At 48.8% G+C, this 57671-nt stretch carries 55 protein-coding genes, 1 tRNA gene and 3 pseudogenes (2 of these 59 running past the window's edge); 15 read left to right on the top strand and 44 right to left on the bottom strand.

Features of this window, described 5'->3' with window-relative positions; all coding sequences use genetic code 11:
- From DWZ56_RS12875 to arcC, 5 genes are all read left to right on the top strand, one after another.
- Positions 1-172 carry the end of a helix-turn-helix transcriptional regulator gene (locus tag DWZ56_RS12875; protein ID WP_118557032.1) on the top strand. Its footprint begins 473 nt before the window's first position, so only the last 172 of its 645 coding nucleotides appear in the window; its start codon lies off the left edge, out of view; it ends in the stop codon at positions 170-172.
- A 15-nt stretch (positions 173-187) separates the two neighbouring features.
- On the top strand, positions 188-1393 hold the full coding sequence (dpaL, locus tag DWZ56_RS12870) for a diaminopropionate ammonia-lyase (protein WP_118557031.1): 1206 nt from the start codon (positions 188-190) through the stop codon (positions 1391-1393).
- A gap of 17 nt (positions 1394-1410) precedes the next feature.
- Positions 1411-2604, top strand: a complete 1194-nt coding sequence (locus DWZ56_RS12865) for a YgeY family selenium metabolism-linked hydrolase (RefSeq protein WP_118557030.1) — start codon at positions 1411-1413, stop codon at positions 2602-2604.
- Positions 2605-2709: 105 nt separating this feature from the next.
- On the top strand, positions 2710-3903 hold the full coding sequence (ygeW, locus tag DWZ56_RS12860; RefSeq protein WP_118557029.1) for a knotted carbamoyltransferase YgeW: 1194 nt from the start codon (positions 2710-2712) through the stop codon (positions 3901-3903).
- A gap of 106 nt (positions 3904-4009) precedes the next feature.
- A complete protein-coding gene (gene arcC, locus DWZ56_RS12855) occupies positions 4010-4951 on the top strand; it encodes a carbamate kinase (protein ID WP_118557028.1) in 942 nt (313 codons plus the stop codon).
- A 105-nt stretch (positions 4952-5056) separates the two neighbouring features.
- On the opposite strand, the gene DWZ56_RS23810 is transcribed toward arcC, so the two are convergent.
- The 14 genes from DWZ56_RS23810 to DWZ56_RS12785 form a co-directional block, all read right to left on the bottom strand.
- Positions 5057-5191, bottom strand: coding sequence for an LPXTG cell wall anchor domain-containing protein (locus tag DWZ56_RS23810; RefSeq protein WP_118557121.1), 135 nt, complete (start codon positions 5189-5191; stop codon positions 5057-5059).
- Positions 5192-5221: 30 nt separating this feature from the next.
- Positions 5222-6550, bottom strand: a complete 1329-nt coding sequence (locus DWZ56_RS12845) for a uracil-xanthine permease family protein (RefSeq protein ID WP_442911446.1) — start codon at positions 6548-6550, stop codon at positions 5222-5224.
- Between the two features lie 363 nt (positions 6551-6913).
- Positions 6914-7408, bottom strand: a complete 495-nt coding sequence (locus DWZ56_RS12840; RefSeq protein ID WP_118557026.1) for a hypothetical protein — start codon at positions 7406-7408, stop codon at positions 6914-6916.
- 341 nt (positions 7409-7749) lie between these two features.
- Positions 7750-8553: an RnfABCDGE type electron transport complex subunit B gene (locus DWZ56_RS12835; RefSeq protein ID WP_118557025.1), complete on the bottom strand. Its 804-nt coding sequence runs from the start codon at positions 8551-8553 to the stop codon at positions 7750-7752.
- Between the two features lie 15 nt (positions 8554-8568).
- Positions 8569-9144, bottom strand: coding sequence for an electron transport complex protein RnfA (locus DWZ56_RS12830; RefSeq protein WP_118557024.1), 576 nt, complete (start codon positions 9142-9144; stop codon positions 8569-8571).
- A 5-nt stretch (positions 9145-9149) separates the two neighbouring features.
- Entirely contained in the window at positions 9150-9926 is a 777-nt protein-coding gene (gene rsxE, locus DWZ56_RS12825) for an electron transport complex subunit RsxE (RefSeq protein ID WP_118557023.1), read from the bottom strand.
- A gap of 12 nt (positions 9927-9938) precedes the next feature.
- Positions 9939-10532 carry an RnfABCDGE type electron transport complex subunit G gene (locus DWZ56_RS12820; protein ID WP_118557022.1) on the bottom strand — a complete coding sequence of 198 codons (594 nt, stop codon included), beginning with the start codon at positions 10530-10532 and terminating at the stop codon, positions 9939-9941.
- Entirely contained in the window at positions 10519-11454 is a 936-nt protein-coding gene (locus tag DWZ56_RS12815) for an RnfABCDGE type electron transport complex subunit D (RefSeq protein ID WP_118557021.1), read from the bottom strand. Before DWZ56_RS12815 ends, DWZ56_RS12820 begins: the two co-directional genes overlap by 14 nt.
- Before the next feature lie 25 nt (positions 11455-11479).
- A complete protein-coding gene (rsxC, locus tag DWZ56_RS12810) occupies positions 11480-12802 on the bottom strand; it encodes an electron transport complex subunit RsxC (protein ID WP_118557020.1) in 1323 nt (440 codons plus the stop codon).
- A gap of 268 nt (positions 12803-13070) precedes the next feature.
- Complete coding sequence (gene proC, locus DWZ56_RS12805) at positions 13071-13868, bottom strand: pyrroline-5-carboxylate reductase (protein ID WP_243095246.1); 798 nt, start codon at positions 13866-13868, stop codon at positions 13071-13073.
- Positions 13869-13890: 22 nt separating this feature from the next.
- Positions 13891-14460, bottom strand: coding sequence for an SMC-Scp complex subunit ScpB (scpB, locus tag DWZ56_RS12800; RefSeq protein WP_118557018.1), 570 nt, complete (start codon positions 14458-14460; stop codon positions 13891-13893).
- A 54-nt stretch (positions 14461-14514) separates the two neighbouring features.
- Complete coding sequence (locus tag DWZ56_RS12795; RefSeq protein ID WP_118557017.1) at positions 14515-15303, bottom strand: segregation and condensation protein A; 789 nt, start codon at positions 15301-15303, stop codon at positions 14515-14517.
- Positions 15300-16190, bottom strand: coding sequence for a metallophosphoesterase (locus tag DWZ56_RS12790; RefSeq protein ID WP_118557016.1), 891 nt, complete (start codon positions 16188-16190; stop codon positions 15300-15302). Before DWZ56_RS12790 ends, DWZ56_RS12795 begins: the two co-directional genes overlap by 4 nt.
- 409 nt (positions 16191-16599) lie before the next feature.
- Complete coding sequence (locus tag DWZ56_RS12785) at positions 16600-17184, bottom strand: TetR/AcrR family transcriptional regulator (RefSeq protein ID WP_243095244.1); 585 nt, start codon at positions 17182-17184, stop codon at positions 16600-16602.
- Positions 17185-17451: 267 nt separating this feature from the next.
- Between DWZ56_RS12785 and DWZ56_RS12780 the strand changes: the two genes are divergently transcribed.
- Positions 17452-18438, top strand: a complete 987-nt coding sequence (locus tag DWZ56_RS12780; protein WP_118557015.1) for an NAD-dependent epimerase/dehydratase family protein — start codon at positions 17452-17454, stop codon at positions 18436-18438.
- On the opposite strand, the gene DWZ56_RS12775 is transcribed toward DWZ56_RS12780, so the two are convergent.
- The 5 genes from DWZ56_RS12775 to DWZ56_RS12755 all read right to left on the bottom strand — a co-directional run bounded on the left by DWZ56_RS12775 (position 18426) and on the right by DWZ56_RS12755 (position 26739).
- Positions 18426-20180, bottom strand: coding sequence for an ABC transporter ATP-binding protein (locus tag DWZ56_RS12775; protein WP_118557014.1), 1755 nt, complete (start codon positions 20178-20180; stop codon positions 18426-18428). The two genes, DWZ56_RS12780 and DWZ56_RS12775, sit on opposite strands and share 13 nt — an antisense overlap.
- A gap of 14 nt (positions 20181-20194) precedes the next feature.
- Positions 20195-21973, bottom strand: a complete 1779-nt coding sequence (locus tag DWZ56_RS12770; protein WP_243095243.1) for an ABC transporter ATP-binding protein — start codon at positions 21971-21973, stop codon at positions 20195-20197.
- Between the two features lie 126 nt (positions 21974-22099).
- Entirely contained in the window at positions 22100-23320 is a 1221-nt protein-coding gene (locus DWZ56_RS12765) for a D-alanyl-D-alanine carboxypeptidase family protein (protein ID WP_243095242.1), read from the bottom strand.
- 74 nt (positions 23321-23394) lie between these two features.
- Positions 23395-24591, bottom strand: a complete 1197-nt coding sequence (locus DWZ56_RS12760) for a transglutaminase domain-containing protein (RefSeq protein WP_118557012.1) — start codon at positions 24589-24591, stop codon at positions 23395-23397.
- Between the two features lie 18 nt (positions 24592-24609).
- Positions 24610-26739 carry an LTA synthase family protein gene (locus DWZ56_RS12755; protein ID WP_243095241.1) on the bottom strand — a complete coding sequence of 710 codons (2130 nt, stop codon included), beginning with the start codon at positions 26737-26739 and terminating at the stop codon, positions 24610-24612.
- A gap of 204 nt (positions 26740-26943) precedes the next feature.
- On the opposite strand from DWZ56_RS12755, the gene DWZ56_RS12750 reads away from it, so the two are divergent.
- Positions 26944-28269, top strand: coding sequence for a uracil-xanthine permease family protein (locus DWZ56_RS12750; RefSeq protein WP_330424874.1), 1326 nt, complete (start codon positions 26944-26946; stop codon positions 28267-28269).
- Positions 28270-28294: 25 nt separating this feature from the next.
- Positions 28295-28927: a uracil phosphoribosyltransferase gene (gene upp, locus DWZ56_RS12745; RefSeq protein WP_118557010.1), complete on the top strand. Its 633-nt coding sequence runs from the start codon at positions 28295-28297 to the stop codon at positions 28925-28927.
- An 81-nt stretch (positions 28928-29008) separates the two neighbouring features.
- Here upp and DWZ56_RS12740 read toward each other — a convergent pair whose 3' ends face one another.
- From DWZ56_RS12740 to DWZ56_RS12730, 3 genes are read right to left on the bottom strand one after another with little or no spacing between them, the layout of a single operon-like run.
- On the bottom strand, positions 29009-29338 hold the full coding sequence (locus tag DWZ56_RS12740; protein ID WP_118557009.1) for a branched-chain amino acid transporter permease: 330 nt from the start codon (positions 29336-29338) through the stop codon (positions 29009-29011).
- Between the two features lie 54 nt (positions 29339-29392).
- Positions 29393-30091: an AzlC family ABC transporter permease gene (locus DWZ56_RS12735; RefSeq protein ID WP_118557008.1), complete on the bottom strand. Its 699-nt coding sequence runs from the start codon at positions 30089-30091 to the stop codon at positions 29393-29395.
- On the bottom strand, positions 30088-30870 hold the full coding sequence (locus DWZ56_RS12730) for an inositol monophosphatase family protein (protein ID WP_243095255.1): 783 nt from the start codon (positions 30868-30870) through the stop codon (positions 30088-30090). The genes DWZ56_RS12735 and DWZ56_RS12730 overlap by 4 nt, the downstream gene beginning before the upstream one ends.
- 160 nt (positions 30871-31030) lie before the next feature.
- On the opposite strand from DWZ56_RS12730, the gene DWZ56_RS12725 reads away from it, so the two are divergent.
- Positions 31031-33922: an HD-GYP domain-containing protein gene (locus DWZ56_RS12725; protein ID WP_118557007.1), complete on the top strand. Its 2892-nt coding sequence runs from the start codon at positions 31031-31033 to the stop codon at positions 33920-33922.
- Entirely contained in the window at positions 33859-35022 is a 1164-nt protein-coding gene (locus DWZ56_RS12720) for a sensor domain-containing diguanylate cyclase (protein WP_158584569.1), read from the top strand. Before DWZ56_RS12725 ends, DWZ56_RS12720 begins: the two co-directional genes overlap by 64 nt.
- A gap of 68 nt (positions 35023-35090) precedes the next feature.
- On the opposite strand, the gene DWZ56_RS12715 is transcribed toward DWZ56_RS12720, so the two are convergent.
- Entirely contained in the window at positions 35091-37538 is a 2448-nt protein-coding gene (locus tag DWZ56_RS12715; protein WP_118557005.1) for an ATP-binding cassette domain-containing protein, read from the bottom strand.
- 149 nt (positions 37539-37687) lie between these two features.
- On the opposite strand from DWZ56_RS12715, the gene DWZ56_RS12710 reads away from it, so the two are divergent.
- The gene (locus tag DWZ56_RS12710) at positions 37688-39064 is read left to right on the top strand and encodes a vWA domain-containing protein (protein WP_118557004.1); all 1377 of its coding nucleotides are present in this window, start codon (positions 37688-37690) and stop codon (positions 39062-39064) included.
- 307 nt (positions 39065-39371) lie between these two features.
- On the opposite strand, the gene DWZ56_RS23805 is transcribed toward DWZ56_RS12710, so the two are convergent.
- On the bottom strand, positions 39372-39530 hold the full coding sequence (locus DWZ56_RS23805; protein ID WP_442911445.1) for a nitroreductase family protein: 159 nt from the start codon (positions 39528-39530) through the stop codon (positions 39372-39374).
- A gap of 229 nt (positions 39531-39759) precedes the next feature.
- Positions 39760-41223, bottom strand: a complete 1464-nt coding sequence (locus DWZ56_RS12700) for a GntR family transcriptional regulator (RefSeq protein WP_118557002.1) — start codon at positions 41221-41223, stop codon at positions 39760-39762.
- Positions 41224-41381: 158 nt separating this feature from the next.
- On the opposite strand from DWZ56_RS12700, the pseudogene DWZ56_RS23650 reads away from it, so the two are divergent.
- From DWZ56_RS23650 to DWZ56_RS12685, 3 genes and pseudogenes are all read left to right on the top strand, one after another.
- Positions 41382-42412 (top strand): annotated as a pseudogene (locus DWZ56_RS23650) (diguanylate cyclase).
- A gap of 18 nt (positions 42413-42430) precedes the next feature.
- Positions 42431-42793, top strand: coding sequence for an Hpt domain-containing protein (locus tag DWZ56_RS12690; protein ID WP_118557001.1), 363 nt, complete (start codon positions 42431-42433; stop codon positions 42791-42793).
- Between the two features lie 5 nt (positions 42794-42798).
- Positions 42799-45363, top strand: a complete 2565-nt coding sequence (locus tag DWZ56_RS12685; protein WP_118557000.1) for a hybrid sensor histidine kinase/response regulator — start codon at positions 42799-42801, stop codon at positions 45361-45363.
- 237 nt (positions 45364-45600) lie between these two features.
- Here DWZ56_RS12685 and DWZ56_RS12680 read toward each other — a convergent pair whose 3' ends face one another.
- From DWZ56_RS12680 to DWZ56_RS12615, 12 genes and pseudogenes are all read right to left on the bottom strand, one after another.
- The gene (locus DWZ56_RS12680; protein WP_118556999.1) at positions 45601-45852 is read right to left on the bottom strand and encodes a hypothetical protein; all 252 of its coding nucleotides are present in this window, start codon (positions 45850-45852) and stop codon (positions 45601-45603) included.
- Between the two features lie 20 nt (positions 45853-45872).
- The gene (locus tag DWZ56_RS12675) at positions 45873-46289 is read right to left on the bottom strand and encodes a hypothetical protein (RefSeq protein ID WP_118556998.1); all 417 of its coding nucleotides are present in this window, start codon (positions 46287-46289) and stop codon (positions 45873-45875) included.
- Between the two features lie 64 nt (positions 46290-46353).
- Positions 46354-46764: a hypothetical protein gene (locus DWZ56_RS12670; RefSeq protein WP_118556997.1), complete on the bottom strand. Its 411-nt coding sequence runs from the start codon at positions 46762-46764 to the stop codon at positions 46354-46356.
- Between the two features lie 519 nt (positions 46765-47283).
- Positions 47284-48123, bottom strand: coding sequence for a tyrosine-type recombinase/integrase (locus DWZ56_RS12665; protein WP_118556996.1), 840 nt, complete (start codon positions 48121-48123; stop codon positions 47284-47286).
- Between the two features lie 291 nt (positions 48124-48414).
- Positions 48415-48570, bottom strand: coding sequence for a helix-turn-helix domain-containing protein (locus DWZ56_RS12660; RefSeq protein ID WP_243095239.1), 156 nt, complete (start codon positions 48568-48570; stop codon positions 48415-48417).
- Positions 48519-48683 (bottom strand): DUF3781 domain-containing protein, encoded by a 165-nt coding sequence (locus DWZ56_RS23455; RefSeq protein WP_330424883.1) that lies wholly within the window; start codon positions 48681-48683, stop codon positions 48519-48521. The genes DWZ56_RS12660 and DWZ56_RS23455 overlap by 52 nt, the downstream gene beginning before the upstream one ends.
- Positions 48684-48804: 121 nt before the next feature.
- Positions 48805-48935: pseudogene (locus DWZ56_RS23800) on the bottom strand (CD3072 family TudS-related putative desulfidase); the annotation flags it as partial.
- An 11-nt stretch (positions 48936-48946) separates the two neighbouring features.
- Entirely contained in the window at positions 48947-49552 is a 606-nt protein-coding gene (locus DWZ56_RS12645; protein ID WP_118556994.1) for a hypothetical protein, read from the bottom strand.
- Positions 49553-49765: 213 nt separating this feature from the next.
- Entirely contained in the window at positions 49766-50062 is a 297-nt protein-coding gene (locus tag DWZ56_RS12640; RefSeq protein WP_243095238.1) for a hypothetical protein, read from the bottom strand.
- A gap of 133 nt (positions 50063-50195) precedes the next feature.
- Positions 50196-50658 (bottom strand): annotated as a pseudogene (locus DWZ56_RS12630) (VOC family protein).
- A gap of 97 nt (positions 50659-50755) precedes the next feature.
- Complete coding sequence (locus tag DWZ56_RS12625) at positions 50756-51517, bottom strand: MBL fold metallo-hydrolase (RefSeq protein WP_118556993.1); 762 nt, start codon at positions 51515-51517, stop codon at positions 50756-50758.
- A 301-nt stretch (positions 51518-51818) separates the two neighbouring features.
- The gene (locus DWZ56_RS12615) at positions 51819-52367 is read right to left on the bottom strand and encodes a DUF3795 domain-containing protein (protein WP_118556992.1); all 549 of its coding nucleotides are present in this window, start codon (positions 52365-52367) and stop codon (positions 51819-51821) included.
- A gap of 591 nt (positions 52368-52958) precedes the next feature.
- Here DWZ56_RS12615 and DWZ56_RS12605 point away from each other — a divergent pair.
- The gene (locus DWZ56_RS12605; protein ID WP_023042646.1) at positions 52959-53273 is read left to right on the top strand and encodes a helix-turn-helix domain-containing protein; all 315 of its coding nucleotides are present in this window, start codon (positions 52959-52961) and stop codon (positions 53271-53273) included.
- A gap of 31 nt (positions 53274-53304) precedes the next feature.
- On the opposite strand, the gene DWZ56_RS23645 is transcribed toward DWZ56_RS12605, so the two are convergent.
- The 7 genes from DWZ56_RS23645 to nifS all read right to left on the bottom strand — a co-directional run.
- Entirely contained in the window at positions 53305-53520 is a 216-nt protein-coding gene (locus tag DWZ56_RS23645; protein WP_243095237.1) for a DUF6462 family protein, read from the bottom strand.
- A gap of 214 nt (positions 53521-53734) precedes the next feature.
- Positions 53735-53824: transfer RNA gene (locus tag DWZ56_RS12595), tRNA-Ser, on the bottom strand.
- Positions 53825-53874: 50 nt separating this feature from the next.
- Positions 53875-54321: a hypothetical protein gene (locus DWZ56_RS12590; RefSeq protein WP_118556991.1), complete on the bottom strand. Its 447-nt coding sequence runs from the start codon at positions 54319-54321 to the stop codon at positions 53875-53877.
- Positions 54322-54324: 3 nt separating this feature from the next.
- The gene (locus tag DWZ56_RS23160; RefSeq protein ID WP_118556990.1) at positions 54325-55491 is read right to left on the bottom strand and encodes an N-acetylmuramoyl-L-alanine amidase; all 1167 of its coding nucleotides are present in this window, start codon (positions 55489-55491) and stop codon (positions 54325-54327) included.
- Positions 55492-55555: 64 nt separating this feature from the next.
- Entirely contained in the window at positions 55556-56638 is a 1083-nt protein-coding gene (gene mnmA, locus DWZ56_RS12580; RefSeq protein WP_279220291.1) for a tRNA 2-thiouridine(34) synthase MnmA, read from the bottom strand.
- A gap of 2 nt (positions 56639-56640) precedes the next feature.
- Positions 56641-57078: a Fe-S cluster assembly scaffold protein NifU gene (gene nifU / locus DWZ56_RS12575; RefSeq protein WP_118556989.1), complete on the bottom strand. Its 438-nt coding sequence runs from the start codon at positions 57076-57078 to the stop codon at positions 56641-56643.
- A gap of 89 nt (positions 57079-57167) precedes the next feature.
- A protein-coding gene (nifS, locus tag DWZ56_RS12570; protein WP_118556988.1) for a cysteine desulfurase NifS crosses the window boundary here: on the bottom strand, positions 57168-57671 show its 3' end. It continues 687 nt past the right edge of the window; the window shows 504 of its 1191 coding nt (coding positions 688-1191); the start codon falls outside the window, past its right edge; its stop codon occupies positions 57168-57170.

Below are 57671 nucleotides of genomic sequence, written 5' to 3'. Positions count from 1 at the left end.
CGGCAAGCCGGTAGCCCTGATGACGAAGGACGACAAAGTAACCGCCATCGAATTTCTGAACAATGCCGGCGCATTTCTGATTACTAAATCCGGCGACAAGGTTTCCAAATACTTCGGCATATCGAAGTATACACTTTATAGCTACATCGATGTAAACAAAGACCAAAAGTAGGAGGTAACGGATCCGATGAAAGAAATCAAATGGGCAGTCAATGAAATGCCCAAAACAGAGGACAGCCAGATTAAGGTCATGGCCTTAGAGGAAGTTAAGAAAGCGCGCGCCTTCCACGAAAGCTTCCCGCAGTATACCAAGACGCCGTTAGCCAGGCTGTCCGGCATGGCGGACTGGCTGGGAATCGGCGGTGTTTATGTCAAGGACGAATCCTACCGCTTCGGTTTAAACGCCTTTAAGGTGCTGGGAGGCTCTTTTTCCATGGCCCGCTATATTGCCAAACAGACCGGCAGGGATGTTTCCGAGCTGACCTATGATGTGCTGACCAGCCGCAAACTGCTGGATGAGTTCGGCCAGGCTACCTTCTTCACCGCAACGGACGGCAACCACGGGCGCGGCGTTGCATGGGCGGCCAATAAACTGGGCCAAAAGGCGGTGGTCTACATGCCCAAGGGCACCACAATCACCCGCCTGAACAATATTTTAAAGGAAAATGCCTCCGCTACGATCGAAGAGGTCAACTACGATGAGTGCGTGCGCATGGCTGCCGCCGCTGCTGCAAAGACGCCCAACGGAGTGGTGGTGCAGGACACCGCATGGGACGGTTATGAAGAAATCCCCTCATGGATCATGCAGGGCTACGGCACCATGGCGATGGAAGCCGACGAGCAGCTTGAGGAATACGGAATCGGACGGCCGACACACATCTTCATCCAGGCCGGTGTGGGATCTCTTGCGGGCGCGGTTCAGGGATATTTCGCAAACCGTTACCCCGATCATCCCCCTGTTGTTGTGGTGGTGGAATCCGACGCTGCAGCCTGTCTCTATAAGGGCACTGTGGCAAAGGACGGACAGCCGCGCATTGTGGACGGCGATATGCAGACGATCATGGCAGGGCTTGCCTGCGGAGAACCCAATACGATTTCCTGGGATATCCTGAAAAACCATGTAAAAGTGTTTGCCGCATGTCCGGATTGGGTATCCGCCAGAGGCATGCGCATGCTCTCCGCCCCCTTTAAGGGCGATCCGCAGGTTGTGAGCGGGGAGTCCGGCGCTGTGGGCATGGGTCTTCTGTACTGCATCATGAAGATGGAGGAATACAGTGAGCTTAGAGAAGTGCTGGGTCTAAACAAAGAATCAAACGTACTCCTCTTCTCCACCGAAGGGGATACGGATCCTGACAGATATAAAAAAATCGTATGGGAAGGCAAAGAGGAATAACACAGGAGGGGAACGAAATGGAATTTAACAAAATCAAAGAGGCTGCTGAAAATTACAGAGAGGACATGACAAAATTTTTACGGGATCTGGTGCGCATACCCGGAGAAAGCGCCGGAGAAAAAGGGCATATCGACCGCATCGCACAGGAGATGAAGGCTCTGGAATTTGACCGGGTGGAAATCGACCCCATGGGAAACGTGCTCGGCTATATGGGACACGGTGAAACTCTGATCGGCTATGATGCCCATATCGACACGGTGGGCATCGGTAACCGGGACAACTGGACCTTCGATCCCTACGAGGGCTTTGAAACAGAAGAAGAGATCGGCGGCCGCGGCACCTCCGATCAGATGGGCGGCATCGTATCGGCAGTTTACGGTGCCAGGATCATGAAGGATCTGGGACTGCTGAACGATAAATATACCGTCCTGGTCACCGGCACCGTTCAGGAAGAGGACTGTGACGGCCTCTGCTGGCAGTACATCATCAACGAGGATAAGGTGAAACCGGAATTTGTGGTGATCACCGAGCCCACCGACGGCAATATCTACCGCGGGCAGAGAGGACGCATGGAGATCCGCGTGGATGTGGACGGCATTTCCTGCCACGGCTCCGCTCCCGAGCGCGGAGACAACGCGATCTACAAGATGGGCGATATCCTGCAGGATGTGCGGGCCCTCAATGACAAGCTGCACTTTGACCCGTTTCTTGGCAAAGGCACGCTGACCGTATCCGAAATCTTTTTTACCTCTCCTTCCCGCTGCGCGGTGGCGGACAGCTGCGCCATCTCCATCGACCGCAGACTGACGGACGGGGAAACCTATGAAATGGCGCTGGATGAAATCCGCGCTCTTCCTTCCGTACAAAAGTATCAGGCAAGAGTCAGCATGTACAAGTACGAGCGTCCCAGCTATACCGGTCTGGTCTATCCTACCGACTGCTATTTCCCCACCTGGGTGATCCCGGAGGATCATGCGGCCACACAGGCGATGGTGGAAGCATACAGGGGCATGTACGGCGAACCTCTGGTTGATAAATGGACCTTCTCCACCAACGGAGTATCCATCATGGGACGTTTCGGCATCCCCTGCATCGGATTCGGGCCGGGCAAGGAAGCGCAGGCACATGCGCCCAACGAGAGGACATGGAAGGCGGATCTGGTGAAGTGCGCGGCCGTGTATGCCGCATTACCGCAGATGTACTGCAAATGAAAAAGAATCCCGCCGCAGTGCGATCCTAAGCGGAGCATTTTTGTTCAATAGGCCGTATTTTCCTATTAAATAAAAAATTAACTATTGAAAGGGTTGGTTTTGTATATGATGACTTTACAGGATTATATTGATAAGTTAAATAAACTGGATTTTAAAAATATGTATCAGAATGATTTCTTCCTCACCTGGGAGAAGACGGATGAGGAACTGGAGGCGGTTTGGACGGTGGCGGATGCGCTGCGGTATATGAGAGAGCATAATATCTCTACAAAGGTGTTTGAGAGCGGGCTGGGCATCTCCCTGTTCCGTGATAATTCCACCCGCACCCGCTTTTCGTTCGCTTCTGCCTGCAATCTTCTGGGGCTGGAGGTTCAGGATCTGGATGAGGGAAAATCACAGGTGGCTCACGGAGAAACGGTGCGTGAGACCGCAAATATGATCTCTTTTATGGCGGACGTGATCGGAATCCGCGACGACATGTATATCGGCAAAGGCAATGCCTATATGCATGAGGTTTCCGATGCGGTGAAGCAGGGCAATCTGGACGGGATACTGGAACAGCGCCCCACGCTGGTTAATCTCCAGTGCGATATTGACCATCCCACACAGTGCATGGCGGATATGCTGCATATCATTCACGAATTCGGCGGTGTGGAGAATCTGAAGGGCAAAAAACTGGCTATGACCTGGGCCTACTCTCCTTCCTACGGGAAACCGCTCTCCGTTCCGCAGGGTGTCATCGGACTGATGACCCGTATGGGTATGGACGTTGTTCTGGCACATCCTGAAGGATATGAGGTGATGCCCGAGGTGGAAGAGGTTGCGCGCAAAAATGCCGCGGCTTCCGGCGGTACCTTCACCAAAACAAACAGCATGGCGGAAGCGTTTAAAGACGCGGATATCGTATATCCGAAGAGCTGGGCTCCTTTTGCTGCTATGGAAAGACGCACCAACCTGTACGGAGAAGGGGATACCGAAGGCATCCAGGCGCTGGAAAAGGAGTTGCTGGCACAGAATGCGCAGCATAAGGACTGGGCATGTACCGAGGAGCTGATGCGCACCACGAAGGACGGCAAGGCGCTCTATCTGCACTGCCTGCCTGCGGATATCACCGGTGTCAGCTGTGAGACCGGCGAGGTGGACGCTTCTGTTTTTGACCGTTACCGTACGCCGCTCTATAAGGAAGCCAGCTTTAAGCCTTATGTGATCGCCGCCATGATCTTCTTGAGCAAATTTGCGGATCCTGCAGGGATGTTAAAGAAGCTTGAAGAAAGAAATGCGCCCAGGCTGATGAAATAACGTAACCGTTCAGACAGCGGGGAAATCGGTATAAGAGCAGGCTTACCGCCTGTTTATACGCCCGCCGTCTGAACTGTTACGGAATAAGAGAAATGAGGGGTTACAGTTGAATAAAAAGAGAATTGTGCTCGCCTTAGGGGGCAATGCGCTTGGCAATACGCTTCCGGAGCAGATGGCTGCCGTCAAGGTAACCGCACGGGCCATCGTAGATCTGATTGAGGAGGGGCATGAGGTGGTCATCTCCCACGGCAACGGGCCGCAGGTCGGCATGATCAACAATGCCATGGCCGCATTAAGCCGTGAGAATCCGGAACAGCCCAACACTCCCCTCTCCGTCTGCGTGGCGATGAGCCAGGCTTATATCGGATATGACCTGCAGAACGCCTTGCGGGAGGAGCTGCGTAACAAAGACATCACCGATAAACCTGTGGTGACCATGATCACACAGGTACGGGTGGAGGAGGAGGATCCTGCGTTTCGGACGCCTTCCAAACCCATCGGCCATTTTATGACCAAAGAGCAGGCGGATATCGCCGCAGAAAAATACGGATATATCATGAAGGAAGACGCCGGGCGCGGTTTCCGCCGTGTGGTGGCCTCCCCCAAGCCCGCGCAGATCGTGGAAATCGATGCGATCCGCACACTGGTGGAGGCGGGTCAGGTGGTCATCTCCTGCGGAGGCGGCGGCATTCCCGTCACTCTTAAGGGGAATCATCTGAAGGGTACCAGCGCTGTGATCGACAAGGATTTCGCCAGCTGTCTGCTGGCAAAGGAGCTGGATGCGGATTATCTGATCATCCTGACTGCCGTGGAAAAAGTGGCCCTCCGCTACGGGCAGCCCGATGTGGAGTGGCTGTCCGACCTAAGCGTACAGGATGCATTGAGGTATGCAGAGGAAGGGCAGTTCGCTGCAGGCTCCATGCTGCCTAAGGTATTGGCCGCGGCTGAGTTTGCCGGTTCCAAGCCCGGCAGGACCGCACTGATCACGCTGCTTGAAAAAGCAAAAGACGGCATCCAGGGTAAGACAGGCACTATTATTCACCTATAAAATGTACAGATCAGGAAGACATTCTGTATAAACTGATATGTAATGTCATAAACAGACTGCCGCCGCATCGCGATCCAGCGATGCGGCGGCAGTCTGTTTACCCTGTCAGGCTTTCTTTTTATTAGTTCTTCGGACCGCAAGGAGCAGCGCAGAGACGCCCAGTGAAATCAGGACCGCGCCTGCTGCCAGAATGACCGGTGTATCGTCACCGGTTTTAGTGGCTCCGGAATGATCCGACAGAACGGCAGCCCGCCATCCGACAGAATATTTTTACTTTTCACCGCTGTCTTTGGGTATCACACAATTGAGCGCCACCGCTACAATTGTCGCGACCACCACCGCTGACTTCCCAAAGATCATCGTGACCCACTCCGGAAACATCGCCAGCGTCTCCGGCACCAGCGTAATGCCCATGCCCAGCGCCACCGACAATCCCACGATGGATGTGTTGCGGTAATTCAGCGGCTGCTTGGAAATCAGCTTGATGCCCGTCATGGTGATAGAGGCAAATACGGAAATCGTAGCCCCTCCCAGCACACACTGCGGAATCGTCGTGAGCAGCGATGCGAACTTTGGTATGAACGCCGCAATCAGTATGAATACTGCCGAAAGCCCCAGCACACAGCGGTTGATCACCTTGGTAGTCGCTACAATGCCCACGTTCTGGCTGAAGGTAGCTGTAGGCAGCCCTCCGAGAAAGGAACCCAGTATGCTGGCCACACCGTTTCCAACAATGCCGCCCGACAGTTCCCGTTCCGTTGGGTCTCTGTCCATCCCTCCCGCTGTAGTCGCGGACAGATCTCCGATTGCCTGAACTGAATTGACTATGAACAGAATCGACATGGATATGATCGAAGAGATCTCAAATTCAATGCCGAAATGCATCGGCGGAGAAATCTGAAACCAGGACGCCGATGCGACCGAAGCAAAGTCAACCATTCCCAAACACAGCGCCAGCACATATCCTGAGATCATGCCGATCAGAATGGATGCCAGTTTAAATATACCCTTTGCAAAATGATTGAGTCCGGTCACCACTGCCAGGGTCACCGCCGCCACAATCCAGTTCTGCAGACTGCCGTAACCCGGCGCTCCTTTTCCTCCCGCCATATAATTGATGGCTGTGGGATAGAGGGACAAACCGATTGTAAAAACCACGGTGCCCGTCACCAGCGGAGGGAATAAAGGCCGAAGCCATTTAATAAATATCCCCACCAGCACCGCCACAATTCCGCCCACCAGCTGGGCGCCGAAGATAGCGGCTATACCGAATTCTCCCGCTATGGCCTGCAAAGAGGCCAGGTACGCAAAGCTGACTCCCATGATCACCGGCAGGCCGGCTCCGATTCTCCTGCCGATGGGAAACAGCTGAATCAGAGTGGCGATCCCCGCAATCAGCAGCGCGGACTGCACCAGTATCACCTCATCGGCCGCCGTGATGCTGCCCTTATCGATGGCCACCCCTGCCACGATAATAGCCGGCGTCACACAGCCCACAATCATCGCCACCACATGCTGCAAAGCCAGCGGTAGCGCCTGACGGAAGGACGGAATACCGTCCAGTTCAAAAACAGAGACACCTGTTTTTATGCCTTTGATGTTCTTCATATAGCATTATCCTCCTGTTTCATCATCCATACGGAATGAATCACCCAAAACATTCAGACGGATAATGTACTATAATTATCTCATCACCCAACTTCTATTATAGTATGTTCTGCACAGCGCCGCAAGCACAAATCTCGCATTTCATAAATATTATGCACAATTATGTTACTGTTTACGACTGTCGTAAACCTACCGCGAATGACAGGGCAGAGTAGGGTCCTCATAAGGATCCTACTCTGCCCTGTCATTCGCTGCTTTATCGGCAGCTGTAAACAGTAACGTTTGTGGTGGTCTCTCTCAACATTTACTCTTGACAAAGGTCATTACATTCAGTAACAGAATGATTGCAACAGTTCAGCCGGCATCTTCCCATGGCCTGTTCGGATTATCGATACCTTCCGGACTCACGGCTCTGGATATATAAGCGAAGTTAATATCATTCATAATAAATTCCGCGTTTTTTCCCTCCCACTGGAAGGATATATACACCATATTATCTTTATCAACAGGCCAGATCCGAAGCAGATATCCTCCGCCAAAATCCACGGTCACACATTCTTCGTCCGTCTTTTTCGCTGAAACAAAAAACTGGCGGTGCCCAAGCAGCATCTGCTTATAGATGCTGTTCGCGTTAAAATCGGACAGGGCCATGGACTCTCCCTTATATTCCCCGCGGATGCATTCATTCACCCTTCCGTAAATCACGGCATTATCCAGTCCGTACCGAAACTTCTGCTCAGAGCTGCGGTAATAAAATATGAATGCAAAAAATGCAATAATCGCCGCCACGGCAAGTATGCCGGCTCCCATCAGCAGATAGCTGGGTTTGAATCTGCGCTTCGTTTTCATAACTGTCCTCCTAATCCTTTTATCAGGCTGGTTATCTTATTCATATAATTTATAGTACATCTAAATCGCCACTTTTACAACAAAAAAGAGCTTGAACAGGTTCCATGAAAGCAGAGACAAATACCCTTAAATATGCAAAAGAGGGAGTCCCAATGAGGACCATACTCTGTCCAGGCATGTGCGGGAAGTTTACGGCAACAGTAAACAGTAACAGTTTTACCGCAAAAAGAAGAACGCCTCCAAGTTTCATACCTGAAAGCGTTCTTTTTACGTTAGGGAACTTTTTTTTACAGGCGCTTATAAATACACTTCTGATCGCATGTATATCCTGTTTTCCAGTTCTATTCCCGCACCTTGCGTATCACCTTGGACGGGCATTTGGCCGCGCACTTGCCGCAGCCTATGCATTTGCTCTGGTCGATGTGCGCGATGTTGTCCTCCAGCACAATGGCGCCGTATTCACACTGCTTCACGCAGATGCCGCAGCCGATACAGCCGGCGCTGCAGACTGCTTTCACATCCTTGCCCTTGTCTCTGGAACTGCAGCTCACCATATACCGAACCGTATAGGGCACCAGTTCGATCAAACGGTTCGGGCATTCCGCCACGCACTTGCCGCAGGCCACGCATTTCTCTTTATCCACCACCGCAACGCCGTCCACCACATGAATCGCGTCAAAAGGACAGGCCCTCTCACAGGTGCCATAGCCCATGCAGCCATAGATGCACTTTTTGGAACCGCGTCCCGGCACCATGGCCACCATCTTGCAGTCCATTGTTCCATAATAGTTATATTCGGTTTCCACCTTGTCACAGGTACCGCTGCATTTAACAAAAGCCACCTTCCGCTCCGTGTTGGTATCTGCCACGCCCATTACCTCTCCGATCCTGGAAGCGCAGTCCGCGCCGCCCACCGGGCAGGCATTTACAGGAGCTTCGCCGGCAGCAATGGCCTTTGCCAGCGCATCGCAGCCTGCGAACCCGCATCCGCCGCAGTTATTGCCGGGAAGCAGATCGCGGATAAACAGCTCTTTTTCGTTCACTTCAACTTTAAATTTCTCACCGGCCACTCCCAGGAGCAGACCGATGACGATGCCGGTTGCGCCTACCACGATAGTCGCAATCACAATTCCCCATATATCCATGTTAAGTCTCCTCCCTTACAGCATTCCAACAAAACCGTAAAATGCAATCGCCATCAGGCCGGCTGTCACCAGCACGATGGGTGAGCCCTTCCAGGACGGGCTGATATCATTGTCCTCCAGACGCTCTCTGATACCGGCCATGATCACAATGGCGATGGTAAAGCCAAGCGCCGTGCCGAAACCGTTTACCACACCCGTTAAAATGCCGTAGTCTTTCTGCACATTGGTCAGAGCGACACCTAAAACCGCACAGTTGGTGGTGATCAGCGGAAGGAACACGCCCAGAGCCGAGTAAAGCGCGGGCATTGTCTTCTTCAGCACCATTTCCACGAACTGCACCAGCGCTGCGATCACCAGAATGAACACGATCGTGTCCAGATATGTCACATGAAAACGAACCAGCACCAGATTGTAAATCACGCTGGTCACCGCTGATGAGATCGTAATTACAAAGATTACCGCCGCGCCCATGCCGGCAGCCGTCTCCACTTTTTTGGAAACGCCGAGGAATGGACACAGGCCGAGGAACTGGCTTAAAACGACGTTATTGACCAGCGCTGCGCTGATCAGCACGATTAACAGCTCTTTCATCTATCTCATTCCCCCTTTTCCTTCGCTTTTTTAGCGGCTTCGATTTTAGCAGCTTTTTCAGCCGCTGCTTTTGCGGCCGCCTCTGCCTTTACGGCGTCAATCAATTCTTTATTGGATTTGCAGGCGCTGCCGCTGCAGTTTCTGCAGTCTCCGCCGCAGGCGATGCCAGTATCTCCGGTCACATTGGTGGCGGACGGCGCCTTCAGTTTATTCTGCAGTGCGGTGAGCACAGCCAGCACGAAAAATGCTCCCGGAGCCAGCACAAAGATGCTGATCGGCTCATAGCCGGAGGGCATGATATTCCTTGAAAAAATGGCGCCGGTACCGATCCATTCCCTGCAGGCGCCGATCAGAGTCAGGGCAATTGTAAATCCAAGGCCCATGCCCAGACCGTCACAGGCAGACAGCAGCACGCTGTTTTTAGACGCATAGGCTTCCGCCCTGCCCAGTATGATGCAGTTTACAACGATCAGCGGTATATAGATACCCAGGCTGCCGTACAGATCCTGAAGAAAGCCTTCCATCAATAGCTTCACCACCGTCACAAAGGATGCGACGATGACGATAAACGCCGGGATTCTGACCCTGTCCGGTATCACATTCCGTAAAGCGGATATCATGGCGTTGGACAGTATCAGGACGGCCGCTGTGGAAAGTCCCATGCCCAGACCGTTTACAGCCGATGTTGTTACCGCCAGGGTGGGGCACATGCCCAGCATCAGTACGAAGGTAGGGTTCTCTTTAATTACACCGTTATAAATGCGTTCGATATATTTATTCATCAGTCATCCCTCCTACTTTCCCGCATAGGCTTTAAGGAAACTCAAGCCCGCATTGACCGCCTTTGTCACGGCATTGCTGGTGACAGTGGCGCCGCTGATTGCCGCGATCTCATTGCCGCCGGCTTCACCTTTGACCACTGTAATCTCATCCGCGTTAATGCCTACAAACTGTCCGCGGAATTCTTCGGAGGTACACTTGGCTCCCAGGCCCGCTGTTTCGCTCATAGACAACACCTCCAGGCCGGTGATCGCGCCGGTTGCGTCCACGCCTACGGACATCTTGATCTCTCCTCCGTAGCCTTCCGTACCGATCAGCGTCATCACATAGCCCAGCTCATTGCCGGAAGCATCCTTAGCGGCCATCACTTCTTCCAAAACCGCGCCTTCGGCCGTATAATCCGCAAGCGCCTGTGTGAGGGCGCTGTCCTCTTCAAAGGCTGCTGCCGCTGTAAATACTTTTTTATAGGCTTCCTGCTTGGCCTTCTGCTCCGCATTTTTGATCGGGATCAGTGTGATCTGATAAACCAGGCCGAGACAGAGACCGGAGATGATCGTGATCACGAAAAGTATCAGGGCATCCTTAATCATTGAATTATTTTTTTGCATGTTTGAGCCCCTCCTTTCCAAAGGCGGTGGGAAGCGTTACCTTTTCAATCAGCGGAACCAGCAGATTACAGAAAATAATCGCATAGGAAACGCCTTCGGCATTACCGCCGAACTGACGGAAGATCCCGGTCAAAAGGCCGAGAAGCATGCCGTACACAAGCTGTCCCATCCTTGTGATCGGACTGGTCACATAGTCTGTCGCCATGAAAAACGCGCCCAGAAGCAGGCCTCCGCCGCAGATCTGAGCCGCCACATAGGGCAGATCAAACCCTCCCGCAAAGAAGGTAAACAGGGCGAAAGAGCCGATGTATAAAAAGGGGATTCTCCAGGATATCACCCTCTTAAAAAGCAGGTAAGCGTCGCCTAAGAGCAGGGCAACCGCGGAGGTCTCACCGATACAGCCGCCGATGCGTCCGAGGAACATGGCCAGCAGATCGATCTCACCGCCGTTTCTCATCACCATCAAGGGCGTAGCGCCCGTCACGCCGTCAAAGGCAAACGTGGTCATACGGCCGGCAAAAGAAATCAGCAGGAAACAGCGCGCGGCCAGAGCCGGGTTCATAAAGTTCTGTCCCAGACCGCCAAAGAGCTGCTTTACCACCAGTATCGCGAATACGCCGCCGATAAACGGAATCCACAGCGGGACGGTGGGCGGCAGGTTCAATGCGAGTAAAAGCCCTGTAACCACCGCGCTTAAATCACCGATGGTCACCGGTTTTTTCATCAGATTCTGCCAGACAAATTCTGTCAGCACACAGGTAATTACGCAGATCAGTATGATGAGAGCGGCTCTCGCTCCGAAATTATAAACTCCGAACAATGTGGCGGGCACCAGTGCGATCAGTACATCTCCCATGATGCCGGTTGTGGTAACCCCGCTGCGCACGTGGGGGGAAGATGACACATTTAACAGATTACTCAACGTCTACACCTCTTTCTTTGGCCTTTTATTTTTTCTTTCTGTTATCCAGGACAGTCCTTCTGGCCTGTTTAAAGGCCTGGGTCAGCCGTCGTTTGGCGGGACAGACAAAGGTACAGCTGCCGCATTCACAGCACTCCATGCCGTCCAGCTTCTCAAAGCCTTCATAGTCCCCTCTGTCCGCGCAGAGCATCATTTTCTGCGGAATCACGTTGCTGGGACAGGCATCGATGCATCTGCCGCAGCGGATGCACGCGCTGGGCTCATATTCCGCCACCTGATCATGGCTCATGCAGAGCAGGGCGGAGGAAGTCTTGGTCACCGGCACTTCCAGATCAAACAGCGCAATGCCCATCATGGGGCCGCCGGATATGATCTTTTCGGGCTGGCAGGTAAATCCTCCCGCCTCTTCCACCAGCTCGGAATATTTGGTTCCGGTCTTCACATTAAAATTCTGCGGTGTCTGAACGGCATCGCCGGTCACGGTGACTATGCGTCGGATCAGCGGCGTGCTTTTGCATACCGCCATGTAAACTGCGATCACCGTATCCACATTGTCCACGATACACCCCGCATCCGCGGGCAGCATGGCCGAATAGATCTTGCGGCCGGTGGCGGCATAGATCAGCTGCCGTTCCGCCCCCTGGGGGTATTTGGTTTTCAGCACCTGCAGTTTGATCCGGTGCTCCTTCGCAATCAAATTGGAAATCACTTCAATCGCATCCGGCTTGTTATCCTCTATACAGATGATTCCCTTCGCTTTATCAAACAGACTTAAAATGACTTTCAGACCGCCTATGATCTTCTCCGGTTCTTCCAGCATCATCCTGTAATCCGAGGTCAGATACGGCTCACACTCTGCGCCGTTGACCAGGATATAGTCTATCTTATTCTCTTCCTTGGGGGTCAGCTTTACATGGGTGGGAAAGCCCGCGCCGCCCATGCCGACAACTCCGGCGTCCTTAATGTACTGACGGATCTGCTCCTTTGTCAGCATCGTGTAATCGCGCTCCTCGCCAAATCCAGGCACCGGCTCATACTGATGATCGTTCTCAATCACGATGCACAGGCAGCGGCTTCCCTGAACGGTCATCCTGGGTTCAATGGCCTTTACTGTGCCTGATACGGAGCAGCAGATATCCGCAGAAATAAAGCCGCCCGCCGAAGCAATTGTCTGTCCCATAAGGACATGATCGCCGACTGCCACGACAGGTTTGGATGGAGCGCCTATATGCTGGGACATCGGATATACCAGTTCTCCCTTTGGCAGCACCGTCTTCACAGGCAAATCCTTGGACATGTCTTTGCCTTCATTGGGGTGGATACCGCCTTTAAATGTTCCAAGTTTCATTTTTGCTATCCCTCTTTCCCTATAGTTAATGGTTGCTGTTCAATTTATTTTCGGATATTTTACACCGTCTATCATTTTAACATAGTACAATTTCATTTGAAAGTATAATTTTTTTTTTAACAAGGATAAACCCTTTAGAATGTGCATTGTATTGATTTTTATACATGAAGCGCTGGCAATCCATCCATGTGCTGGAAGAAAACAAAAGAAGCTGTCCCCATCACGGCGGTCAGCTTCCTTTCGATATGAACAGTTCAGACTTCCGATTTTATTCTCCCCTCGCCTTTTTCGTACAGGCTCTCATCGCTTCCATCACACTGCTGCGAAATCCCTTTTCCTCCAGGACACGCACAGCCTCAATCGTGGTGCCGCCGGGCGAACAGACCATGTCCTTAAGCTGTCCGGGGTGCAGGCCGGTTTCCAGCACCATTTTCGCGCTGCCATAGACCGCCTGTGCCGCGAACTGATACGCCTGGCTTCTGGGCATGCCGTCCGCCACCGCGGCATCCGCCATAGCTTCTATAAATATGAATACATAGGCCGGTGAACTGCCGCTGACAGAGACCACCGCGTCCATCAGGTTCTCTCCCACCACTTCCGCCTTGCCAAAGCTTTTCAGCACGCTGCAGACATATTCCAGCTCTTCTTCCGTCACCCGGTCATTGGCGCACACCGCAGTAATGCCTTCCCCTACCAGCGCAGGCGTGTTGGGCATGGCACGCACGATTTTCAGAGCCCGCCCGAAGGTCTCGTCCAGCTTTTGCAAGGTCCATCCCGGGGCGATGGTCAAGACGATCTGGTCCGGACGCATGAGCGGTGCAATTTCCCCGATCACTTGAGCGTAATACTGCGGCTTGATGGAGAGCACCAAAAGCTGTGACCTGTTTACCGCATCCTTATTATCTGAGGTCACTTCGATCCCGAATTTTTCTTTCGCATTCGCCCTGGCCGCGTTATTCAAATCCGCCGCAATGATCTCCTCCGGGGCAAACAGCCCTGTTTTACAGATGCCGCCGATCATGGCAGACGCCATATTTCCACAGCCGATAAAACCGATTTTCTTCATGTCCTTTCTCCTTCTATGTTTCTTATACATCCAGCTCCATCTGTACCTCTTCTTCAGCTTCCGCCTTGAACTCTTCTATCTTAGTCGTATCCATTTCCGGCAGCTCTTCCAGGCTTCCCACACCGAATTTTCTAAGGAAATCCTCCGTAGTGGCAAACAGGATCGGCCTGCCCGGCGCATTTAAACGGCCCGCCTCGCATACGAGGTTATACTCCACCAGTTTATTCACCGCGTGGTCGGAGGATACCCCTCTGATCTTTTCGATCTCCGACTTGGTGATGGGCTGCTTATACGCGATGATCGCCAGCGTCTCCAGCACTACCTCGGATAAGACCTGTTTTTTCGGTTCGGACGCCACCCGTATCAGCTGTTCATAATACTGCACCTTGGTGCACATCTGAAAGCGGTCCTCCAGCTCCACAATGCGTATTCCCCGGTCCTCCGATTCGTATTTATCCATCATGTTATGTATGATCCGTTTTGTGGTCTCCGCATCCTGTTCCACAGCTTTTGCGATGGTTTTAACCTCCACCGACTGCCCCATCGTAAACAGGATCGCTTCGATCGCCGCCTCTATTTTCTGTATCTCCAAATTACCGCACCTCTTCCATCCTTGCGATGCCGCGCGCGCATCCCCACAGTATCATTATGCGAACTCCAGGTCCGCCTCCGTAAAAGTCTCCGGGCCGTCACTTTCACTGACTTCAATCACTATATCTCCGAACAGTGTTTCCTGACGGATGCCGATCCGTCCCACCTTTATTAACTCCAGCACAGCCAGAAAGGTCACCACCACTTCAAAGCGGTCCCGCTGGCTCATTAAAAGCTCGCAAAAGGAAAACTGTGTTCTGTCCCGGCAGACTAAAAGCACCTGACGGATTTTATCCGACACCTTCATGGGCTCGTTTACAATTTTACCGAATTTGCTGCGCACCGGATCGATTTTATCCGCCTGTTTTTTCATCACCATCTGAAAGACCGCCTCCAGACGCCCCAGCGTAACGCCGTCCAGCAGCTTATCCAGGTCCACGGGCGGCTGATATTTCGCCACTTCTTCCGGTATCGTAGGAGGTTTATAAAAGGCCTTTTCCGCCAGCTCCTGGCGTTCGGCCAGCGTATAGGACATCTCCTTGTACATCTTATATTCCAGCAGCCTTGCCACCAGCTCCTGCCTGGGATCCTCCTCTACGCCCTCTTCGTCCGTCTCCGCCGGCAGAAGCATGCGGGACTTGATATCCAGAAGCGTTGCCGCCATGACTAAAAATTCGCTCACTGTATCCAGATCGCGGACCTTAAGGGCATTTACATATTCCATATACTGGTCCGTGATCTGCGCGATGGGAATATCGTAGATATCCACCTTATTCTTATCAATCAGATGCAGCAGCAGATCCAGAGGCCCCTCAAATACCTGCAGCTTTACTTCAATACTCATCCTTTTGTACGTTCCCTTCTTTCCCTTTTAAGCTCCACACAGATCAGCTGCGGCCGGTTATTCAGCCGTATGTTGATCGAATGGGTGCCCAAACCGCTGCTAAGCACCATAACAGAACCAAACTGCCGGTAGGTGCCGGCGTCATACTGCGGAAAGAACATATAGTTCGGCGTCATCACTCCGCCCAGAAACGGGATGCGTATCGTACCGCCATGAAAATGCCCCGCAAAGACCAGATCCGCCCCCCATGCCGCATATTCCTCAAAATACAGAGGGGAATGCGCCAGAAGAATATGAAAATCCCTCTCATCCGCCGCTCCCAGCTTCTTGTCCATATAACCGTCTTCCATCACAGCCTTTCCAAGCCCCTTGTAGAGATACTTGTCCAGCTCCAGCCCGCTAATACCCAAACGGTCCTCTCCGCGGCAGACAGTTACGGATTCATCGATCAGCAGATGCACTCCCAATTTTTTTAATTCCGCAGTATATTCCTCATACTGGCTGCCGTAGATCTCCCGTTCTTCCCGCATCCTGGTTTCATGATTGCCATTGGCATAATACACCGGATACTTTTTGGCCAGCTCTCCGATCAGATGCAGCGGAACCTTAAGGCTGTGTACCCCCTTTGCCACAATCATATCCCCCGCAATCATCACCGCATCGGGCTTTAGCCGGTCAATGGCCGAAAGCAGCCTCTCATTCTCCTCTCCGAAGGAATTGTTATGCAGATCCGAAAGCATCACGACCTTATAGCCATCAAATGCCGGGCCGATCTTGGGCGATGCCACCGTTTCCCTAATTACCCGGAAATGGTATCTTTCATACCAGGAATCCAGCAGGCATACGGCGGTTACCGCAGCCATGACTCCAATTAATATCCATAACATATATCTGTTTCCTGTTCCTGCGCGGTAAAACACGCAATATAATATCTGCCGACATTACTTCATGCCGGCAAGCCGGCATGACCCTCCGGGGGATGCGCATGATTTCCTTCGGATATTGTCTGCTGCGCAGACGAAAAATCAGCGCGATATAATGTCTGCCGACATTATATCATGCCGGCAAGCCGGCATGACCCTCCGGGGGATGCGCATGATTTCCTTCGGATATTGTCTGCTGCGCAGACAGAAATCAGCGCGATATAATGTCTGCCGACATTATATCATGTCAGCATACGAATTAACAAGGTACTATTTTCTGATTATGAAAGAGGCAGCTTTCGCTGTTACTTTCAGAGATACCGATATTAGTCTGTCATGTGCGGAAGGTTTACCAAATGCAGACAGTAACCTTTCACTCGGCAGTCTCCAGATATGCAATGCCGCTCATCATAATCTTCTCCGCCGTACTGGCCAGCTCTTCCGGGGTCTGTTCCATGCCGTCCGCAAGCCATCTGCGCAGCAGGCCGATGCATCCGGCGCTCACAAAGGCATAATAGTATTCAATCTCCTTTTTCGAGGCCTTTGGAAAAAAGCCGGAGTAAACCTCCATGCATCTCTGTCTCCCAATATCCAGCAGCGCGGATACAAACTGCTTATCGCTGTAGTCTCCCAGCATCACCACACACATATCATAGTTCTCCTTCAAGCAGCGGAAAATCCCCGTGCAAATGCCGAGCAGGCTGCTGTTTTCTTCCGTATACAGCAATGGCTCCAGGGCCTTCTGAAAATCCTGCTTCATTTCGTTTTCCACATCTGCCAGCAGATCATAGATATCCTGATAGTGTGTGTAAAATGTTCCTCTGTTAATCCCCGCCTGTTCGCACAGCTCTTTAATCGAGATGCTCTGTATGGGCTTTATGCTCAAAAGCCCTGTAAAAGCCCTGCGTATCAGCATCTTTGTCACCCGTACCCGGTGATCATTCCCCGTCGTTTTCAATCTCCTGTCCTCATTTCAACATTTTAAACGTATTCTGTCCAATAAACCGTCAAAACAGCTGTTTCTGACGGTTGTAATTGCTCATGCAGTTCATTATAATACATATATAGAATTTATTCAACGCATTGTTCATTATTTTAGTAACAGTACAGACGGTGCGGTTACTATTCACAGTTACCGTAAACTTCCCGCGTATGACGGGGCAGGGTATAAACAGTAACACAGTTCGCTGATGACAGCAAAAAAGCAGCAGGAAGGAGAATATCTATGGAAGAATTATATATCGTAACCGGCGCAGGCGGCCATTTAGGCAGCACAATAGTGCGCATGCTCCTTAACCGCAGTAAAGAGGTGCGGGGGCTGATCCTTCCCAGGGAAAACGGTATGGATTCGGAACAGCTCACTTATATCAAAGGCGATGTGAGGGATATAGAATCCTTAAGGCCGCTTTTTGAAGGATGCGAAGGAAAAAAGGTGACCGTGATACACACGGCGGGAATCATAGATATCTCCGATCAGGTGACTAAGAACATGTTTGAAGTCAATGTGCTCGGCACCAGGAATGTGGCGGATCTGTGCATGGTTTATCATGTGAGCCGTCTGATTTATGTCAGCTCCGTCCATGCGATTCCGGAAAAGAAACATCTGCAGGTGCATAAAGAGGTATCCTTCTTCTCACCGACTTTAGTCACCGGCGGCTATGCAAAAACCAAGGCCGCCGCCACCCAGCTGGTGTTAAAGCGGGCGGCCCGGGGGCTGGATGTGGTAGTAGTGCATCCCTCCGGCATCCTGGGGCCAAACGATCCTTCCGGAAATCATCTTGTCCAGCTGGTAAAGGACTATGTAAACGGAAAGCTGCCGGCCTGTGTGAAGGGCGGATATGATTTCGTGGATGTGCGGGATGTGGCGTTGGGATGTCTGGCCGCGGCCGAAAAGGGACGCAGGGGGGAATGCTATATTCTGTCCAACCGCCACTATGAAATCCGGGATGTTCTGAAAATGATCCGTTCCATCCATGGAGGCCGCCGCCTGCCAACGCTGCCTGTGTGGCTGGCAAAAGCGGTTCTCCCCATGTTAAAATGTTACTCAAGGATGAAAAAGCGCAGACCACTGTACACACATTACAGCCTCTACACACTGACCAGCAACGACCGTTTTTCCCATGACAAAGCGACAAGGGAGCTGGATTACCGACCCAGAGACCTGTACGAGACGCTGGCGGATACCATAGATCAGATGCCTCACGCCAGCTGAAGCTCATAGAGTTTTTTGTAAATTCCATTCTGCTGTAACAGTTCCTGATGAGTGCCGCTCTCCCGTATGCGACCCTTATGCATCACCATAATCAGATCTGCATGCTGGATTGTAGATAGGCGGTGGGCCACCATAATCGTGGTCCTGCCGCTCATCAGGTGTTCCAGAGCTTCCTGTATCCACTGCTCAGTCTCGGTATCGATATTGGCGGTAGCTTCATCCAGCACCAGGATGGACGGATCGTATGCCAGCGTCCTGGCAAAGGATAAGAGCTGCCGCTGGCCTGCGGAGAAGGTAGCCCCCCTCTCCATGACTTTTTCACGGTAACCGCCCGGCAGAAGCCGTATAAAACGGTCCGCATTTACGATGCGGGATGCCTCACGAATCTTCTCTTCACTGATCCCGTCATTTCCAAGGCGGATGTTGCTCTGAATGTCTCCTGTAAACAGGAACACATCCTGCTGCACCTGTCCGATGGCACTGCGCAGCAAGGAGATATCGAGCTTGCGTATATCCACGCCGTCGATAAGTATCTGCCCCTTTTGTATATCATAATATCTGCCGATTAGATTCAGTATGGACGATTTGCCCGCCCCGGTCGCACCGACAAAGGCCACCTTCTGTCCCGGTTCGATCGTAAAGCTCACATCCTTTAATATGTAATCCTCCTTTTCATAGGCAAACCACACATTTCGGAATTCAATTCTCCCCTTTATATTAGGAAGCTGCACCGGATGCTCCGGCCCGACGACCGCCGGCTTCTCATCCAACACCGTAAAAATCTTCTCCGCGGAAGCGAAAGCGGACTGCAGCGTGCTAAACTGTTCCGCAAGCTCCTGAATCGGTTCAAAGAAGGAGGATATGTACTGCACAAAGATGAACAGCGTCCCGATGGAAATCACGCCCTCTAGCAGGGAATAGCCGCCCGCATAGAGCACGATTCCCAGCGCCAGCACGGACACCATATAGATCAGCGGGCGAAAGACGGCAAACACCATCACTTCCCGGAAATTGGCGCGGTAAAGTTCGGCGCTCTTTTCCGTAAATTCTTCCAGCTTCTCTTTTTCCCTTACAAAAATCTGTATCAGCTTCATGCCCGAAATATTTTCGGACAGAAACGTGTTCAGCGCGGTGATCTTATTGCGGGCCATCCGGTAAGCCTCTCTGGAAAGCTTCTGGAATACCAGCGTGAGCGCCACCACGGCCGGCACAAGCAGGAAAGAAAACAGGGCCATCCGCACGTTAAGCGCCAGCATAACGGCCGCCAGGCCAAGGATCTTCACCACGTTTTTAAACAGCCGCACCATGATGTTGGCATACATCTCATTGAGTGCTTCCACATCGTTGGTCACCCTGGTCACCAGCTTGCCCACCGGCGTGATATCAAAAAAGCGCATGGAAAGGCTCTGTATATGGGAAAAGATCTGCTGGCGCATGGTATAGATCACACCCTGGCCGATCTTCTGCATGAACCAGTACTGAGCCATGTTGCAGACAAACAACAGGATCAGCACCGCCAGATACAACATACCGGCCCTTAAGATTCCCTGGAAATTGGCCGCCGCGCTGCCGGAAGCCACCGTATCTTCATTAATAAACAGGTCGATCGCATCTCCGATGATGATGGGGCGGTACAGCTCCAGCCCTGTGATCGCCAGCACCAACAGCAGACAGCCCGCCACGCCGGCACGGTATGGCCTTAAATAGGAAAACAGACGTCTTACTATATTATTGTTTTTCATGTCTTTCGTCCTCCTTATGCCTGCTCCAGCTGTTTTTCCAGCTGCTGCCTGTCATATATGGATTTATAGATGCCGTTTAATGCCAAAAGCTCCTCATGGGTGCCGCATTCCGCCTTATGCCCATCCTCCAGCACGAGGATCTGGTCCGCCTGCTGGATCGTGGAAATCCTGTGCGCAATCATGATCGTAGTCTTACCGGCTCTGTTTTCTTTCAAGTTTTTCAGGATCTGTTCCTCCGTATCCGTATCCACCGCAGACAGCGCATCATCCAGTATCAGGATGGGCGCATCCTTTAACAGCGCTCTGGCGATAGAGCTGCGCTGCTTCTGCCCGCCTGAAAGGGTCACCCCCCGCTCCCCCACCATCGTCCGGTATCCCGCGGGGAACTCCACAATATTGCTGTGAATACAGGCTGTTTTTGCCGCCCGGTATACATCCTCCCTGGTTGCGTTCTTCACGCCGAAGGTGATGTTGTTTTCCAGCGTATCGGAAAACAGGAAGTTGTCCTGGGGTACATATGCGATATATTCTCTGAGCGTTTTCAGAGGTATGGTATGTATGGGATGGCCGTCGATGGTGATCATATCCGACCTGGTATTATACATGCGCAGCAGCAGATTGGCGATTGTGGTCTTGCCGCTGCCGGTGCGCCCCACGATGGCGAGGATGCTCCCCTTCTCCACATGCAGGCTGATTTTGTCCAGCACCGCGACCCCCTCCTGATCCGGATAGGCAAAGGTCAGATCTCGGAAATCAATGGTTCCCTCCAGAGAATCAATCTCTTCGGTATCCTCCGTGTCAAAGACATCCGGTTTCTCCTCAAAGATGCTGTGAATCCGCTTCATGGAAGCAAAGCCCTGCGAGAAGTAGGTGATGCTCTCTCCCGCCGCCAATAACGGCCACACCATCATAGCGATATACTGATTAAAAGCGATAAACTGCCCCAGAGAGATGTCTCCCGTAAGCGCCAGCCATCCCCCGTACAAAAGCGTTACAAGGCTTGAAATACCGATCACCAGGTCAAGCAGCGGCATAAACAGCGCCTGTATCCCGGCCACGCGCAGATTCTTCCGCCTGTTTTTCTCATTCAGAGCGGCGAATGCCTGGAGCTCTTTTCGTTCCTGCACAAAGGCCTTAACCACCCGGATGCCCGATATGCTTTCCTGCACCCGGTCCGTCAGCTCCGAAAATGCCTCCTGCTTTTCCGAAAAACGGGCGTTTTGAAGTTTGCCATAATAATAGTCCCCAAAAGCGATCAGCACCAGCGGAACTAATGCGGCCAATGTCAGCTTCAAATCAATGGAAAAAATCATCTTGCACAGCACCAGCGCCATCATTGCGGTCGCATCAAAAGAAGTGATCACCGCAGGCCCCACCGCCACCCGCACCGCGTTTAAATCATTGGTAAATTTCGACATCAGATCGCCGGTTTTATTCTCATTGAAATAGCGAAGGGACAGACCTTCCAGATGGCCGAACATATCATCCCGCAGATCCCGCTCCACTTTTCTCGCGCTGCCAAACAGAAAAAAACGCCACAGAAAGCGGCCCAGTGCGATCACCGCTCCCAGGCCGACAATAAAGAAAACGCGCCTTAACACTCCTCCTGCGTCCATACTCCCCTGCTGCAGCCCGTCCGTAATCTCGCCGGTAAACTGCGGAATGAACAGATTGCAGATATCCACCACCAAAAGTGTCAGGATGCCTCCGGCATACTGCCATTTATACCTTTTTACATATTTTCCGATAAACCTAACCATTTTCATCTTGTTCACCATGTCCGTATCTTTCATGTTTTGCCGCTGCGATCTGCTCACCGCGGCAAACCAGTCTATTATAGCATTCGTTCAGATCTTAAACAAGCCAAAAAAAGCGTTACGGGGCGTCTGATGTTTACGCATCCGACGCCCCGCAGCGTTCTACAGCAGGAATTCCTGCCACAGCTTTTTAAAATAATCCATATATCCGGCCTCCCGCACATCCTCACCGGCCAGGATATCGATGCTGCCCAGCTCTTTCTCTCCAAGCCTGTAGGTCAGCGTTCCCACCTTATCCCCCGTCAGGATCGGCGCGGACAGATTTTCCTCATATGTCCACTCCTTCTCCACCGCCGAAAAGTCCTCTCCCGTGGTGCTTAGATAGGAAAAAACGCCGCCGTACTGGATGGTCAGATCCTCCTTAACGCCGTTTTTAACCGGCAGCAATGGCAGTTCGCCGGGAGCTTCATCCTTATACAGCCTGCAGTTGGAATACCCGAAATTCAGCAATGTGGCAGCTTCCGAAAACCGCGCCTTATAATCCGGTGCCGCCATAATTACGGCAATGAGCTCCACCCCGTTTCTCTCCGCCGCGGCCGACAGGCAGTATTTAGCCAGCGAGGTGGATCCTGTCTTCAGCCCGAAGCAGCCGTCAAACTGCTTAAGCAGCTTGTTGGTGTTAGCCAGGCCGAATTCACTGGTCCCACGGTTTGTAACATGGGTAATATTCTCCATCCAGATGCTGGAATACTGCCGGATCTGGGGATACCTGGTGATCAGTTCCCTGCTCATCAAGGCCACATCCCTGGCCGTTGTCAGATGAGTGGCGGAATCGGTGAGTCCGCAGCAGTCTTCAAATTTGGTGCCTGTCATGCCCAGGCCGGAGGCCCTTTCGTTCATCTGTCTGACAAACTCGGTCTCACTGCCGGCTATGTACTCCGCCATGGCCACACTGGCATCGTTGCCGGAGGCCACCACGATGCATTTGATCATCGTTTCCACCGTCTGCTTTTCTCCCTCTTCCAGAAAGACCTGTGATCCTCCCATGGATTTGGCGTATGCGCTGGTGGTGACTTCATCGGTCAGGCTGATCTTGCCGGCAGCCAGGGAATCGAAAATCAGAATCAGCGTCATGATTTTCGTAATGCTGGCCGGCCGCAGCTGCTCATCCGGATTTTTCTCATAGATGACGGTTCCGGTGGAAGCCTCCACCAAAATCGCGGAAACCGCCGTAATCCCCAGATCCGCATTCACCGGCCCGCTTACAGGGAATGCATCTTGGTCCGGCTGGCTGGCATAAGCAGCCATTGCTCCGGCAGGACCTGCGGCGATTGCACATACAGTAAGACACAGGATCAATAGGTATATTAGCTTGCGTTTCACGTAGACGCTCCTGTTATGCTTCATTACTTTAATTTATTCCGCTGCCCTGCCTGTCAGAACCTTAAAATCCAGAACTAATAGTCAAGAAAAAACGTGAATACATTCATCTGTTCGTCCATACTGTAGGAAACTCCCGAAACAGGCCGTTCTTTTGTGCTGCTTAACTCCTGTGCGCTGCGTATGAGTCTGTAGATGCCGGAATCCGTGATCAGATTATCCTTCGTTTCCTCTGCGGCATCAGGCGATGTCCGGAATGAAAACAGATGCTCCCCGTTCTCAAGCGCCGATCTGATCAGCTCCTCTATCCATCCATCCTCCCACTGCTCCATATACAGGCCTTCCCGGATATAATAATTATCCTTCCGGCTCTCTGTCACAGGCCACAAAAAATCGGGATCCGCCACATGGGTTTTCGCAAGATCTGCGGAATTCACCATCAGATACTGGTAATTGATTCCCTGATTTTCCATGCTTCCTTCCCCATAGCTGGGATCTCCCCAGGTCGCATCCACATAATAATACTCTCCGTCCGCAATCACCATATTCCAGGCATGGTTTCCCCGCGCCGCAATCTGCCCGGTCACCACCGTACAGGGGATTTCGAGCTTCTGCAGCAGATACTGCATGCCGGAAGCATAGCCCTGGCAGACCGTCTGGCGGCCGATAAAGGTGCTGCAAATATTCTGGTTATCCTCCGCTTCCAGATTATAATCCGTATTGAGTATGATATACTCATACACATATCGGATCTTTTCGTAATCATCCGCCCCTGCCGGCACACCGGCCAGGCATTGCTCTGTATAGAGATCGATCTGCCGCTGCCTGGCCTGGCTCTCCTCTTTTTCCATCGTATAATCCGGTTCAAATCGAATTTCGAATACATTGCCCCCTCTGGAGTACTGGGTCAGCGTATAGCCGCCCACCCAAAACAGTTCCGGATGGTCATTCTTTACTGCCTCAAAAACGTGCTGTATCCTCCCCTGATCCAGAATATTCAGCGGCGTATCGTGCAAAAATCCCGCTATCGCCCCATACATGATGCGATAACACTCACGCTCCTCACCTCTTAAGGAATCGTAGGCAAAATAATAACCCGAAAAATCCGGCTGTTCCTTCTCATGCGCATCTGTCATAACCGCTGACTCAAACGGCTTGTCAAAAGAGCCGTCCGGTGAGGTCTCATCCTCCCCGTAATCCGCTCTGCAGGACATACAGACGGTCAGCATCGCTATAAAACATGCAAGAAAAAACAACCGGATTTTTTTATTCATATACTGTCTCCAAACCGCTTATTCGCTGGTGCTGCGCGTCTGATTGGACGCGGCGCCGGCCGTTATCTGATAATAATAATCAGGGGTCTGGCTTAGAGTAACATTGTCTCTTCCGACCTGACGGACACTGAAGATATTTTCCCCGTCCTCTGACAGAGAAGCGTCCTTGACCACTAACAGATTATCAAACACAAACACCGTATCCAGGGGCTCATCATTCAGGAATACCCTGCTGTAGCTGTTAAAATTCTCGCCATAGATATAGGTGGTCTGCTGCTTCTGCTTGATCAGGCTGATGCTTATGGGGTGTATCCCCATCTGCAGATTCGTGGGCTGAAAGGTTGTTCCGTCTATGACTTCCTTATCTCCATAGAGCAGATCGTACTCGAGAAGCTTCATATTCTCAAGATAAGTCTCCTGCTGCTCCCCGTCCAGTTCCTGACTTAGATAATACTGATGATATCTTATCATACTTCCTACGGAAATGTCCATTTTTTTCAGCACGTATGCAGTCAGCTGATAGGCCTCCACATCCGAATCAGATTTTTCGAGATCGTAGTTGCTCCAGATGATATACGGCGTCTGGAAAAGGTTCTCATTGCTTAGCATCTCTTCCGACAGATTCAGTGAGGGCAGGTGATCCCCATACAGAACCAGCACGGTCTTTTCATCCAGCGCCGCAAGTTTATCCGTAAGAGTTTTCACAAACGCGTCCATCTCGTGAATCTGATTCGCATAATACTCCATCTGATACATGGACTCTTCGCTGTCATACCCCTCCACGGTAATCTTGCCCGGATCGGTAATCACTTCTTCTGTAGGATAAGCTCCGTGTCCCTGCACCGAAATCGTATAGATAAAATCTGCCCCTTCGGTCACCCGAAGCGTATCCAGAATCTCGTTTGTAAGCATCTCATCCTTCACCCAGCCGGTGGGATTGCGTTCGTAATTATCCATGTATTCGATAGGGGTAAAACTGTCAAAGCCAAGCTGTGAAAATACCAGATGGCGGTCATAAAAAGTGCCTTCGTTATTGTGGATCGCATGAGCGGCATATCCCAGAGTTTTTAAATCGTAGCTGACGCTCTCGCAGGTCACTTCCTTTAATACAGTTTTATACGGATATTCTCCCGGTCCGAAGAAATCCAGATTCATGCCCGTAATCACCTCAAACTCCGTGTTGGCTGTGCCAGCGCCTACGGAAGGCACACTTAAGTTTCCTGAAGAATAGCGGCTCATCAGCTCTCTGAAATACGGGATCGGGTCCTCCGAGAAGGTGAGATCCTTCACGGCGGTCGGATCAAAAAAGGATTCCAGCTGCAGGAAAATGATATTGGGCGTTGCCTGCTCCTTTTTCTCCGGTTCATGGATCACTGGTTCCTGTGAAGCTTCCGTGCCCGCAGATGCCGGCTCCTGTGTCTCGGTCTGTCCAGGGTCTTCGGCTTCCGTGCTCTCCACCGGCAGAATCTCCTTTTTGGCAATCGCATCAATGGTCTCCCGGCTGTAGGTGTCCGGCTTGCTGATGCCGGTATTTAACAGGCTGTTGCCAAAACAGTATGCAAAGCCATATTGATGATAAGCTTCCTGAAGGTTGCCAAAATTAGTGGCGAGGATGCCGGCCTTCATGCCGATGGTGGTGATGCCGTACAGAGCCAGCGCCAATACCGCGATCGATGCCAGCACCCGCGGATAGTTGACTCTTTCCTGCCATTTGGGCAGAATGCGGAACAGAAATACGCACCCGATTACAAGCAGTACGGCTCCGACTCCCAGAAGCACCAGCTGAAGCCAAGAAAAATAGGAATCCGCCAGTCCCAGCGCATATTTGATCAGACGGAAATCCACCGCTGTAAACGGTGTCGTCCGAAACACCAGCAGGATGGAATTGGTGATGCCCGCCAGCAGCCATACAATGCTGACCAAAGCCGCAGCAAACAGCTTTCGCTTAACCAGAAAGGAGACTGTGAGCGTCAGCCAGATCACCGCGCAGTTATAAAGAAAAATATGCGGGCTTAAAAAAACAAATTTCAACAGGCTAAGCAGGGACTTCCTGCTTAAGAATTCAATGAAGAGATTGATCAGCACCGCCAGCAGACACATGCTGAGCATATAATGGTTATGTATTTTTTCCGTAATCTTCGCTTTCATACTGACTCCCCTGCAGTCGACTGATTGTTTACCGTTTTTAGACATGCTTTAGTGTATCACACTTCAAATACATTTTGTATACATCTTTCTTACAATTTTATAAAACAGAATTGACAAAAAATTATGAAAATATCAGAACCTTACTTGCAATCCTGCATTATTTTCGCTATAATTAGACACAAAAATATAAGGAGACAAATGAGTATGAAAGACTTAAAACCACGTGACCTGCTGCTTAGCGTACAGCATCTCTTCGCTATGTTCGGCGCCACAGTACTAGTTCCACTGATTACCGGTCTGAATCCTTCGCTGGCGCTGTTTTCAGCAGGTATCGGTACTCTCATTTTCCACCTATGCACCAAGTTTAAGGTACCTGTTTTCCTTGGTTCTTCCTTCGCTTTTCTGGCCGCACTGACCGCTGTTATAAGGCCTGATGGAAGCACCATCATTCCGGAGAACATACCGTTGGCACAGGGTGGAATTATTTTTGCCGGTGTGGTCTACCTGATCTTCGCTCTGATCGCTTATTTCATAGGTGCGGAACAGATCAAACGGATCTTTCCGCCGATCGTGACAGGGCCCATCATCGTGATCATCGGCATCAATCTGGCCGGCACCGCTTTTAACGACGCTCTTGGCGGCGCCGATATCTCCGCCGGTATGACCGGACAAGCTGCGCTGAATCTGGGCATCGCGCTGTTCACGCTCCTGGTGGTCATCTGCTGTTCCATATTTGCAAAAGGCCTTTTTAAACTGATCCCGATTCTGATCGGTATCATCTCCGGTTATGTGCTCTGCATCATCCTGCAGCTTGCCGGCGTCTTTTCCATGGATTTCTCAGCAATTACAGCCGCATCCTGGATCAATATTCCGTTTAAGACGCTGGACGCCAACGGAGTCCCGTTTATGTCACTGCCGAAATTTGAGCTGGGCATCATCCTTTCCATCGCGCCCATCGCCATCGTCACATTTATGGAGCACATCGGCGATATCACCACCAACGGCACCGTGGTGGGCAAGAACTTCCTGGAAGACCCCGGCCTGCACCGCACGCTCTTAGGCGACGGCCTTGCGACACTTGCCGCAGGCCTGATCGGCGGACCGCCCAACACCACCTATTCGGAAAATACGGGCGTGCTGGCAACTACAAAGAATTATAACCCGACCCTGCTGCGCATCACCGCCGTGCTGGCAATCCTGCTGGGGCTGATCGGCAAATTCGGCGCCATCCTGCAGACGATTCCCGGACCTGTAAAAGGCGGAGTGGAATTGATGCTGTTTGGCATGATCGCCGCGGTGGGCGTGCGTTCACTGGCGGAAGCCAACATCGATTTCTCAATGAACCGCAATACGACGATCATCGGCCTGATTCTGGTATTTGGCCTGGGCATCAGTTCGATTGGCGGGCTGACCATTCACTTCGGCAGCTATTCCCTGAATCTGTCCGGTTTGTTTGTGGCAGTGCTGGTCGGTGTGATTCTCAATCTGATCCTTCCTGATACCAAGAAAAAAGTCGGCGAGTTAGGCTAAAAAAAGCATAGAAACGAGGTTAAGCATGAGTGAAAATGTATTTATCCTAAACCATCCTCTGATTCAGCATAAGATATCCATGCTGCGCGATATCCATACGGGGACCAATGAATTCCGCAAGCTGATCGAAGAAATCGCCACTCTCATGGGATATGAAGCGCTGCGCGATCTGCCTGTGGAGGATGTTCCTGTCACCACTCCCATTGAAGAATGCATGTCCCCTATGATCACCGGCAAAAAGCTGGCCATCGTCCCGATCCTGCGCGCAGGCCTCGGCATGGTAAACGGCATACTGGCTCTGGTTCCGTCCGCTAAGGTCGGCCACATCGGCCTTTACCGCGATCATGTGACTCATGAGCCCCACGAATACTACTGCAAGCTGCCGGATCCCATCGAGCTGCGCACCATCGTGGTGCTGGACCCGATGCTTGCCACCGGTGGTTCGGCGGAGGCTGCCATCGACTTCATCAAGGAGCACGGCGGCAAAAAGATTAAATTCATGGCGATCATCGCGGCACCTGAAGGCCTCGCCCGCCTTCAGAAAGCCCATCCGGATGTGCAGATCTATATCGGCCATCTGGACCGTGAGCTCAATGAGAATAAATATATCTGTCCGGGACTCGGCGATGCTGGAGACCGGATCTTCGGGACAAAATAGCATCCCGTAATTTTAAAACGGTAAAAGGCTGCCGTGAAAAATGGTTAAAATCATTTTTCACGGCAGCCTTCCCATTCTCCGTCACCTAAAAACAAACTGAACCAGTATCATATAAAGAGCCGTTCCTCCTCCAATGCTTAACAGGTTGTTGCGTTTCCATATATGAAGCAGCGCTACCGCAAGTATGCCTAAAAGCTCCGGAAGACCAAACGGAAACGCGGTCCAGCCGGTATTCCTGACACAGTATAAAACCAGTATGACCATGATCGCCGGCGGCAGTATGCCCCCTAGATATGTCACAAAGCCTGGCACCTCTTTTTTTCCGCCAAACAGCAGAAACGGTATGGCGCGAGTCAACTGTGTACAGAGCGCAGTCACCGCTACGATCAGGATCGCCTCCGATGCATTCATCTCTTCACTTCTCCTCTCATGTCACCAGCCGAAGGCTGATGACCTACGCACACTTCAGTGTGCTTCCTCTCCCTTTCTTCCGTCCAGCTTCGGCCTAAGAAGCATCAGAACGGTCACTGTTAACAGCAGTGCCGGCAGGATAAAATTATCCGGTCCGAACCAAAGTAGACTTGCAATCCCAGAGGCCGCCCCCACATATACCGGCACATGGCTGGCGTATGTATACCACTGTTCAATAAATATGACCACAAACAGCGCTGTCATCGCAAAATCAATGCCTGAAGTGTTAAAGGTGATCAGCTGTCCCAGTACCGAACCCAGCACCGAACCCAGTATCCAATAGGAATGGTTCAAAACTGCGATCCAGAACATAACCTTATTCTCATCCAGATCTTTTGGCGCGCGTTCGGCGCACAGCAGCGAATAGGTTTCATCCGTCAGGGAAAAGATCATATATGGCCTAAGCTTCCCCATCTTTTTAAATTTTTCAATAAAGGACAGCCCGTAAAATGCATGTCTGCTGTTGATCAGCAAAGTCATGACCGCTGCGGTAATAAGTCCCGTCCCTCCGCTAAGAAAGTTGACCAGGACAAACTGCATGGATCCGGCATACACGAACAGGCTGATAAAAAATGCCCAGACCGCATGGTATCCCGCCTTTTCCAGCAGCAGGCCGAAGGCGATGCCCAGGAACAGATATCCGAGCAGCACCGGAACGGTACGGACAAACGCATACTTGATCTCACTTCTCATAGTAACCCCTTTAATTCCTCCAGCACCATAAGATTTGCCGCGGCAACGCTGCAGGAATGTTCAAGGGACAGGGGCTTTCCGTCCGGCTGCACGGCTGCGCCCCCGGCTTCCGCTACAATCAGCATGCCTGCCGCATAATCCCACGGACTTAAGCCGTCCTCAAAAAAGCCATCCAGCCTCCCGCAGGCCACGTAGCACAGTTCCAGTGATGCTGACCCCAGGTGGCGTATATCGTGGCAGCGTTCAAATATGCTCTGCATCACCCGAAATGTCCGGTCCGTACTCTCCCTCATGCGGGGCGCAGTTCCGACGGAAATCAGGCCGGATGCCAGGGAAGGCGTACCGCTCACACGAATCGGTTCTCCGTTTAAAAAGGCGCCTCTTCCCGCCTCCGCCGAAAACATCTCACCGGTAAAGGGCTGATAAATTACAGCCTGTACAACAGTCCCGCGCTCTGCAAGGGCCAGGGAAATGGTGCTGTGCATAAAATCATGAATCAGATTCGTCGTCCCGTCCACCGGATCCAGAATCCATACACTGCCGTCAAAATTGATCTCCGAGTTGTCCTTTTCCTCCCCCATAAACTGGATATGGGGCCAATGCTGCCGAAGCGTTCCCTGAAGATACTCCTGCACCTGTGTATCCACCATGGTCACAAAATCCGTACTCCCTTTTTGAAGGATCTTCCCTGCCATCGTCCGGTCGGTAAATAATTCTCCGGCCTGCTTTATATAGGATATCACTTTTTCCATATCCGGTCTGTTTTCAGCCAATCTCATTTCCAACTGTTCGCACTCTCCTTTTTATAGCCATAAACTAATAGTAATTATAACTGACATTTTATATTTATCAAGCGAATTGCCAATTTATATTGCTTTTCCCCGACGAATCGGATAAACTAGTATCAAAATGTAACTGTGATAGCATGGGGGATTCGTTATGCCTATGGGAGATAACTACATAGAGAATATAAAAAAAATCTGGCGGCTGACCAATCCTCCCCAGGCAGAGGGGCTTTCCGGCGATGAGTTCTGCCGCCGGCTATGGCAGCAGTATGCTCAGGTGCGCAGCCTTTTTGATGATAATATCGATTATCTGAAGCAGGAAATTTTACCATATCTCACCCAGGATGCGGTGATACCGGAAGAGACTGAAGCCCAGCTGCTGGATTTCTGCACCCGTCTGGCCAGTCTGCAGGAGATGAAAACGGTGGATCGGATTCTCTGCCAGAAAATATACGAAAGCCTGCTGCGCTGTGCCCGCCTCCGAGGTGACCGCCAGGCCGTACTGCACTGTCTTAGGCAGTTGATCGTCCTTAACTACCATATGACCATACTGTTAAACCGAAGCTACATCGGGGAATTTGATCCGCTGTTTTTCCGATACAATGACGCTGCTCTAGCCTATGCCCGTGAGGTGAATGGGTATCTTAAACCGGAGATATTTACCGGTCTCTCCGATGTGGAAAAAGACCATGTGCTCATGGCCTCCCGCTATGAATTCCTGTTTTATCCTGGTTCCCAGCATAGCAGAAAATCACTTGAGGACAAAGTGGATGCCGCCAGACGTTCCCTGGATATTTCCAGAGACAGCTTTTACCGCAGCTGCTATCCCGGATTCGACTGGGATACACAGGAGGAGAGCTGCCTGTATTATGCGAGCATATGCGGTGAATATCTGGAGGAGGAGGGAAACGATCCCGCTATTTTAGACTTTATCCTTCAGGCCGCGCAGGATTTGACCCGCATTGTCCGCTCCCAAAAGCCGGATATGTTTATCGGGGAACGGGAGGCGGACATTCTTCTGGCCCGCATCCGCTATATAAGCAGGGAAATCGGGGAAGCAGAATATTTAAACCTGTTAAACAGTTACTATGATCTTCGCGATCCCGGTGACTACAGTTCAGAAGGGATTGCATGCAACCTGCTTACAGCCGCACAGATCAATGATCTGATCGCTCCCGGATCCAAACTAAGTCCGGACCGCTGCGGACAGCTGGCCCAGTTGTACCGTAACATTGCCAATTATGCACTCCACATGCCGAATAACGAGTGTCAGGAGCTGTTTCTGAACTATATGGTTGGCATCCTCTACGCATTCGCGGAAATACCGGAGGGCATCAGCTTCGCAAGGATGAGCAGCACCATCATGGCCAACTGCGCCCCCGCCGTATATATCCATTCACAGATGGTCGGGCAGATTGCCAAAACACTGGGAGAATATCTGATTGACCGCGAGCCCTCACGTTTCATAGGTATCTGCGGCTGCACCAGCACCAGTCAGGTGAAATTAAGGCGCGGCCGAATCGCCCATATGCTCTACGAATGCGGCCTCTATCATGACCTGGGAAAAATCGCTTATCTGGATATATTTAACATCATATCGCGCAACCTCTTTCCGGAGGAATTCGAGTTCATCCGCCTTCATGCCCGCGCAGGCTTTGAAATGCTGTCCCGCCATGACTCCACCCGTCCCTATGCGCAGGTGGCTCTGGCCCACCATACCTGGTATGACGGCAAAGGGGGATATCCGGAAGAGTTTGACCGCAGCACCTTAAGCTGTGCAGTTCTGACTGACCTGATCACGCTTGCGGACAGCATGGACGCCGCCACTGACAGCGTGCTGCGCAGCTATAATCCGGAGAAGTCTCTGGAGGAATTCATCCAGGAAGCCCGGGATCAATCCGGTACCCGCTATGCGCCCTACGCAGTCGATCTGCTTCGCGGAGACGAGCTGTTGAGCGAGCTGAAAAAAGTGCTTTCAGACGGGCGGGAAGAAGCCTATATGTGCACCTACAGGCTGTACCGGCGTCAGATTCGTGAACACGGCATAAGTGCGGAGGACGCCGAGCAGGCTGCGGCTAACGAGACATCCTCCAATCCGGAGGAAGATCTTCAGTATACCTTTGGACAGCTGTTTTCGCAGTTTGAGAAGTCGGAAGATGTCTGTGAAAAACTGCGCCTGCTGATTCTGCGCAGCTATGGAAATGACTACGTGCTGACAGAGGGCACGGACCGCTTTATAGAAATCGCTGCCCGTAAGGGATATGTATACAGCCAGGCGGTGGGCTACGCCATGGAATTCTGGCGCACCTATACACTGGATATGAATAAAGCCATGGAGTTTAACAGCCGCGGCCTGGAAATTGTACGCCGTGTGCCCGATTATAGACAGACCGAAGGATATCTTTCTCTGATGAATAACGCTATCCTCGGCTACAGCATTCTGAAGGATTACGCCCGAGCCTACCAATGCGCCATGGAAATCCTGATGATCATTGACGGCAAAGAGGACAAGATGAACTTCTACTATGCCATGCTCAACAATACCTCCATCATCCTGTCCGATGTGGGGCTTCTTAATAAAGCGCGGCTACAGTTGGAAGAGAGCATGGCAAATCTAAGCCATCTGACCGCTCAGAACGTAATTGCAACCCAATATCGCTATGCTGAAATTCTTATGGCGCTGGGCGACTATGGAAAAGCCCAATCCATTTTTCTGGAGATGATCTCCGGGAAACGCAGGGAAGGGCGTGTGGAGGACTGGCAGATCATTCCCCGCCTGGTCCTGCTCTCATACCGCAAAAGAAACGGCATTGGCATCGATTACTGGTATCAGGAGCTGGAAACGGTCCTTGAATCCACGGATCCGCCGGACTTGATGAACACAATGTCATCTTCGCCCGAGCGGTCTATCACTGCTGGCACGGAAACTATGAGATGGCTGACCGCTGTTTTACACAGCTGCTTGCCCAGCAGGAGGAATCCATGCTGGATCAGAGCACGCTGCTTCGCGATGCGGCGGCATTTTATGACAGTTGGGGAGAGATAGAAAAATCGCATTCCCTGTATATACAGCTGGATGAAATCCATCGGGCTTCGATGAAGGTGGTGGATGCCATCACTGCAGCCGAGACTGAAGCGATGCAGCAAAAAGCCTCACAGTATGCTTATGAACGGCTGTTTAAGCAGTTGCAGCAGACATCCGGCCTGATTCAGAAGCTGGTTTCCGCGCTGGACTATCAGAGCATCCTTCTGATCCTGATGAGGGAACTTCCGCTCATACTGCCCGTGGACGATCTGCTGCTTCTGATCCGTTCGGCAGTAACCGGCATGCTGTCCGTATACCCCGCAGATGAAGGGAAGAAAGCTCAGATCTCCGATGCGCATCCTCTGCTGTTAAAGTACCGGGACAGCAAATCGCCGCTGATTCTGGCCTCCAACCGGATGATCCGCAGCATCTTCAGGGAATCCCATGAATCCGATCAAGGTTCGCTGCTGTTTGTGCCGCTGCTCTATCAGGATATGAATCTGGGCTACCTGCTCCTCTACAGCGCCCAGTATGCGGCTTATGACCGCGGGAACTGTGAAATTATGAATTCTCTGGCCACCGGTATCAGCAACGCTCTCGAAAACATCAGCCGCTATGCCCAGGCTGTTTCACAGGCAAACCACGATCCTTTGACGGGCATCCAAAACCGGAACGGATTTTTTGTGGAAGCCCAGAATCTGCTGGAATCCAGGGAGGATGCGGGTGGTCTGGCCGGTTATGGCCTGTATATGATTGATATCGACGATTTTAAACGGATCAACGACACATACGGACACAGTACCGGCGATCTTGTTCTCAAAAAGATATCGGAGATTTTAAACGGCATATGTGAGGGCGCCGTAGCGGGCCGGTACGGGGGCGAAGAATTTGTCCTGCTGCTGCCACTGCGCGAAGATGCACAATTGGCCGGCATTGGGCAACAAGTCTGCTCTCGCTGCGCCGGTCATATTTACTTCGAAGGCCAGCAAAGCCCGATCACCGTCAGCATCGGTGCCTGCCGCCTCATAGACGGCCAGGATATAAACGCCGCGCTGGAACAGGCGGACATGCAGATGTACCGGGCAAAATCTTCCGGCAAAAACCGGGTCTGCATTTCATAAAAAGGAGCTGTCGCACCAGAAAAATCATCATAGGTGCGGCCCCCGGCAAAGCCGGGGGCCGCATCTTTCTACAGATATCTGGCGGTCACGCTGGCCGCCGAACGTTTCATTTCTTCCGGAGTTCCCTCATACAGCACATATCCTCCGTTCTCTCCGCCCACAGGTCCCAGATCAATCACCCAATCGCTGTTTCTTATAATCTGCTGATTGTGCTCCACCACCACAACTGTGCTGCCGCTATCCACCAGCCGGTTTAGAAGCTTCAGGAAATGATCTATATCCGCTGGGTGCAGCCCTGTGGTAGGCTCATCCATAAGATAGAGGTTATGGCGTGTTCTGCCGCTGCCGATCAGTTCTCTGGCGAGCTTCAGCCTTTGCCCCTCACCTCCCGACAGCGTGGTCAGGGTCTGTCCAAGCTGCAGATACTTAAGGCCCACTTCCGTGAGCAGATTTAATGCTGCCATGATGCTTTTATGTCCGTTAAATACTTCCGCCGCCTCCTCGACGGAAAGATCCAGAACTTCCTTTACGGATAGCCCCTTATACCTCACTGCCAGCACTTCTTCGCTGAAACGGCTGCCGTGGCAGCAAGGACAGGTGATCTCAGTATTGGAAAAAAACAGCATATTGTTTTCAATATACCCGAGCCCGCCGCAGGTTTCGCATCTGCCCCCCGGGGTATTAAACGAGAAATGCTTTGCCGTAAGTCCTGCCTCTGCCGCCTCACGTGTCCTGGCAAAAACCGAACGGATTTCCGAATAAACATCGGAATACGTAGCCACATTGGAACGTCTCATTCTGGCAAGTGCAGACTGTTCAATCCTGACGATATCGTCAAACTTTTCCAGTCCTGTCACGCAGTTATGTGCCGTGCCCTGCCTGCCCTTAGCGAGCACCTCAAAGACCAGTGTGGATTTGCCGGATCCCGAGGGGCCAGTGACAGACACAAAACAGCCCGTGGGAATATCCACCGAAATATCTTTCAGATTAAAAAGGTCTGCATGTTCTATATGAACGCTGCCAGACGCCGTACGAGATATATGCCGGTTTGCAGGAGGCTTAAGGAGATAGCGTCCGGTGACAGAGCGCTTCTCTCTCCGGATGTCTAGAAGCGTGCCGGCGGCCACCACTTCTCCGCCGTATTTTCCGGCTCCCGGTCCTATATCAATGATTATATCCGCAGCCGCCATCACATCCATATCATGTTCTATAATAAGCACCGTGTTCTCCTGATCACGCAGCTTTTTCAGTATCCTGATCAGTCCCTCCGTATCTTTTGGGTGCAGTCCGGCCGTCGGCTCATCCAGGATATAGATCACTCCGGACAGATCCGAATCCAGCGCGGCAGCCAGTTTCAGCCGCTGCTGCTCCCCTCCGGACAGCGTTATCATCTGCCGGTCCAGCGTTAGATAACCGATTCCAACATTGATATACCGTTTTAGTTTCGTTTCTATATCCCTAAGATATGCCTCAACGAGTTCCAGCCTTCTTGTGTCGAGCGAGTCCCTTAGCCCGCATACCCACCGACAGAGCTTTTCAAGGGAATACTCTGAAAGCTGGGGCAGGCGGATGCCGTTTACCATCACATCACGTCCCGGATTGCCGAGCCTCTCGCCCTTGCACTCCGGGCATTCCACGGTGTCGAACCAGGCATCCAGCTGCCTTAAGTCTCCTTTTTTTTCTGCCAGGCGCCGCCACAATATCGGATAGATCCCTTCAAATCTTCCCTCTGCCGCTGTTTTAGGCACTGTACGGATGCCGAATGCCTTCCTTACCTCCTCACAGCCGGCTCCGTTGTAGAAAATTGCTTTCTGCAGACTGCTGTACTGACAGACCGGCGTATCGGCAGCCGGCAATATGCCGAAATGTCGAAATGCATTAAATAAAACGGAGATCTGGTATTTACAATACTGCTTCTCAAAGCAGCGTATAGCGCCGTTTTCCGGGGAAAGCGACTCATCGACGACCGCTTCTTTTCTGATGCTGTGCACTCTGCCCAACCCTTCGCAGGCCGGGCATGCCCCCTCCTTTGTATTAAAGGAGAAATCGGTCCTTGTAATCTTATGCATCCTTTTCCCGCATCTGCTGCAGTACATATAGACATAAAAATCATTGCCGTTTTTTTCGGTTTCCTCAATGCAGTCCGCTGCCGAGATCGTGCCGCCGCAGTACGGGCAGGTCCGGACACCAAGCTTTTCATAGATCATCCTAAGATCCGTGTATACATCCGTCCTGGTTCCCACCGTCGAACGGGGATTCCGGTTGCTTTCCGTCTGCGTAATCAGCACCGCAGGTGAAGCGCCTCTGATTTTCTCCACCCCAGGCTTATGGATCCCCTCCAGGGACAACGCTTCCAGATACATACGCTGGCATTCATTAAACAGTACGTCCAACAGCAGTGTTGTCTTGCCCGAACCGGATACTCCCGTGAACACCGCAAGCTTATGTTTTGGTATACTAAGTGTAATATTTTTTAGATTACCCTCATGTGCCCCGATTATTTGTATATCCGCCATTCTGCCTCCTTTGAAATTTTCTTTGATCTATTATACAGATACTCTGGCACTTTTACAATGGCCGGACAACCCTGCAGTACATTCTGCCCGCTTTGGCATATACTATATCAGACCTGAAACAGGTCAAATAAACTATGGGGGAAAACAAAATGGGTGTTAATATTTCCAATAAAACGGTCAGCACTGACCGAATAGATTGTACCGGTTCACTGCAGGTAACTCTGGCTCTTTCCGCCTCACCGGATATCAGCAGCCACCCTACTGATATCGTACTGATACTTGACCGGTCCGGAAGTATGGCCGGCAGCCCTTTGGCCAATCTGAAAAAGGGCGCCAAAAAGTTCATTGATATCATTGATGAAGCAACCGACGGCTCACAGGATGGCAATATCGGTTCCGGAAGCAGAATCGGCATTGTGAGCTTTTCAGATACAGCCACGCAGAATACGCAGCTCATCACATCGGTAGCCGCTCTTAAAACAGCTGTCGACAGCTTGAGTGCCGGCGGGTCTACAAACCATGCGGATGCATTTACCAAAGCGACGGAACTGTTCAATCCGCAATCTACCAACGCCAGGGTCATGGTCATGTTCACCGACGGCAAGACCACTGCCGGTCCGAATCCGAATCCCATCGCGGCGGCCGCACGAGCGGCCGGGATCATCATCTACTGCATCGGGCTGGTGGGCGCTGACGGAATCGATGTCTCTGTCCTGAACGAGTGGGCCACTGATCCGGACACGTCCCACGTGGCCGTAACACCCGATGATGCACAGCTGGAAGATCTGTTTGCCGATCTCGCCGCCAATATATCCAAACCGGGCGCTACCAATATAGTCATTAATGAAGTAGTCACTCCGAACTTCATCATCACCGGCGTCCAGACGCCATCCAAAGGAATCGCCAGCCTTCTGACCAGCACCGCGCTACGCTGGACCATTGACGAGTTGGGCACCACTGCCAACGAGGGCGCATCCTTAAGTTTCTTTGTAAAACACGTTACCGGCACCTCCGGCACAGAACCCGTAAACCAGTCCATCACTTATACGGATACGGAGCATAACCAGGTTGTTTTCCCTGCCCCGACCGTTGAAGTAGACTGCGGCATTGTCATAGAGCCGGAAGCATGTCCGGAACCGATCGACATCACTGTCGGTGAATGCCAGGATTCTATCGAATATGAAATTGGAGACGCCTATCTGGAATCACTCGGGCGAATTCTGCAGCTCGACGTGAACATCAGAAATGTCTGCCCCAACAGACGCGTCGCCCTCGGCATTATTCTCACCGAGGTAGATCCACAGGGCAACGAATATCCCCGTGGCATGAAAACCATCACCGTGCCGGCTCATCATTTTCCCACCTGCCGGGATGTGCTTGTCAGATGTATCAAATTCGTGCTTCCGGAAGACCTGGACGTCTCCGGCGGGTCTCCTGAAGCAATGTGCAATTCCAGGAATTTCAGGGCACGTGTAATCGCTCATAATATAGATACGGATTTCCAGTGCTGTGGATCTGTCATCTGATCAAATGTACCGGGCCGCCCCAGGGCAGCCCGGTATTTCACGGTATGCCACTATTCTGTGCCAAAAGCTGCTACAGTCTGCCATTGGCATAGACTTCTCCTACGGGTATGCCGAAAGGCTCCCCATTCTGTGCTTCTTAGAAAAGAATTTTCGGTCTATTTTACAGGAAACTGCCGATGAAATGGCAGAAATGTTTCGTACACAGGGGCTTTAGGCAGTGATATCCTGGGATGACGCCCCTGTTTGCAATCATCAAAATATAAAATTACTCCTCACTGCCATAACCGGCTGTGAGGAGTTTTATGTTTTATGCCCATTCAAAATTTTCTTTACCTGCGCCAACTTCAAAATGATATTTTCCAATGCCAAGGTCAATGCCAGCAAAATGACCGCTGTCACAGGTGATGGCTACCTTGTTACCATCACCCTTGACCATATATGCCCGTTTGTTCAAAGCGGCAGGCACGTAAAGCAGAGCATCAACGCCATCAATAAGCCATTGGGCGTCATGCCACTGGGTGCAGGAATACGCGTAGGAAAAAGAAAGATTTAAGAACAGAGCCGCTAAAGCGACACTGTGGGTTTAGCGCTTTGTTCACACAAAAGGAAACGCCGGGAGCAGTATCAAGAGTGTGATGCAGTTCATTCATTTTACCCTTGACACTGCTTTCCGGCTTTTGCTATGTCCTTGTTAACTAGTATTTTTCCGGCACCCGAATATTAGCTACATTACGAAACTTATATTTTTCTATCATATTCTTCTTCATACGACTCAAATTGTAACGGTAACAATCTGCTATGCCATCCGCAAAGGAGTCTACATTCCCTTCCCTTAACTGCTGAAATGCAATAATGACTTGCTTGTTGAGATATGAAATTGTACGTTTCTTGGACGGATAATAAGCAAAATGATGCCCCCATTCAAGAAGATGATTGGTTTCAGATAATATAACATAGAAAGGTTCTAACGTGGTATGTTTCATTATGGTTTTCAAAATATCTGCTAAATAAATAGAGCCAGGAGAAGTAAATCTGTTTGCTAACTCTTCCAGTTCTGCTTTCGTAAACTGCGGAGCTGCAACTAAAGCTGCTGGACGAATAATCAATACCATTAGTTGTAAGGCATGAAGGTAACGCAAAGATTTTTCTACATACCCGGTATTAAGCGCCAACTGATGAAGTTTAGTATCATCCGGTTCTATAACTATAGTGCCTTTACCATTTAGCGTCTTTACGAAACCTCTCTGTTCGAGTTCTGACAAAGCTTTTCTGACCGTTGATATAGAGACATCATACTGGCTAGCCAGTTGCTTTTCATATGGAAGAAATATTCCCATAGGGTATTTACCAAGACCGATTTTAAGATTTATGTCATCAACAATTTTTGAGTAATAATAATCCTGACCACGCATGGGATTCCACGAAAACCTCAAACCAGTTTGCGAAGGACATTTTGGTGTTGTCTCTGACAGGTAATTTAACGTATTTTCAATAGAATCCGTAAGTTTTTGGTACATATTTGATAACTGATTGTACTTTGTGAGTGGATCATCGCCTTTTAATACATCAATAATAACACCGGTTACAGATGCAGATCCCGGAAAAAAGTGGTTGGAGAAATAGGGACAATCTTTAGTAAAAAATGCCAGCTTATTATAAAGGCAAAATGTAGAATATAGTTCGCTGAATAAAGAATTCCCACCGATTCTTAATACATCATGCCCTAATTTAGAGGAAGGACGCCATCCATCGGCGGTATGTCCTAAACGCAATGCTTTCACAGCCTGTTTATAGTGAGGCAGTACCTCCACATCACACCCCTGCAAAGCAAAAACCCAAAGTGAAGGAAGTATTAGAGCAAAAGTTTGATATACCTGTAAAATGCTTTTCTTTTGTTTTAAAACCTCAAAAACAGCGTTTGATGTATTAAAAGCCTCTTTTGTTGAAACAACAATCGGTACAAGGCGAGGCTGAATATCAATCAATCCTTCCTCCCTCAACATGTCAAAAACGCGGTTAATCGTATATCTGCTAACATGGAATTGTTCGCAATACATCCTTGAAGATGGCAAGGCATTTCCTTGAGGTATCTGCCCATCCAAAATGCTCTGCTTAATTTCGTTATATACAAATGAAAATTTTGTTTCTTGTGGTTTCATAACTCATCTCCTATTTGTGTGATTATATCATGATGCGCTCATTTTGTCAGTAAAAAAGATAAAACCTATTTGTACACCTTACCAATATAGATATTGCCAGCTTGTAGAAATAACAGATATAATAAAACCGTAAAAATATAAGAAAGAGTTTAAGAACCATGGAAAAACAAAAAATTTTAATTGTAGACGATTCAGAAATGAATCGTGCTCTTTTAGTGGATATTTTAGAAGATCAATATGATATTGTTGAGGCTGAGAACGGTGTAGAAGCAATTTCCCTTCTTTCAAAGCAAAGAATAGATTTCTCCCTTCTGCTTCTGGACATTATGATGCCTAAAATGGATGGATTTGAAGTATTAGCCTACATAAACAAATACCACTGGAATGACACCTTCGCTGTTATTATGATATCTGCCGATGATTCTCCAGCTAATATAAAGCGTGCCTATGACTTGGGGGCTTTCGACTACATTAGCCGTCCCTTTGATTCGGCTATTGTCCAACGTCGAATTTCTAATACGATGTTTTTATATGCACGCCAGCAGTGTCTTGAAAAAATTATCGCAGAACAATTTCAGGAGCAGGAAAAGAATAATAAGCTGATGATCTCAATCCTATCTCATATTGTGGAATTCCGTAATGGAGAGAGCGGCATGAAAAATATACCTTCCTGTCCCGCAAACAACGTCATTTGCAATTATTATATATTGATTCGCTAACTAGAGTCTATAACCGGCGCTATTATGACGAGCATTTTCGAGGTGCAGATGATGTTCAGGCAATGGTTGTAATAGACATGGATAATTTTAAGCATATCAATGATAAATATGGTCATGACGTTGGCGATATTGTGTTGCAAAACATTGCACAAACTATCTTATCATGTGTACGAAAAACAGATGCTGTGATCCGATATGGCGGCGATGAATTTGTAATTATCTTTTTTAATATACCTGCCGATATATTTGAAAAAAAACTGGAGAAGATCCGATTCTCTATCGATTGTATAACTATTGACGATTATCCCGAACTGCATATGTCTGTAAGCATAGGCGGAGCATATGGAATAGGAACTCCAAAAAAGCTCTTTAAGCTTGCGGATAATATGATGTATCAATCAAAAAACACAAAGAACAAAGTGAGCATATGTTTTCTGGACGAAAAAGAGTGTATCACAGACAATGTTTAAAAAGGAGGAATCTCGATTATGAATCTAAAAGATTGTTATATAAAATTGGGCGGTGATTTTAATGAAGTTTTGGGTAGACTGCGGCGTGAACAAATCATTCAAAAATTTATATATAAGTTTCTGGACGATAAAAGTTTTCTCTTGTTTGAAGCGTCTATGGAAAATAAAGACTATGTTGAGGCTCTTAGAGCCATTCATACACTCAAAGGAATTTGTCAAAATCTTTCTTTTACCAGACTGTTTGAAAGTAGTAGTCTGGTAACAAAAGCATTAAAAGAAGACGATTGGAATAAGGCTCTCGATATGATGCCGCAATTATCAAAGGACTATTATGAAACAATTGATGTTATTGTAGATTTTAAGAGCACCCAGGGGGAATAACGTCAATGGGAAACAATAAAAAGAAGAATTTTACAACGCGTTTTCTAATATGCAGTTTCATTGGGCTTTTGGTCTTTAGTATTATCATTTTCAGTCTGCTCGGGGTCTATATGAGTCGGAAAAGTAAAAATACCGTTTATGAAATTGGGAATATTTATATGTCTGGAATGAATGAACAGATGTCCAGACACTTTGAAACTGTGATTAAGCTGCGTTTTGATCAGGTTAGCGGTATTATTTCTGTTGTCTCAACAGATAGCAATGATAGGGCGAATCTATATGAGGAACTCATTTACAGGACACAGGTTAGGGGATTTGACTATTTAGCACTTTGTTCTGCCGATGGAAATTTTCAGACGCTTTATGGACAGGCAATTCGACCACTTAATCCAGAGCCTTTTGTAGAAGCACTATCAAAGGGGGAACAAAGAGTCGCTGTAGGCATTGATTCTGCTGGAAATGAAGTGGTATTGTTTGGCGCTGACGCTGATTATCCAATGCACAATGGCGACAAAAGCACTGGTTTGATCGCGGCCGTTCCTCTGGAGTACATAACTGATTTCCTTTCCTTAGAGGATGAAGATTCGTTGATGTATTATCATATTATCAGGCCAGATGGTAGTTTTGTAATACAGAACTCCAACACTGAGCTATGGTACTTTTTTGAACAACTCCAAAAACAGCTTGATTCTACAGTAAATGAGTTATCTGTAGAAAATTCCATTAAAGAGTTTGGTGTTGCACTAAAAAATCATGAAGAATTTGCCACAACATGTGAAGTAAATGGTGAGGAACGGCAAATATACGGTATATCATTACCCTATTCTGAGTGGTATTTAGTATCGGTAATGCCTTATGGGATATTGGATGATGCAATAAACAATCTAAGCAGCCAGCGTATGTTCATGACATTATTGTCCTGTGCTTCTATTTTGATCATTCTGACTTTGATTTTTCTTCGGTATTTCTCCATAACCCGTTCTCAGGTGCATGAATTGGAGGAGGCCCGGCAGGCGGCTCTTGAAGCGAACAAAGCCAAAAGTGAATTTTTAGCAAATATGAGCCATGATATTCGTACACCTATGAATGCAATCGTAGGCATGACCGCGATTGCCACTGCCCACATAGATGATCGGAAACAGGTACAGAATTGTCTTAGAAAAATTACATTATCCAGTAAACATCTATTAGGCCTGATCAATGATGTTTTAGATATGTCTAAAATTGAAAGTGGAAAATTAACTTTAACAACAGAACAAATTTCATTAAAGGAAGTTGTTGAAGGAATCGTTAATATTATGCAGCCACAGGTTAAGGCAAAAAAGCAAATCTTTGACATACATGTTGAAAATATCCTAACAGAAGATGTGTGGTGCGACGGTGTCCGCTTAAATCAGGTTTTGCTAAATCTCTTGTCAAATGCAACGAAGTATACACCTGAGGGCGGTTCGATACAATTATCCCTTTCTGAAGAAAAATCTCCGAAAGGCGAAAACTATGTCCGAATTCATATCAAGGTCAAAGATAACGGAATTGGTATGTCACCAGACTTTCTTAAAAAAATATACGAATCCTATAGCCGTGCGGATGGAGCCAGAATACATAAAACTGAAGGTGCCGGTTTGGGAATGGCGATTACTAAGTACATTGTGGACACTATGGAAGGAACCATCGATATACAAAGTGAGCCTGATAAGGGTACCGAATTTCTTCTTACGTTTGATTTTGAAAAAGCGGTTGCACTGGAAATGGATATGGTTCTCCCCCCTTGGAATATGCTGGTGGTTGATGATGACGAATTGTTATGTAAGACAGCCATTGGGGCACTAAAATCCATTGGAATAAAAGCTGAATGGACATTAAGCGGAGAAAAGGCGATAGAACTGGTAATTCAACACCATAAAAAGAGAGATGATTATCAAATCATTCTATTAGATTGGAAACTGCCAGGCATGAATGGGATTCAGGTTGCAAAAGAAATCCGACGTAATTTGGGCGATGAAGTACCGATTCTGCTGATTTCTGCATACGACTGGAGTGAATTTGAAGCGGAGGCTCGTGAAGCGGGTATTAGTGGTTTTATCTCCAAGCCCCTTTTTAAATCCACGCTGTATCATGCTTTGCGCCAGTATATGACCATTGAAACGGAACACGACCAGTCATCGAACCAAACGATTGATCTATCCGGTCGCCGTATCCTGCTTGCCGAGGATAATGAACTAAACTGGGAGGTTGCGAAAGAATTGCTATCTGATTTGGGCGTGGAACTGGATTGGGCAGAGGATGGCCAGATATGTCTGGACAAGTTTCAAAATTCACCTGAGGGATATTACGATGCCATTCTTATGGATATACGGATGCCACATATGACAGGATATGAGGCTACAAAGGCAATTCGGGGAATAAATCACCCAGATGCTTTATCTATCCCAATTATTGCTATGAGTGCGGATGCTTTTTCTGATGACATACAGCATTGCCTGGAGTGCGGTATGAATGCCCATATAGCAAAGCCGATTGATGTTACAGAATTGGCCCGCTTATTAAAAAGATATTTAGCAGAAATCTAACCCTAACAGGGGCTGTCACACTAATCAATTAGTGCAACAGCCCCTTGCTTATTCATTTTTTTGCCACATAATTTCCTCTATTTATTTTAGGTGAACACCCGCTGGGGGTGCGTGATCAGAAGGGCAAGAATATCAAATTCATAAAACGCTTAGGTTTCTATATATTGGCCTGTTTTCGGAAATGCTGTTTATGGTGATGATAACATACATACCCGGTTTCCCTGGAGAATATATAATTTATAAGGTTCCTTTTTTCATAACATATTCTGCAAGATACTTTTCCGCCTCGTCTGATGAGAAAAAATCATGTTGCTCTCCGGTTATATATCGAACAGCATCATTCCATTCTTTCACGCTGAAAGTATCAGGGGGCAGCTCTCTCAGTGCATGATGTACAGCCAAAAAGTTGTTTACCCGATGTAGATCAGACAAATACATGCAGCCTGCTTTTGCAGACAAGTAATCCAATAATTCCATTGATTCCACCAAATGTGTTACCTCCTGCTTGTTCAAATCAGATATACGGTAATACGGTAAAGAAGTTCTTGTGCGTTGGCTTCTAATCCATACTGTACAGAGTTCGGCATATCCCGCATCAGGCCGTTATACAGGGTCTCCCCTTTTTCAGGCAGCTCAATTTTTATGTGTAATACTTCTGCCAGGACTTCATAACCGGGGCGAATATCCGCATGATAATAAAGGGTGATGGCCTTTTGATGGGAAACCTGAATATTAAAATCCTTTGATACAGAATCTCCCGGAAACATATTCTCCACAAAAAAAGGCACATTTTTGCTGGCATCAGCCCCCAGCAGTTTTACGCCTTCACTGCCCGAATCAGCTGCGAAAGCTGTGGTGGTCATTCCAATCAGGAGTATTATCGACACCAGCAGGCCGCTGATTCGTTTCATCACTTTGTTTTTCATACGGTACTCTCCAATCTATCTGCAAAGCTGCATTGCAGGTACTCATGCAGCAGGCTCATGAGCTCTAAGCCGCTGCGAAAAACAACATCCCATTTTCCAGCCCGAAGGCTCGTCTGCCGCGAAGCTCGTACTTACCTAAGTCCTTAAACGCTCTTATCCTTGCAGATTCATCCATTTCTATAAAAGGCGCAGCATCTTTTTTACCCTTTCCCGATGGATTCAATGTCCGACGTATCAGGAAAGGCTGGGGATAATTATTATACTTCGGCGCCTTTGGCGTCCGCGGAGACCCCGGCGGCAAAATCTGATCGCGCTTCTTGACAGAAAAGACGCTGAAATCCTGGCCAAAATCCACGCTATGGCCATTCTCAAACTCGCAACAGAGATAATTGAGAAGTGCATTTACTACGAAGGGCACGTTTTCCCCATCCTGCCCAGTTGCTTCACAGCAAAATTTTACGGCTTCCTGTTGCACTCATCTCACCTCGTTATAATTGAACAGAACAAAAGACTCGTCATCCAACAACCAGCGGGGAAAATTAACTCTCTTACATCGGCTGCCATACGTTTTGCATTAAGGCCCTTAGCTTTGCGAATTCCATCTTTCGATGGGGTTGCATTTGAGTTTTTCATATAAAGTTTGGTTTCATACCTGCATCCCTTACAGGCAAAGCACATAATTTACATTATGTAGTGAACTTGCTGTCTGCATTAGAAATACATATATGATATAACCTAAATTATATCACCTAAGCTTATAAAAATCAAGCGATTTTCGCAAACAAAAAATGTTCCCTAAAACTTAATAAGTAGCATTAGTTCTTATAAAGGCAGCAAAAGTACGCCCTCCATGCTTTTTTGAAAAAATAGCCGAGAGCGTGCTTTCGTGCGCCTTTTTTACTGTAACTCCCATTCATCATATTCCATTTGCAACGATTCTTGATGTGGGTTCACTACATAATGTAAATTATGTAGTGTTTTTTTGACTTTACCGCTAGACTACAAGTCCCAGCCGTTCAATTTTTCGGCGGTGTTCTATACCTGTGGTCATGATATAGATTCGGGTGGTTTCTATATTACTGTGACCAAGGATGTCCGCAAGCTTAGCAATATCCTTCTCAATTCCATAAAAAGTCCTGGCAAAAAGTTTGCGTAAATTATGAGGAAACACCTTGCTGGCTTTTACATTAGCCACCTGGCACAGTTTTTTCATTTCAGACCATATATTACTTCGATTCATAGGTTTTCCGTTTTTGGTACGGAAAATCACGCCGCTTTGTATGCCGGATTTATGAGTAAAGACAAGCAGCTTCTTTTTTAAACTTCCTGGAACGAGAATGGTTCGTGTCTTTCCTTTGCAGGAAATCACAACCTCACCTTGTTGTACTGCCTCCACGGTAAAATATTGAAGTTCCGATACTCGTATGCCGCAACTACAGATCGTTTGTAGCAGTAGACAGAGCCGTGGGTTGTTCCGTGCTGCTTCTACCAACCTGAAATACTCCGCTTTGGTTAACTCCTTTTCCTCTGCAGAATAGATACAGCGCTGTGTTCTTAAAGTTTTTACGCGGCACTCGGCGCAGTTCAAAAAACCGAGTAAGTTATTGATGGACGCCAGCATGGAATTGATACTGCGCACAGCGTAACCCTTTTCTACAAGCCCTTGCTTGTATTTCATTACCCTTTCTTTCGTAATTGACTGACCTGCCAAAAAAAGATAAAAAGCATGTGTATCGCGGATATACTTTTCCACTGTCGCCGCACTTTTTTCTTCTTGGCACAAGTGTTCCCGAAAGCATTCTATATCTGCTTTGAATAATTTTCTATTTCTCATATCTACTACCTCCGTAAACTGTAAATAAATTTCTGCTTATATATTTCACCGTTATTTTATCCAATTTACAATTTAACAGTCATAAAAAATGATAGGAACATGCGGAGGTTCAGATATTGTTTACTTATTTTAAAAACAGAGAAGCAAATGATAGCATTTATGTAGGTGCAAAAAGAAAGAGATGGATTTTACTCCATCTCTATGTATCCGATTCCTGCTTTCTGTCAAGCGAAAAAAAAGAATCACGAATAAAGCAAGGCTACATGGAAAAAGGCATCCTTGTGGTCTTTGCTATGGTACTTCAAATTTATAAACGACGCTGACAACATTTTTGATATATTCCAGGCCATCCGGTGTTATCTTCAATTTCTTCCGCAGATTGCTCACATGGTTGCTTACCGCATTGCGTGAGTAACAGGCAGCATCCTCATCCCAGACCAGCTCCATGATTCAACAGAAGATATCATATTTCTGCACCAATCAACAACATGATCGGTATCCAAAGCAAGGTTTCTCTTGCTTCTTACTACACCCAATTCGGTCGTATGTAGCTTATCCATATGATTCAGTAATTCGTTGTTCTGCATATTTTTCACCCCACAAACCGGAATATCCAGACCAAACCACTTTTTTATCGTTGTTTCAATCTGGTCTGTAAGGCTCCCTATATTCTCTTCATCAACGTATGCGTGTATTCTCTACCACTACCGGGCTATCAGCGCCATGAATATTCCCCCTATCAAGTCCTAAATTTTGATTTAAAAGCAATGTGCAACAAAAACAACCTTTTTACTTCTTCCATCATTGAACATAGTATAATTTCTTACTTTTCGATTGAAATAAACGGAGGAAAGGTATCGGAGCTATCGTTACGCCGCATAGTTTTTGAGTCCACATCAAAACACTTGCCGTTGTATTCATAGTGTAGCTTATTAGCTTTAACATAAAAACGATGTTCCGATTGAAATGCAACGGGCTTAAAATTCCCTTCTTGTATCGGCTGATCCCGATACAAGACCTGATCTTCCGATAACTTCAGCACATCATTTTCAAGACGCACATCATAAATTCCACTTACGATAGCCTCTGCTGCCACATTTTTCCCTGAAGCTGAAATGAAACGAAAACAGCCAGTCAAACTATTCGTACTTTTTCGCTTCGCCAGTTCAAATCGGAACAGGGATACACCACTGAAATCTTTTCGCAATTTTTCCCGTTCTCCATCCTTTCCCATGAGCCATATCTTCTCATTAGATACAATAAACATATCCAACTGAAATCCGCTCTGAGAATATTTTAGATTAGAGAAAGATATTTGATCTGAGTAAGCGCCCTGTAACGCACCATTTTCAAGTTCGTAAACTAATTCCTTTGTAAACAGCGTTTTGCCATCCACATTCGCTTCAATGAAGTTGATGACTTCTTTCATTAGCACCCGACCATCCTTTCAATTTGAAATACACCTTTTCCACCAAGAACGCATAAAAGCAACTTAAAATTTTCAAACCCCACAACTTCTGACTTTCTTTCCCGCTCAGCTATATAGCAGCTTTTCTAAATACTCGCCAACCGCTGTGAGATGCCCGTCCAGCTCCCTGTTGTGTTACTTACCGACAAACCCATATTTTCTAATTTGTGCCAATTATACATCAAAATCATATTCTACCGGAAAGAAAATGCCTTCACTTTCAGCGATAGTTTCCTCGTCATCTTTCTGAATTTTATATGATAAATGACCATCCTCAACCACAATTTCTGCATGAATAATATCTCCGGCTTCAACAACCAAATCTTGAGTGTCGGTAGTATTAAATGCTGTATATTCCATAATTAGTTGAGTGTCGTTTCCTGTTCTGCTTCCATCAAAGTCTGATGAACAAGCAGACAATGATATAATAAGTAACATAGCACTAAAAAAAGTTGTGATCTTTTTCATCATTGCATCTCCTAACTCCTGATCACCCTTCGTTCAACAATTTTTACAATTTTCCTACAAACTGTCCGATATGCAAACCATCTACAAAAGAATGATGTGCCTGCACAGAAATTTCAATTTATTTGTCTACTGCAAATTAACTATTCAGAAGTTTTGTTAAGTCATCAACGGAAACGTCCATCTTCACAGACTTCTTCCATAGTCATTCCAGAAGCAAGGAACCGCTTTACTACCATCTGCATATCCTCTCCAACCTCTATGAGATGCCCATCCAGATCGTAGAACCGGATCACACGTTGCCCCCAGCTATGTTCGATAACTTCTCCCAAATATTCGATGTCCGAGTATGCTTTCAGCTTATTCAGGAAACCGTCAAAATCCTGTTCCTCAAAGACGATTTCCGCGTTATTGGATTTCTTCAATACCTTTTCTTTTGGTATACTTACCAGCCCGTCAAAATCCTGCTGTAATGCCAGACCACAGGTAAAAGCGATATTCTTTCCGTAATCCTGATAGACCTCTAGCCCGAACAGTTCCTCATAAAACTTTCTTGCGGCGCTGATGTCCGCTACCGATATAACTGTACATACATACTTCATATAAATGCCCCTTTCAAGCCTCTTTCGCTGTTCTTTCGTTCTGATAAAGCCTTTTGTTTAGCACACAACTAAATTAAATTATACTGCTTCCTTCTCTTTATAGCCATACTGCCCAATCTCCATAGTCAAATGTACCGCTGCCGTGATGTAATTTACCATCTTCCCGAAGCTCCCTGAACGCATTTCTCATTCTGCTTAAAATCTCCGGCTGAATATCCAAACTATGATGCGCAGGAAAAACCTTTTTGACCGGAAGCTCCGAAATCTTTTCAAGAGAAGCAAGGTATGCGTCTGGGTCTGTTGACGGATAATAGGCAAATAAAGTGTCCTTGTAAACCAAGTCTCCGGTAAACAGATAACCTCTGTCTGATTCCCAGAAACACATATGCCCCGGAGCATGGCCCGGGGTATGCAATACCTGTATATTCCGTCCACCTAATTCAATATTCTCTCCATCCTCCAGTACCTTTGTTGGCGTCCCTTGGAAAAACTCATAAGTGCCTGTATCGTAACCGTCTGGTAAATCGCAGCGGTCTGCCACCATCTCTCTGATTGTTTCTATTGTCAGCGGAAACTCACCGTTCAGCCAGCTCAATTCTTCCGCATGGGCATAAAAGTCCGGAAAATACTTATGGCCGCCAATATGATCCCAATGAATATGGGTGGCAACGGCCGTAACAGGCTTATTTGTCAGCTTCATTACTTCATCATAAATATTGCAGATTCCCAGACCCGTATCAATCAATAAGCTGCGGCTGGAGCCATTTAACAGATAGCAATGCGTCTCCTCCCAATGCCGGTATTCGCTGATAATATATGTACCTTCATCAATCTGATCAATCGTGAACCATATTTCCATTTGCAAGCATACCTCCAATGGCCCTTTCCGGATAATGCTGATTCCGATAATCCAGAACCAGATTGAGCAGCAAACCGCTGTCCTTGCCTCCGGAAAAAGAGACATAAATATGATCAAACTCCTCAAAGAGAAAATGCATTCATGCTAAAAACGCATCATAAACATTCATATGCAGATACTCTCTTACCAAAAATACACCTCTCTTCTTCTGTCCTTTCCAAGAACCGGATATATTTAGATGAACTCATTTCGGTCCTCTATTTTTCCTCATTCCTTAATGAGCAATAGCTGTATCCAATTCTCACTTTTTCTTTCGAAGTTTCAAGTCAATATTATTTTTTGCTGCCGCCGCCTTCAGCAGCCATGCGGCAAAAGTGCTTTTTTCTTTGAGCGCCAGCGTTTCCAAATCAGCTCTGTCCTCAATTTGCCTGAGTACCGCCTGCAGGTCTTGCAGATCCAAAAGAGATACTGCTGTACAAAACAGTGTCTTTTTGCGCCCGTCATTAAAATCGGACAGGAGAATGTCCAGTATTTTTGTCTTTTCCATCTGCTCCGCATTATAAGCTTCTATTCCCAACTGCCGGGCCCTCTCCATATCAGATTTTCGGCCCTGGTGTGTCATAAAGGAATCAAAGTCATCCATATGCTCGTATTTTGGACAAGGGTATTCATCGCACTGAAAGCAGTATTCCACACCATTATGCTCCATGCTGCATCTTGCAATTTTACAGGACTGATTTCCCTCGCCGCCCCCGCAGCCGGGGCAATATTTATTCAAAAACATAGGGCAAAGCCCGCAGTTCAATCCGCAAAGAGAAAATAATTGATTTTGTCGGTTAAATCCTTTCATGGTATTGGCGCCTCCTCCGGTTTCTGGTTTGTATTTTTCATCAAGTAATTTTTTAATTCTCCTACCGTTTCAAAGATATAATCCCGGCGTTTCCGGCCTCAGACACATCTGAGACCGCATCCCCTATATAGAGACATTGCGCAGGAATCTGATTCCTCGTTAATTTTGCGTATCACTCTGCATGGATTTCCGACCGCCACACAATTATGTTTATAAAGTTGTTTATTTTTCTAAGCATTTTCTTCGCCCCTACCCAATCATCCATCTTTGATTTCAATAGGCATCAGTTACCAGCGAAATCTATGCGGCTCCACTTTTTTATACATTATTGCGTCCAAGATTTATCCTTTTTTTCTCCAAGTTTAGTCCTACCGGAATTTCACGCAATTCTTTATAAAAGCGGTATCCCTGTGTCCGGTAACACAACAGGTTTTAACTTTCATCTGATATCTCCAGTCGATAGTTATATTTTTTCGCCTAATCTAATTATAATAGATTTATTTCTTCAAGTCAATTTAAACACCCCTTTCAAATCTGCGAATAATACACACGTGCAAAGTACAATCTACTATAGAATGGGAGGTGAAGGCGATGTATGAAGATTTTGTCCCGGAACGGCTGGCAAAACTGAGAGCACAAAAAGGTGTATCCGCACGCGACATGTCATTGTCGTTGGGTCAAGCAAACAACTACATCAATAACATTGAAAATAAAAAGTCACTTCCGGCCATGCAGTCCTTCTTTTACATCTGTGAATATTTAGGTGTAACGCCGCAGGAATTCTTTGATGAAGGAAACCTTTATCCGACAGCCCTGCAGGAGTTTATCGAAGAGGGAAAGAAACTGGATCCCAAGTCGATGGCTTATCTCCTCGGCATTATGAAGGAACTAAACAGTAAGAAGTAAAGTAGCCACACGCAGGTTGGCTGCTTTTTTCTTATTTTATCCTCCTGTGAAGCCAACGTACTCGGCTCATGAAACTTTCCAGATATTCATCAAAAATATCCCGGTTACTCAGAACGGTTCCATCCATTTGATATATGGCTGCTATACCAGCGAGTTCCAACAGTTTCTTGTGCGTAATGCTATAGACAATTTCCGCTATACAGGAAGAACTGCCTGCGCAGTCTCTTTGCACTTTCTCGCAAATCATTTCGTTTTTTCAAATCATTATAGGCTTTTGTCCTGTCACTAATAATAAATTAAATCCTCCATTTGTTGTTCGACAGAGAGTTGCACCAAACGAAAAAAAGAGAACTCTTCCCCACCATGCGCGGGAAGTTTACAGCAACTGTGAATAGTAATAACAAAACACCTATTGATGTCCAAACCTTGAAAAGTCCAGATGTCAATAGGTGTTTTAAAGACGGAGAAGGTGGGATTTGAACCCACGCGCCGGTTTCAGCCGACCTACCGCATTTCGAGTGCGGACCCTTCAACCACTTGGGCACTTCTCCATAATGGCCGCCATCCTGCGGCCACGTTCATTACTATATCATAATTTTCTCTATGCTTCAACCACTTTTTCTCTGTCGCGGTTGGATTCTATGATCTGATGCACCGCTTCTTCCGTATAAGAAAGCAGCCTGCCAAACTTTTGCGCGATCTTTAGTCTGGCTTCACCGCAATACTGGCCGGAATTATTAAGCTGCACCTTTTCTTTCTTCAGATCCAGATAACTGCGAAGCGTCTCTTCCCTGTCATAATAGAGGATCAGATATTTACCCTTTGTATCCGATACCGGAAAGAGGTCTGTGACCAGAAGATCATCCTCCGCGTACATATGCGTATGGTACTTCCGGCAGATCTCTTCCGAGAACCTAAGGTAGAGATCCCGCTCTTCTTTCGTATCCGCCGGATGGCTCAAAGCCAGCCGCTTAATGCCCGCATGAATCACTTCGTTAAAGCAGTCGATCACTCCGCAGCGGTAGGAATATAAATCAATTGTATGCATAATTCACCTTCCAAAATAACTGTCCAGCCCGTCCGCTATACCGGTTACCATTTTCGCCTGGTAATCGGAGGAGGACAGCAAATTATCTTCTGTTTCGTTCGTCATATAGCCCATCTCCACAATGGTCACAGGAACCTTGCACCAGTTAATTCCGCTCATGGTATCGGTCTCCCAGACTCCGTTGTTTTTCGCCCCGGTGGCATCGGCAGCGCTGTTAACCACAGCATCGGACAGCGCCCGGCTATCCTCATAGATGCCGCCGCAGTAAGGATTGTTCTGTGTGGGCGATATGGTCATGATTCCGTTTTTGTCCGCGTTCTCAGAGCCGTTGGCATGAATGCGCACAAATGCACCGGCGTCCCAGTCATTCGCAATATCCGCTCTCTCTGCATTGCTGATATTAACATCATTGCTCTCTCTGACCATCACCACCTGATAACCTCTGCGTAACAGTTCATCCTTAAGCGCCAGAGATACCTCCAGTGTCAGCTCGTACTCCGCCTTACCGGTAAATCTTCCGGAAGTGCCGTAAGAAACCTTTTTCTTAGTCTCACCGGCGCCCGGCCCCACCGGTTCCTGGTCATTATTTCCCCTGCGCTGGTGCCCCGCGTCTATGCACACCAAAGGACCAGTGCCGTCACCGTAATAGTTGCCGATCCCATCCTTCTGTACGGAAGGGGCTTCACTTGATAAATACTCTGCAGAGACGTAACACTCCCTGTCCTCATACCTGATTAAGCTCCAGTCGCCCTGATAGCCGATGCGCTCCACCGCAGTGCCGCGCGGCAGCTTTCCCACCACTTCATAATCGACGGAAGGACCGCTTCTGACATTGAGCTTAGCGGTCACATAGAGGACCTCCGGATCCACATACGTGGGGGGATCCAGCTGCGGCATTGTCTCCGTTTCCTGCAGCGTCTCCCGGGCGCTCTGCGCCCCATCTGCAGTTTCCTCAATGCTTACGTTTTCCTGCATATCGGTTCCGGCGTTTTCCGTCTTCTGCGGCGCTGCCGTCGAATACTCACTCTGATCCGGCGCGGTGTCCTGCGTCCCCGTTTCTATGTATGCCGTCTTCGCGCTGCATCCGCCGGCCAGCATGGCGATACAGAGCAGCACGGCGGTGATCAGAATGCCCTTTCGTATTTTTCTTTTCTGCCTGTCTCTCGTCATTGTTTCTCCCTCTTCCTTTGATAATCCAGCCGGCACACCAGGGCATATCTTAAATTATGATCCGTCAGAGGATTGTCCCTCCACCCAGCACAATATCTCCGCTGTAAAATACGACCGCCTGCCCCGGGGTCGCAGCTCTGACCGGTCTGACAAAGCTGCATTTGATTCTGCCCTCTCCGGCCGGCTCCAGATAACATTCTTCCCCTTTATGGCTGTAGCGGATTTTAGCGGTCACTTTTGTCCGCAGTGCCGTCAGGTCTGGCTCTCCCATCGCGTTGAGCTGATCGCAGTACAGTGTATCCGTAAATACGTCCTCTGCCTCTCCGATCACCACTTCATTCGTCTCCGGGCGGATCTCCGTAACAAATACAGGCCGTCCCATGGACAGATTTAATCCTTTTCTCTGGCCCACCGTATAGTTGGTGATCCCGCGGTGCCTGCCCAGATAATTGCCATCCCGGTCCACAAAATCCCCTTCTACGGGCACCGATCCGGCTTCCCGACGGATAAACGCGGCATAATCGTGATCCGGGATAAAGCAGATCTCCTGGCTGTCCGGTTTCGACGCAGTCTTTAAGCCGATCTCCTCCGCCATCTTGCGGATCTCTTCCTTTGTATATTCACCCACCGGCATCAATGTGTGCGCCAGCTGCTGCTGTGTCAGGTTATACAGCGCATAGGTCTGATCCTTTGCGGCGGTCACAGACTTCTGCAGCGCATATCTGCCGTTTGCAAGCCTCACAATGCGGGCATAATGGCCGGTGGCTATATAATCCGCTCCGATGTCCAGGCTTCTTTTCAGCAGAGCCTCCCACTTCACATAACGGTTGCAGGCTATACAGGGATTCGGTGTCCTGCCGTGCAGATATTCATCCACAAAATAATCGATTACCTTCTCTTTAAATTCATCTTTGAAGTTCATCACATAATAGGGAATCCCGAGCTGCCCCGCCACCCGTCTGGCATCGTCAATCGCCGAAAGGCCGCAGCAGCCGCCTTCCTCCTCTTTTCTTAGTTCCTCACCGTCCTCCCAGGTTTTCATGGTCACACCGATCACATCATAACCCTGTCGGAGCAGAAGATATGCGGCCACGGAGGAATCCACTCCCCCGGACATTCCCACCACCACTTTTTTTCTGCCGTCCACCTTTAATACTCCTCTTCTACCTCTTCTTCACCGATATCGGTCTTGGGCTTTACAAGGCCATCGATCTCAATTCCGTTTTTCTGTGCATAATCCCACAGAGCGGCATGAATTGCTTCCTCAGCTAAAAGAGAGCAGTGCACCTTGACCGGCGGCAGTCCGTCCAGCGCTTCACATACAGCCTTATTCGTCACGTCCATGGCCTCCTGTATGCTCTTTCCCTTCACCATTTCCGTAGCCATGCTGCTGGTTGCCACCGCAGCCCCGCATCCAAAGGTTTTAAACTTCACATCACGGATGATCTGGTTCTCATCGATGTCCAGATAGATCCTCATGATATCGCCGCATTTGGCATTGCCCACGGTACCCATGCCGCTGGCGTTCTCTATCTCCCCCACATTTCTGGGATGTTCAAAATGATCCATTACTTTTGCACTATACATAAATAAATCCTCCGATTCTTTTTATCATAATCCGCGGCTTTTTGCCGCAGCTGGTATCTGACCGTACTTTTCAGGCAGTCCGCCTGTACTTACCGTACATCCTTCTGCTTTTTAATAAAATCCTCATACAGCGGGGACATGCTGCGCAGATGGGATACAATTTCCTTCAGGCAGTCCACCGTGGTGTCAATCTCTTCCTTCGTCGTCTCATCACCCAGAGTCAGCCTTAAGGAGCCGTGAGCAATTTCGTGAGGCAGTCCGATGGCCAGCAGCACATGGGACGGATCCAGGGATCCGGATGTGCAGGCGGATCCGCTGGATGCACAGATGCCCTTCATATCCAGCATAATTAACAGAGATTCCCCTTCAATGAAGCGGAAACAGAAATTAGTGTTGCCAGGCAGCCGCTTTGTGGGATGCCCGTTATATTTCGTATAGGGGATCTCCTCTGTCACCCGTTTTACCAGATAATCGCGCAGTTCCTCCACTCTGCGGCGGTCCTCCTCCTGATTGGCAAGAGCCAGCTCCACCGCCTTTTTGATTCCCGCTATGGACGGCACATTCTGCGTGCCGGCGCGGCGCTTTCTCTCCTG

The organism is Lachnotalea sp. AF33-28, assembly GCF_003477885.1.
Classification (GTDB): Bacteria; Bacillota; Clostridia; order Lachnospirales; family Lachnospiraceae; genus AF33-28.
This window is presented reverse-complemented; position numbering and strand designations above follow the sequence as displayed.

Excerpts from the sequence above, each read along its gene's own strand:
- DWZ56_RS12835 (WP_118557025.1), bottom strand. The coding sequence starts at position 8,553 with ATGGATATATGGGGAATTGTGATTGCGACTATCGTGGTAGGCGCAACC.
- DWZ56_RS12735 (WP_118557008.1), bottom strand. The coding sequence starts at position 30,091 with ATGAGAAGTGAGATCAAGTATGCGTTTGTCCGTACCGTTCCGGTGCTG.
- DWZ56_RS12760 (WP_118557012.1), bottom strand. The coding sequence starts at position 24,591 with ATGAATAAAAAAATCCGGTTGTTTTTTCTTGCATGTTTTATAGCGATG.
- DWZ56_RS12865 (WP_118557030.1), top strand. The coding sequence starts at position 1,411 with ATGGAATTTAACAAAATCAAAGAGGCTGCTGAAAATTACAGAGAGGAC.
- DWZ56_RS12750 (WP_330424874.1), top strand. The coding sequence starts at position 26,944 with ATGAAAGACTTAAAACCACGTGACCTGCTGCTTAGCGTACAGCATCTC.
- upp (WP_118557010.1), top strand. The coding sequence starts at position 28,295 with ATGAGTGAAAATGTATTTATCCTAAACCATCCTCTGATTCAGCATAAG.
- DWZ56_RS23160 (WP_118556990.1), bottom strand. The coding sequence starts at position 55,491 with ATGACGAGAGACAGGCAGAAAAGAAAAATACGAAAGGGCATTCTGATC.
- DWZ56_RS12790 (WP_118557016.1), bottom strand. The coding sequence starts at position 16,190 with ATGTTATGGATATTAATTGGAGTCATGGCTGCGGTAACCGCCGTATGC.
- DWZ56_RS12715 (WP_118557005.1), bottom strand. The coding sequence starts at position 37,538 with ATGGCGGATATACAAATAATCGGGGCACATGAGGGTAATCTAAAAAAT.
- ygeW (WP_118557029.1), top strand. The coding sequence starts at position 2,710 with ATGATGACTTTACAGGATTATATTGATAAGTTAAATAAACTGGATTTT.
- DWZ56_RS12690 (WP_118557001.1), top strand. The coding sequence starts at position 42,431 with ATGAATCTAAAAGATTGTTATATAAAATTGGGCGGTGATTTTAATGAA.
- DWZ56_RS12605 (WP_023042646.1), top strand. The coding sequence starts at position 52,959 with ATGTATGAAGATTTTGTCCCGGAACGGCTGGCAAAACTGAGAGCACAA.
- DWZ56_RS12660 (WP_243095239.1), bottom strand. The coding sequence starts at position 48,570 with ATGGAGCTGGTCTGGGATGAGGATGCTGCCTGTTACTCACGCAATGCG.
- DWZ56_RS12615 (WP_118556992.1), bottom strand. The coding sequence starts at position 52,367 with ATGAAAGGATTTAACCGACAAAATCAATTATTTTCTCTTTGCGGATTG.
- DWZ56_RS12740 (WP_118557009.1), bottom strand. The coding sequence starts at position 29,338 with ATGAATGCATCGGAGGCGATCCTGATCGTAGCGGTGACTGCGCTCTGT.
- DWZ56_RS12755 (WP_243095241.1), bottom strand. The coding sequence starts at position 26,739 with ATGAAAGCGAAGATTACGGAAAAAATACATAACCATTATATGCTCAGC.
- DWZ56_RS12710 (WP_118557004.1), top strand. The coding sequence starts at position 37,688 with ATGGGTGTTAATATTTCCAATAAAACGGTCAGCACTGACCGAATAGAT.
- proC (WP_243095246.1), bottom strand. The coding sequence starts at position 13,868 with ATGAAGAAAATCGGTTTTATCGGCTGTGGAAATATGGCGTCTGCCATG.
- DWZ56_RS12665 (WP_118556996.1), bottom strand. The coding sequence starts at position 48,123 with ATGAGAAATAGAAAATTATTCAAAGCAGATATAGAATGCTTTCGGGAA.
- DWZ56_RS23455 (WP_330424883.1), bottom strand. The coding sequence starts at position 48,683 with ATGGATAAGCTACATACGACCGAATTGGGTGTAGTAAGAAGCAAGAGA.
- DWZ56_RS12720 (WP_158584569.1), top strand. The coding sequence starts at position 33,859 with ATGCTGGATCAGAGCACGCTGCTTCGCGATGCGGCGGCATTTTATGAC.
- DWZ56_RS12795 (WP_118557017.1), bottom strand. The coding sequence starts at position 15,303 with ATGAGTATTGAAGTAAAGCTGCAGGTATTTGAGGGGCCTCTGGATCTG.
- DWZ56_RS12725 (WP_118557007.1), top strand. The coding sequence starts at position 31,031 with ATGCCTATGGGAGATAACTACATAGAGAATATAAAAAAAATCTGGCGG.
- DWZ56_RS12830 (WP_118557024.1), bottom strand. The coding sequence starts at position 9,144 with ATGAAAGAGCTGTTAATCGTGCTGATCAGCGCAGCGCTGGTCAATAAC.
- DWZ56_RS23645 (WP_243095237.1), bottom strand. The coding sequence starts at position 53,520 with ATGATTTGCGAGAAAGTGCAAAGAGACTGCGCAGGCAGTTCTTCCTGT.
- DWZ56_RS12640 (WP_243095238.1), bottom strand. The coding sequence starts at position 50,062 with ATGATGAAAAAGATCACAACTTTTTTTAGTGCTATGTTACTTATTATA.
- DWZ56_RS12685 (WP_118557000.1), top strand. The coding sequence starts at position 42,799 with ATGGGAAACAATAAAAAGAAGAATTTTACAACGCGTTTTCTAATATGC.
- DWZ56_RS12775 (WP_118557014.1), bottom strand. The coding sequence starts at position 20,180 with ATGAAAAACAATAATATAGTAAGACGTCTGTTTTCCTATTTAAGGCCA.
- DWZ56_RS12645 (WP_118556994.1), bottom strand. The coding sequence starts at position 49,552 with ATGAAAGAAGTCATCAACTTCATTGAAGCGAATGTGGATGGCAAAACG.
- dpaL (WP_118557031.1), top strand. The coding sequence starts at position 188 with ATGAAAGAAATCAAATGGGCAGTCAATGAAATGCCCAAAACAGAGGAC.
- DWZ56_RS12730 (WP_243095255.1), bottom strand. The coding sequence starts at position 30,870 with ATGAGATTGGCTGAAAACAGACCGGATATGGAAAAAGTGATATCCTAT.
- nifU (WP_118556989.1), bottom strand. The coding sequence starts at position 57,078 with ATGTATAGTGCAAAAGTAATGGATCATTTTGAACATCCCAGAAATGTG.
- rsxE (WP_118557023.1), bottom strand. The coding sequence starts at position 9,926 with ATGAATAAATATATCGAACGCATTTATAACGGTGTAATTAAAGAGAAC.
- DWZ56_RS12700 (WP_118557002.1), bottom strand. The coding sequence starts at position 41,223 with ATGAAACCACAAGAAACAAAATTTTCATTTGTATATAACGAAATTAAG.
- DWZ56_RS12590 (WP_118556991.1), bottom strand. The coding sequence starts at position 54,321 with ATGCATACAATTGATTTATATTCCTACCGCTGCGGAGTGATCGACTGC.
- rsxC (WP_118557020.1), bottom strand. The coding sequence starts at position 12,802 with ATGAAACTTGGAACATTTAAAGGCGGTATCCACCCCAATGAAGGCAAA.
- DWZ56_RS12780 (WP_118557015.1), top strand. The coding sequence starts at position 17,452 with ATGGAAGAATTATATATCGTAACCGGCGCAGGCGGCCATTTAGGCAGC.
- DWZ56_RS12770 (WP_243095243.1), bottom strand. The coding sequence starts at position 21,973 with ATGAAAGATACGGACATGGTGAACAAGATGAAAATGGTTAGGTTTATC.
- DWZ56_RS12675 (WP_118556998.1), bottom strand. The coding sequence starts at position 46,289 with ATGAAAAACAAAGTGATGAAACGAATCAGCGGCCTGCTGGTGTCGATA.
- DWZ56_RS12840 (WP_118557026.1), bottom strand. The coding sequence starts at position 7,408 with ATGAAAACGAAGCGCAGATTCAAACCCAGCTATCTGCTGATGGGAGCC.
- DWZ56_RS12625 (WP_118556993.1), bottom strand. The coding sequence starts at position 51,517 with ATGGAAATATGGTTCACGATTGATCAGATTGATGAAGGTACATATATT.
- DWZ56_RS12820 (WP_118557022.1), bottom strand. The coding sequence starts at position 10,532 with ATGCAAAAAAATAATTCAATGATTAAGGATGCCCTGATACTTTTCGTG.